General features: G+C 59.5%; 61 protein-coding genes, 2 pseudogenes and 1 riboswitch (1 of these 64 only partly in view). Of the genes and pseudogenes, 28 read left to right on the top strand and 35 right to left on the bottom strand.

Annotation, left to right across the window (positions count from 1 at the left end):
• The 5 genes from ACPYOP_RS11540 to ACPYOP_RS11520 all read right to left on the bottom strand — a co-directional run.
• Nucleotides 1-656, bottom strand: the 5' portion of a protein-coding gene (locus ACPYOP_RS11540) for a D-lyxose/D-mannose family sugar isomerase (RefSeq protein ID WP_481410524.1). The gene continues 16 nt to the left of window position 1, outside the view; the window shows 656 of its 672 coding nt (coding positions 1-656); it begins with the start codon at nt 654-656; its stop codon lies off the left edge, out of view.
• On the bottom strand, nt 653-1,810 hold the full coding sequence (locus tag ACPYOP_RS11535) for a Gfo/Idh/MocA family protein (protein WP_481410523.1): 1,158 nt from the start codon (nt 1,808-1,810) through the stop codon (nt 653-655). Before ACPYOP_RS11535 ends, ACPYOP_RS11540 begins: the two co-directional genes overlap by 4 nt.
• Nucleotides 1,811-1,832: 22 nt before the next feature.
• Nucleotides 1,833-2,657 carry a class I fructose-bisphosphate aldolase gene (locus ACPYOP_RS11530; RefSeq protein WP_481410522.1) on the bottom strand — a complete coding sequence of 275 codons (825 nt, stop codon included), beginning with the start codon at nt 2,655-2,657 and terminating at the stop codon, nt 1,833-1,835.
• Nucleotides 2,658-2,853: 196 nt separating this feature from the next.
• Nucleotides 2,854-3,852 carry a Tim44 domain-containing protein gene (locus ACPYOP_RS11525; RefSeq protein WP_481410521.1) on the bottom strand — a complete coding sequence of 333 codons (999 nt, stop codon included), beginning with the start codon at nt 3,850-3,852 and terminating at the stop codon, nt 2,854-2,856.
• Nucleotides 3,853-4,017: 165 nt separating this feature from the next.
• On the bottom strand, nt 4,018-4,239 hold the full coding sequence (locus ACPYOP_RS11520) for a hypothetical protein (RefSeq protein WP_481410604.1): 222 nt from the start codon (nt 4,237-4,239) through the stop codon (nt 4,018-4,020).
• Between the two features lie 356 nt (nt 4,240-4,595).
• Here ACPYOP_RS11520 and ACPYOP_RS11515 point away from each other — a divergent pair, with 356 nt between their 5' ends.
• On the top strand, nt 4,596-4,874 hold the full coding sequence (locus ACPYOP_RS11515) for an HU family DNA-binding protein (protein WP_149635491.1): 279 nt from the start codon (nt 4,596-4,598) through the stop codon (nt 4,872-4,874).
• Between the two features lie 162 nt (nt 4,875-5,036).
• Here ACPYOP_RS11515 and nrdF read toward each other — a convergent pair whose 3' ends face one another.
• From nrdF to nrdH, 4 genes are read right to left on the bottom strand one after another with little or no spacing between them, the layout of a single operon-like run.
• A complete protein-coding gene (gene nrdF, locus ACPYOP_RS11510) occupies nt 5,037-6,011 on the bottom strand; it encodes a class 1b ribonucleoside-diphosphate reductase subunit beta (RefSeq protein WP_481410520.1) in 975 nt (324 codons plus the stop codon).
• 20 nt (nt 6,012-6,031) lie between these two features.
• On the bottom strand, nt 6,032-8,206 hold the full coding sequence (nrdE, locus tag ACPYOP_RS11505) for a class 1b ribonucleoside-diphosphate reductase subunit alpha (RefSeq protein ID WP_481410519.1): 2,175 nt from the start codon (nt 8,204-8,206) through the stop codon (nt 6,032-6,034).
• On the bottom strand, nt 8,194-8,589 hold the full coding sequence (gene nrdI / locus ACPYOP_RS11500) for a class Ib ribonucleoside-diphosphate reductase assembly flavoprotein NrdI (RefSeq protein WP_481410518.1): 396 nt from the start codon (nt 8,587-8,589) through the stop codon (nt 8,194-8,196). Before nrdI ends, nrdE begins: the two co-directional genes overlap by 13 nt.
• 25 nt (nt 8,590-8,614) lie before the next feature.
• Nucleotides 8,615-8,836 (bottom strand): glutaredoxin-like protein NrdH, encoded by a 222-nt coding sequence (gene nrdH, locus ACPYOP_RS11495; protein WP_481410517.1) that lies wholly within the window; start codon nt 8,834-8,836, stop codon nt 8,615-8,617.
• A gap of 250 nt (nt 8,837-9,086) precedes the next feature.
• Nucleotides 9,087-9,304: riboswitch (cobalamin riboswitch) on the bottom strand.
• A 161-nt stretch (nt 9,305-9,465) separates the two neighbouring features.
• On the opposite strand from nrdH, the gene ACPYOP_RS11490 reads away from it, so the two are divergent.
• Nucleotides 9,466-10,704 (top strand): hypothetical protein, encoded by a 1,239-nt coding sequence (locus ACPYOP_RS11490; RefSeq protein ID WP_481410516.1) that lies wholly within the window; start codon nt 9,466-9,468, stop codon nt 10,702-10,704.
• A gap of 69 nt (nt 10,705-10,773) precedes the next feature.
• Here the strand turns inward: ACPYOP_RS11490 and ACPYOP_RS11485 are convergent, their stop codons facing one another.
• The 3 genes from ACPYOP_RS11485 to ACPYOP_RS11475 all read right to left on the bottom strand — a co-directional run bounded on the left by ACPYOP_RS11485 (nt 10,774) and on the right by ACPYOP_RS11475 (nt 12,988).
• Entirely contained in the window at nt 10,774-11,871 is a 1,098-nt protein-coding gene (locus tag ACPYOP_RS11485; protein ID WP_481410515.1) for an FUSC family protein, read from the bottom strand.
• Between the two features lie 232 nt (nt 11,872-12,103).
• Entirely contained in the window at nt 12,104-12,646 is a 543-nt protein-coding gene (locus ACPYOP_RS11480; RefSeq protein WP_481410514.1) for a DUF1269 domain-containing protein, read from the bottom strand.
• Nucleotides 12,647-12,697: 51 nt separating this feature from the next.
• Complete coding sequence (locus tag ACPYOP_RS11475; RefSeq protein WP_481410513.1) at nt 12,698-12,988, bottom strand: hypothetical protein; 291 nt, start codon at nt 12,986-12,988, stop codon at nt 12,698-12,700.
• A gap of 330 nt (nt 12,989-13,318) precedes the next feature.
• Here ACPYOP_RS11475 and ACPYOP_RS11470 point away from each other — a divergent pair, with 330 nt between their 5' ends.
• Both ACPYOP_RS11470 and ACPYOP_RS11465 read left to right on the top strand, forming a co-directional pair.
• On the top strand, nt 13,319-13,585 hold the full coding sequence (locus tag ACPYOP_RS11470; RefSeq protein ID WP_481410512.1) for a hypothetical protein: 267 nt from the start codon (nt 13,319-13,321) through the stop codon (nt 13,583-13,585).
• Nucleotides 13,586-13,647: 62 nt separating this feature from the next.
• Nucleotides 13,648-14,124, top strand: coding sequence for a pyridoxamine 5'-phosphate oxidase family protein (locus ACPYOP_RS11465; protein WP_481410511.1), 477 nt, complete (start codon nt 13,648-13,650; stop codon nt 14,122-14,124).
• Between the two features lie 83 nt (nt 14,125-14,207).
• Here the strand turns inward: ACPYOP_RS11465 and ACPYOP_RS11460 are convergent, their stop codons facing one another.
• Both ACPYOP_RS11460 and ACPYOP_RS11455 read right to left on the bottom strand, forming a co-directional pair.
• Nucleotides 14,208-14,432 carry a hypothetical protein gene (locus tag ACPYOP_RS11460; RefSeq protein ID WP_481410510.1) on the bottom strand — a complete coding sequence of 75 codons (225 nt, stop codon included), beginning with the start codon at nt 14,430-14,432 and terminating at the stop codon, nt 14,208-14,210.
• A gap of 254 nt (nt 14,433-14,686) precedes the next feature.
• Nucleotides 14,687-14,854, bottom strand: a complete 168-nt coding sequence (locus ACPYOP_RS11455) for a hypothetical protein (protein ID WP_015342811.1) — start codon at nt 14,852-14,854, stop codon at nt 14,687-14,689.
• Between the two features lie 176 nt (nt 14,855-15,030).
• Here ACPYOP_RS11455 and ACPYOP_RS11450 point away from each other — a divergent pair, with 176 nt between their 5' ends.
• Nucleotides 15,031-15,795 carry a putative nucleotide-diphospho-sugar transferase gene (locus ACPYOP_RS11450; protein ID WP_481410509.1) on the top strand — a complete coding sequence of 255 codons (765 nt, stop codon included), beginning with the start codon at nt 15,031-15,033 and terminating at the stop codon, nt 15,793-15,795.
• Nucleotides 15,796-15,862: 67 nt separating this feature from the next.
• Here ACPYOP_RS11450 and ACPYOP_RS11445 read toward each other — a convergent pair whose 3' ends face one another.
• Nucleotides 15,863-16,792 carry a phytanoyl-CoA dioxygenase family protein gene (locus ACPYOP_RS11445; RefSeq protein ID WP_481410508.1) on the bottom strand — a complete coding sequence of 310 codons (930 nt, stop codon included), beginning with the start codon at nt 16,790-16,792 and terminating at the stop codon, nt 15,863-15,865.
• Nucleotides 16,793-16,889: 97 nt separating this feature from the next.
• Here ACPYOP_RS11445 and ACPYOP_RS11440 point away from each other — a divergent pair, with 97 nt between their 5' ends.
• From ACPYOP_RS11440 to gabD, 3 genes and pseudogenes are all read left to right on the top strand, one after another.
• On the top strand, nt 16,890-17,714 hold the full coding sequence (locus ACPYOP_RS11440; protein ID WP_481410507.1) for a helix-turn-helix transcriptional regulator: 825 nt from the start codon (nt 16,890-16,892) through the stop codon (nt 17,712-17,714).
• Between the two features lie 28 nt (nt 17,715-17,742).
• Nucleotides 17,743-17,844, top strand: a pseudogene (locus ACPYOP_RS11435) (3,4-dihydroxyphenylacetate 2,3-dioxygenase); the annotation flags it as partial.
• A gap of 68 nt (nt 17,845-17,912) precedes the next feature.
• Complete coding sequence (gene gabD, locus ACPYOP_RS11430) at nt 17,913-19,367, top strand: NADP-dependent succinate-semialdehyde dehydrogenase (protein WP_481410506.1); 1,455 nt, start codon at nt 17,913-17,915, stop codon at nt 19,365-19,367.
• Between the two features lie 23 nt (nt 19,368-19,390).
• Here gabD and ACPYOP_RS11425 read toward each other — a convergent pair whose 3' ends face one another.
• The 3 genes from ACPYOP_RS11425 to ACPYOP_RS11415 are packed head-to-tail and all read right to left on the bottom strand — an operon-like array spanning nt 19,391 to nt 21,028.
• Nucleotides 19,391-20,098, bottom strand: coding sequence for a GIN domain-containing protein (locus ACPYOP_RS11425; RefSeq protein WP_481410505.1), 708 nt, complete (start codon nt 20,096-20,098; stop codon nt 19,391-19,393).
• 34 nt (nt 20,099-20,132) lie between these two features.
• A complete protein-coding gene (locus tag ACPYOP_RS11420; protein ID WP_481410504.1) occupies nt 20,133-20,705 on the bottom strand; it encodes a DUF1700 domain-containing protein in 573 nt (190 codons plus the stop codon).
• Nucleotides 20,702-21,028, bottom strand: coding sequence for a PadR family transcriptional regulator (locus ACPYOP_RS11415; protein ID WP_120668367.1), 327 nt, complete (start codon nt 21,026-21,028; stop codon nt 20,702-20,704). Before ACPYOP_RS11415 ends, ACPYOP_RS11420 begins: the two co-directional genes overlap by 4 nt.
• 173 nt (nt 21,029-21,201) lie before the next feature.
• Here ACPYOP_RS11415 and ACPYOP_RS11410 point away from each other — a divergent pair, with 173 nt between their 5' ends.
• Nucleotides 21,202-22,185: an alpha/beta hydrolase family protein gene (locus ACPYOP_RS11410; RefSeq protein WP_481410503.1), complete on the top strand. Its 984-nt coding sequence runs from the start codon at nt 21,202-21,204 to the stop codon at nt 22,183-22,185.
• Nucleotides 22,186-22,284: 99 nt separating this feature from the next.
• Nucleotides 22,285-22,704 (top strand): NUDIX hydrolase, encoded by a 420-nt coding sequence (locus ACPYOP_RS11405; RefSeq protein ID WP_481410502.1) that lies wholly within the window; start codon nt 22,285-22,287, stop codon nt 22,702-22,704.
• Nucleotides 22,705-22,721: 17 nt separating this feature from the next.
• On the opposite strand, the gene ACPYOP_RS11400 is transcribed toward ACPYOP_RS11405, so the two are convergent.
• A complete protein-coding gene (locus tag ACPYOP_RS11400; RefSeq protein ID WP_481410501.1) occupies nt 22,722-22,955 on the bottom strand; it encodes a hypothetical protein in 234 nt (77 codons plus the stop codon).
• Between the two features lie 75 nt (nt 22,956-23,030).
• Between ACPYOP_RS11400 and ACPYOP_RS11395 the strand changes: the two genes are divergently transcribed.
• Entirely contained in the window at nt 23,031-23,498 is a 468-nt protein-coding gene (locus ACPYOP_RS11395; protein ID WP_481410603.1) for a Ros/MucR family transcriptional regulator, read from the top strand.
• Nucleotides 23,499-23,602: 104 nt separating this feature from the next.
• On the opposite strand, the gene ACPYOP_RS11390 is transcribed toward ACPYOP_RS11395, so the two are convergent.
• From ACPYOP_RS11390 to ACPYOP_RS11375, 4 genes are all read right to left on the bottom strand, one after another.
• Nucleotides 23,603-24,874, bottom strand: a complete 1,272-nt coding sequence (locus ACPYOP_RS11390) for a CynX/NimT family MFS transporter (RefSeq protein WP_481410500.1) — start codon at nt 24,872-24,874, stop codon at nt 23,603-23,605.
• Nucleotides 24,871-25,548, bottom strand: a complete 678-nt coding sequence (locus ACPYOP_RS11385) for a FadR/GntR family transcriptional regulator (protein WP_481410499.1) — start codon at nt 25,546-25,548, stop codon at nt 24,871-24,873. The genes ACPYOP_RS11390 and ACPYOP_RS11385 overlap by 4 nt, the downstream gene beginning before the upstream one ends.
• A 193-nt stretch (nt 25,549-25,741) precedes the next feature.
• Nucleotides 25,742-26,953 (bottom strand): MFS transporter, encoded by a 1,212-nt coding sequence (locus tag ACPYOP_RS11380; RefSeq protein ID WP_481410498.1) that lies wholly within the window; start codon nt 26,951-26,953, stop codon nt 25,742-25,744.
• Nucleotides 26,954-27,116: 163 nt separating this feature from the next.
• Nucleotides 27,117-27,809, bottom strand: coding sequence for a GntR family transcriptional regulator (locus ACPYOP_RS11375; protein ID WP_481410497.1), 693 nt, complete (start codon nt 27,807-27,809; stop codon nt 27,117-27,119).
• Nucleotides 27,810-28,133: 324 nt separating this feature from the next.
• On the opposite strand from ACPYOP_RS11375, the gene ACPYOP_RS11370 reads away from it, so the two are divergent.
• The 6 genes from ACPYOP_RS11370 to ACPYOP_RS11345 all read left to right on the top strand — a co-directional run bounded on the left by ACPYOP_RS11370 (nt 28,134) and on the right by ACPYOP_RS11345 (nt 35,237).
• On the top strand, nt 28,134-28,256 hold the full coding sequence (locus ACPYOP_RS11370; RefSeq protein WP_481410496.1) for a hypothetical protein: 123 nt from the start codon (nt 28,134-28,136) through the stop codon (nt 28,254-28,256).
• Complete coding sequence (locus ACPYOP_RS11365; RefSeq protein WP_481410495.1) at nt 28,253-30,079, top strand: ABC transporter ATP-binding protein; 1,827 nt, start codon at nt 28,253-28,255, stop codon at nt 30,077-30,079. Before ACPYOP_RS11370 ends, ACPYOP_RS11365 begins: the two co-directional genes overlap by 4 nt.
• Nucleotides 30,080-30,123: 44 nt before the next feature.
• Nucleotides 30,124-31,659 carry an ABC transporter substrate-binding protein gene (locus ACPYOP_RS11360; RefSeq protein WP_481410494.1) on the top strand — a complete coding sequence of 512 codons (1,536 nt, stop codon included), beginning with the start codon at nt 30,124-30,126 and terminating at the stop codon, nt 31,657-31,659.
• Nucleotides 31,660-31,722: 63 nt separating this feature from the next.
• The gene (locus ACPYOP_RS11355) at nt 31,723-32,646 is read left to right on the top strand and encodes an ABC transporter permease (protein ID WP_481410493.1); all 924 of its coding nucleotides are present in this window, start codon (nt 31,723-31,725) and stop codon (nt 32,644-32,646) included.
• Nucleotides 32,647-32,651: 5 nt separating this feature from the next.
• A complete protein-coding gene (locus ACPYOP_RS11350) occupies nt 32,652-33,500 on the top strand; it encodes an ABC transporter permease (RefSeq protein ID WP_481410492.1) in 849 nt (282 codons plus the stop codon).
• Nucleotides 33,501-33,506: 6 nt separating this feature from the next.
• Complete coding sequence (locus ACPYOP_RS11345) at nt 33,507-35,237, top strand: M14 family metallopeptidase (RefSeq protein WP_481410491.1); 1,731 nt, start codon at nt 33,507-33,509, stop codon at nt 35,235-35,237.
• Here the strand turns inward: ACPYOP_RS11345 and ACPYOP_RS11340 are convergent.
• The gene (locus tag ACPYOP_RS11340) at nt 35,234-36,106 is read right to left on the bottom strand and encodes a LysR family transcriptional regulator (RefSeq protein WP_481410490.1); all 873 of its coding nucleotides are present in this window, start codon (nt 36,104-36,106) and stop codon (nt 35,234-35,236) included. The two genes, ACPYOP_RS11345 and ACPYOP_RS11340, sit on opposite strands and share 4 nt — an antisense overlap.
• A gap of 103 nt (nt 36,107-36,209) precedes the next feature.
• On the opposite strand from ACPYOP_RS11340, the gene ACPYOP_RS11335 reads away from it, so the two are divergent.
• The 3 genes from ACPYOP_RS11335 (at nt 36,210) to ACPYOP_RS11325 (ending at nt 39,279) form a co-directional block, all read left to right on the top strand.
• The gene (locus tag ACPYOP_RS11335; protein ID WP_481410489.1) at nt 36,210-37,436 is read left to right on the top strand and encodes a YbfB/YjiJ family MFS transporter; all 1,227 of its coding nucleotides are present in this window, start codon (nt 36,210-36,212) and stop codon (nt 37,434-37,436) included.
• A gap of 17 nt (nt 37,437-37,453) precedes the next feature.
• Entirely contained in the window at nt 37,454-37,936 is a 483-nt protein-coding gene (locus tag ACPYOP_RS11330; protein ID WP_481410488.1) for a YybH family protein, read from the top strand.
• A gap of 77 nt (nt 37,937-38,013) precedes the next feature.
• Complete coding sequence (locus ACPYOP_RS11325; RefSeq protein ID WP_481410487.1) at nt 38,014-39,279, top strand: glycoside hydrolase family 5 protein; 1,266 nt, start codon at nt 38,014-38,016, stop codon at nt 39,277-39,279.
• A gap of 33 nt (nt 39,280-39,312) precedes the next feature.
• Here the strand turns inward: ACPYOP_RS11325 and ACPYOP_RS11320 are convergent, their stop codons facing one another.
• The gene (locus ACPYOP_RS11320) at nt 39,313-40,377 is read right to left on the bottom strand and encodes a glycosyltransferase family 2 protein (protein WP_481410486.1); all 1,065 of its coding nucleotides are present in this window, start codon (nt 40,375-40,377) and stop codon (nt 39,313-39,315) included.
• Between ACPYOP_RS11320 and ACPYOP_RS11315 the strand changes: the two genes are divergently transcribed.
• The gene (locus tag ACPYOP_RS11315; RefSeq protein WP_481410485.1) at nt 40,367-40,564 is read left to right on the top strand and encodes a hypothetical protein; all 198 of its coding nucleotides are present in this window, start codon (nt 40,367-40,369) and stop codon (nt 40,562-40,564) included. The genes ACPYOP_RS11320 and ACPYOP_RS11315 overlap by 11 nt on opposite strands.
• 181 nt (nt 40,565-40,745) lie before the next feature.
• A complete protein-coding gene (locus ACPYOP_RS11310) occupies nt 40,746-40,952 on the top strand; it encodes a hypothetical protein (protein ID WP_481410484.1) in 207 nt (68 codons plus the stop codon).
• Nucleotides 40,953-41,277: 325 nt separating this feature from the next.
• On the opposite strand, the gene ACPYOP_RS11305 is transcribed toward ACPYOP_RS11310, so the two are convergent.
• The 3 genes from ACPYOP_RS11305 to aptA form a co-directional block, all read right to left on the bottom strand.
• Nucleotides 41,278-41,850 carry a hypothetical protein gene (locus ACPYOP_RS11305; RefSeq protein ID WP_481410482.1) on the bottom strand — a complete coding sequence of 191 codons (573 nt, stop codon included), beginning with the start codon at nt 41,848-41,850 and terminating at the stop codon, nt 41,278-41,280.
• A gap of 129 nt (nt 41,851-41,979) precedes the next feature.
• Nucleotides 41,980-42,162 carry a hypothetical protein gene (locus ACPYOP_RS11300; RefSeq protein ID WP_481410481.1) on the bottom strand — a complete coding sequence of 61 codons (183 nt, stop codon included), beginning with the start codon at nt 42,160-42,162 and terminating at the stop codon, nt 41,980-41,982.
• Between the two features lie 77 nt (nt 42,163-42,239).
• A complete protein-coding gene (gene aptA, locus ACPYOP_RS11295; RefSeq protein ID WP_481410480.1) occupies nt 42,240-43,574 on the bottom strand; it encodes an omega-aminotransferase AptA in 1,335 nt (444 codons plus the stop codon).
• Nucleotides 43,575-43,716: 142 nt separating this feature from the next.
• Between aptA and ACPYOP_RS11290 the strand changes: the two genes are divergently transcribed.
• On the top strand, nt 43,717-44,265 hold the full coding sequence (locus ACPYOP_RS11290; protein ID WP_481410479.1) for a cupin domain-containing protein: 549 nt from the start codon (nt 43,717-43,719) through the stop codon (nt 44,263-44,265).
• 272 nt (nt 44,266-44,537) lie between these two features.
• Complete coding sequence (locus ACPYOP_RS11285) at nt 44,538-45,092, top strand: GNAT family N-acetyltransferase (RefSeq protein WP_481410478.1); 555 nt, start codon at nt 44,538-44,540, stop codon at nt 45,090-45,092.
• A 45-nt stretch (nt 45,093-45,137) separates the two neighbouring features.
• On the opposite strand, the gene mnhG is transcribed toward ACPYOP_RS11285, so the two are convergent.
• Genes mnhG through ACPYOP_RS11255 form a run of 6 tightly spaced genes read right to left on the bottom strand, consistent with a single transcriptional unit; the run spans nt 45,138 to nt 51,159 of the window.
• A complete protein-coding gene (gene mnhG, locus ACPYOP_RS11280; protein WP_481410477.1) occupies nt 45,138-45,521 on the bottom strand; it encodes a monovalent cation/H(+) antiporter subunit G in 384 nt (127 codons plus the stop codon).
• The gene (locus ACPYOP_RS11275; RefSeq protein ID WP_481410476.1) at nt 45,518-45,799 is read right to left on the bottom strand and encodes a K+/H+ antiporter subunit F; all 282 of its coding nucleotides are present in this window, start codon (nt 45,797-45,799) and stop codon (nt 45,518-45,520) included. The genes mnhG and ACPYOP_RS11275 overlap by 4 nt, the downstream gene beginning before the upstream one ends.
• On the bottom strand, nt 45,796-46,272 hold the full coding sequence (locus ACPYOP_RS11270) for a Na+/H+ antiporter subunit E (RefSeq protein ID WP_481410475.1): 477 nt from the start codon (nt 46,270-46,272) through the stop codon (nt 45,796-45,798). The genes ACPYOP_RS11275 and ACPYOP_RS11270 overlap by 4 nt, the downstream gene beginning before the upstream one ends.
• Nucleotides 46,272-47,903, bottom strand: coding sequence for a monovalent cation/H+ antiporter subunit D (locus ACPYOP_RS11265; protein ID WP_481410474.1), 1,632 nt, complete (start codon nt 47,901-47,903; stop codon nt 46,272-46,274). The genes ACPYOP_RS11270 and ACPYOP_RS11265 overlap by 1 nt, the downstream gene beginning before the upstream one ends.
• Nucleotides 47,900-48,238 carry a Na+/H+ antiporter subunit C gene (locus ACPYOP_RS11260; protein ID WP_481410473.1) on the bottom strand — a complete coding sequence of 113 codons (339 nt, stop codon included), beginning with the start codon at nt 48,236-48,238 and terminating at the stop codon, nt 47,900-47,902. The genes ACPYOP_RS11265 and ACPYOP_RS11260 overlap by 4 nt, the downstream gene beginning before the upstream one ends.
• Nucleotides 48,238-51,159, bottom strand: a complete 2,922-nt coding sequence (locus tag ACPYOP_RS11255; protein ID WP_481410602.1) for a monovalent cation/H+ antiporter subunit A — start codon at nt 51,157-51,159, stop codon at nt 48,238-48,240. The genes ACPYOP_RS11260 and ACPYOP_RS11255 overlap by 1 nt, the downstream gene beginning before the upstream one ends.
• A 140-nt stretch (nt 51,160-51,299) precedes the next feature.
• On the opposite strand from ACPYOP_RS11255, the pseudogene ACPYOP_RS11250 reads away from it, so the two are divergent.
• From ACPYOP_RS11250 to ACPYOP_RS11235, 4 genes and pseudogenes are all read left to right on the top strand, one after another.
• Nucleotides 51,300-51,524: pseudogene (locus ACPYOP_RS11250) on the top strand (helix-turn-helix transcriptional regulator); the annotation flags it as partial.
• Between the two features lie 114 nt (nt 51,525-51,638).
• Nucleotides 51,639-51,776: a hypothetical protein gene (locus tag ACPYOP_RS11245; RefSeq protein WP_481410472.1), complete on the top strand. Its 138-nt coding sequence runs from the start codon at nt 51,639-51,641 to the stop codon at nt 51,774-51,776.
• Nucleotides 51,777-51,958: 182 nt separating this feature from the next.
• Complete coding sequence (locus tag ACPYOP_RS11240; RefSeq protein ID WP_481410471.1) at nt 51,959-52,285, top strand: DUF2568 domain-containing protein; 327 nt, start codon at nt 51,959-51,961, stop codon at nt 52,283-52,285.
• A 342-nt stretch (nt 52,286-52,627) separates the two neighbouring features.
• Entirely contained in the window at nt 52,628-53,548 is a 921-nt protein-coding gene (locus ACPYOP_RS11235; protein ID WP_481410601.1) for an ornithine cyclodeaminase family protein, read from the top strand.
• Nucleotides 53,549-53,596: 48 nt separating this feature from the next.
• On the opposite strand, the gene ACPYOP_RS11230 is transcribed toward ACPYOP_RS11235, so the two are convergent.
• On the bottom strand, nt 53,597-53,973 hold a 377-nt coding region (locus ACPYOP_RS11230), incomplete at its 5' end, for a VOC family protein (protein ID WP_481410470.1).

Genomic DNA, 53,973 nt, shown 5'->3' with positions numbered 1-53,973 from the left:
TTCCAGAGGGGTCTGAGAGGCGGCTCATCCTCCTCGATCGCCGCGAAGCGGCCAATCGGCTCCAGAAAGTAATTATCGCTGTTATCGTCATTGACCTGGCTGACTTCGCCGACGAACACCGGCCCACCGCCCTTTCGGCCGTAGAAGTGATGATAGAGCCCGGTGCGGATCGTCACGCTCTGGCCGGGAGAGAGAACCAACGGCTCCCAGGCGGCAAGCTTCCTCGGCAAGCCATCGACCGGAACGACCAAATCGTCCTTCAGTACATTGCCTCCGGCATCGGTCGCGGCGAATTCGATCACGAGATCGCCGCCGGCCCTGTTGATGATGTCCTCCATCTTGGCTTGATGGCGATGGGTCGGCGTCACCTGCCCTTCCTCGACGAAAAGCAGCTTCTCGGCATAGCTGCGCTCGCCCTCTACACCGACGATGCCGTTGCGCAGGCAAAAGAGCACGAGACCGCATTCGGCAAACCGGCCGGAGCCAAAATCGGTGACGTCCCATCCGAGCTGATGGCTACGCAGATAGCGCGCCGCTTCCTGATTGGCGGCGAAATCCGCCGCAGTCCAGTAGCCCCATTCCGGCAGAGACCATCGCCAATGGTCTAAGGTTTTGCTTGCGCGCTGCAGCGCTTCATTGATCTCGGAACGCTTCATCGGGCAGACGCTCCCTGATAGTCGACCGGCACGACGATATTCTCGCGACCGGATTTCAGTGCCGCCGTCAGCACCGCGTGGTGCGCCTGCGCTTCCTCCGGCGTCGCACAGGCAAAGCCATTGGCGTTTCCGCCTGCCAGCTCGTCGACGAAAGCGGCCCACATCTGTTGGATGGCATCGGCGAAGCCGAACTCGAAGATCTTGCCGGTGATCGCCGGGAAGAGCGAGCCGTATCCAAGATCCTCGGTGCTCCAGGCCTGCGCGCCGCCACTATAATCCATCCACTGCCATTGCCGTGGCGACTTGGTGGTGAAGAAGGCGCTCTTCTTCATGCCGAGGATGCGAATGTACCAGGTGTTGGCTTCGCCCGGCGCGATGCGCCAGGTCTTCAGCACCATCGGGAAATCCTGATCTTTCGTCTGCACGCGGGCGCTGATCGTTGCATTGTCCCATGTCGTGCACGGCACCATGCCGCCCTTGCCGTCCGGTCGCTCGGTGATCTTCTTGACCAGCTGCGCATGCAGGGTCTGCGGGCGCCAGCCGAGCCGCAAGGGCACATGCAGCACATGCATGCCGAGATCACCCATGCAGCCATAGTCGCCGTTGATATCGGCCATGCGCTTCCAGTTGATCGGCTTTTGCCTGTCTATGTCGGAGGAATGCAGGAAGCCAGCCTCGACTTCGAGGATATCGCCCATCTCGCCACTCTCAGCGAGCGCGATGACCTTTTGCGCTCCCGGAAAGAACGGCATTTCCGATGAGCAGCGGACCAGAAGCTTCGGGTTTTCGGCCAAAACCGCCATGATCTCGCGGTTCTGCGCCGCATCCATTCCGAACGGCTTTTCGCCGAGCAAATGCTTTCCGGCCTTGAGGATATCCACATAGAATTGCTGATGGAGCACATGCGGCACGGCGCAATAGACCGCGTCGACATCCGGATTGGCGAGCAGTTCCTTATAATCCTTGGTAAACTGCCGGACCGACGGCACGTTGTCCATGAACCAGTCGAGAAGTGCGGCATTGGTATCGCAGACGGCAACGATTTCGGGCCGCGCCCTGGTATCGGCAAGATGCAGCCAGCGGGCGGCGGCACTTGCGAATTCGCGCCCCATCAGGCCGCAGCCGATAACGCCGAAACGGAATACTCTCTTCATGTTTCCTCCTCCCCAGGATGCGTCAGGCGAGATGCCTGGAGGCGTCTTCGACGGAGCTCTCCTCATGGACGATCGCCATCAGCGCGCGCGTCATGCCAGCCGGATTGTTGTGCTGGATGACGTTGCGGCCATAGACGATGCCACGGGCGCCCTGCTCCATCAGTTGCTTGGTGCGTGAAAGGATTTCCCGATCCGACACGCGGCCGCCGCCGCGCACCAGCACGGGTAAGCCTTGGGCGATCTCGATGACGCGATGATACTCCTGCACATTATCGCAAGGATCCGCCTTGATAATATCGGCGCCGAGTTCGGCGGCCTGCCGCACCAGCGGCAGGATCTTGTCGATCGCACCATCGACCATATAGGCGCCCTTGGAATTATCCTGCATGACGAGTGGCTCGACCATCAGCGGCATGCCATAGATCTCGCACTCACGCTTCAGGCTGTTCACGTTGCGCACGCAGGCGCGGTAGACCTCCGGTTGGTCAGGCAGCATCAAAAGATTGACGACGACGCAGGCGGCATCGAGCGCCACTGCCTGCTCCACACCTCGGTCGATCATCTCGGAAAACAGTGCCGAGGGCAGCGGATTGCCGTAGATATTGGCGATGTCAGTCCGCAACACGAGTGCCGGACGATGTTTGCCGGGGATCGCCTGTAGGATGGGGGCAGTTCCTGGCGGAAGCTGAATGGCATCCGGTGCGGCATCGGCAATGACCTTGATGGCCGTCCGCATATCCTCGATGCCGGCCAGAAAGGTCTGTTCATTGAACATGCCATGATCGATAGCGACATCGAAGCAATTTCCGGACACGCCGAACAGGCGGTTGAGCCGCGCGGATTTCATCTATTTCCTCCCGATGTGGTAACGTTTCCACATCGGAACATTATAGGACAGACTTGGCGAGTCAAGGCGGCTGCCGCATCGTCTTCGACACCCGCTCGACTTCTTCAGGTTTTAAGGAGTAAGGGCTATCAGTTTCTGAATATGACTAGCCGCCCTCGATCCCTCGCGGGGCGGCTCTCTGCGGGAGCAGCGTGGATTAATGCAGCTCCGTCCCCTGGATCGCTGAAAGCGTCCATTCGGCGCCAGGCTTGCGTACGAAGGTCCAGAGTTCGGTCGTCTCGGAAGGATTGCGATCGTCGCCGTCGACGAGCTTTCCTGTCGCGCGATCGACCAGGGCGTCGATGCTCGAATAATGCATCGCAAGCGTTGCATATTCGGCATTATTCTCGCGCCAGGCCTCGGCAATATCGCCCTGCAGCAGGCGGACGTCGGAAACGCTGTTGCGCACGCCATTGGTCGCGTTTTCCCCAAGCTCTTCCGCCAGGTAGGACATCGCCTCCGGCGTGGTCAGCCGGCGCAGCGTCGCATAGTCTTCCTTGCCGTAGGCCGACTGGATTTCGGTGAGGAGATGCTCGAAGCGATCGAGATCGGCCTGCTGCAGCCCGATCTCGTCATTGGCTTGACGCGCCTTCTGCGCGGCCGCCGCTCCGCCGCCGACGGATGGGAAGGAGAAAGAGGGACGCTGCGATGCGCTCGCATTGTTCATCGAGTTCATGTTGTAAGACGTGCCCGATCCCGGCGCTGCATATTGCGTGCGCTGGCGGTTTGCGAAGAACCGCATGGCAAAGCTGATGAGCAGCACGATCAGGCCGATCTGCAGCAGCATGCCGAGGAAGCCGATGCCGCCGCCGAAACCATGGCCGAGTAGCATGCCGAGAAGGCCGCCGGCAATCAGGCCGCCGATCATCGACCCGCCGAAGCCGCCGAAAAGACCTGGACGCTGGGGCGCGCCAAGCGGCGGCTGGGTCGTCGTCTGCTGCGGCGGTCGCTGCGTCATCGTCCGGTCAATGGGTGCTGCCTGCGTGGGCGCTGTCCTCGTGATGGCCGGCGTATCGAAGGTACGCGTCCCGCGGCTTCCGAATCCGCTGGATCCAGCGCGACGCGCATCGGCAGCGTCAAAGGTCGCTACGGACGAAGCGGCGGCAAGGACGACGATGGCTGCGATCTTGGCAAAACGCGGTATTGCACTGAACATTGGCTCTCCTGTCATAGGGCAGAAAGACTAATCCGCTCCTATATGGGAATGGCGGTTCGCGATTGTAAGGTGCGATTTTAAGTTGGTGCAGCTTGAAAACTTCAATCCTGAGCATGCCGATCAAGCGAGCATGCGGATGACTGGCCGCAACCTGCGGAGACGCCCCTAATCTTCATCCGCGCCTTCGATCAGCCCGTCATAGACTTCCATCAGCGCATTGGTGATCGCCTGCCCGAGCGCATTGCCGGCCGCGCGGACATCATCATCCGTGCCATCCCGTGCCGCTCGTGCCAGTTCAAAGCCCTCATCGCTGATGATCTGCTTGGCGACCTCGATGGCCCAAAGCCCGAAATCGCCACGATTGTCTACCTTGATCTCGTGTTCCATTGCCTGTCCCATTCATTCATCATGAGCAAGCCTCTATAGGCCATCCTTGCGAAAAACCAGCCTCGATTACGCCGCTATAGCCCGGATCCGCACGGCGAAAAGACGCGCTAGAGCCTCCCGATTCTGACCTTTCCAGCAGATTCGCAGGCGCTCCGGAGGCCGCCAACCGCTCTCCCGCCGACTGCCCGGCTCGCTCTTCGACTGGAAAATCACCCGCGCAAAGCGTCCGAAATGGCTCCGATACGTCGGAAATTGTGGAAATGCAGGCATTCTCGGCCTTTCCGGGCAGGACTCCAGGTGACAATAGGCACCGGCAATGGAAATGATTCCGGCGTCACCAATGCGGGGGAAGCCTCATGACCACTACTAATGAAATCGCAGATCAGATTGCCGCAGAGCATAAGCTCACCAAAGTTCAGAGCAAGGCGATCGTAGAAGCCGTCTTTGCAGCCATCACCGGAGCCGCCACCTCCGGCGCCGAAACCTCGATTCCGGGTTTCGGCAAGTTCAAGGTCAAGGACACGCCGGAGCGCGAAGCACGCAATCCGGGAACGGGGGCAACCATCAAGGTTGCCGCATCGAAGAAGCTTGCCTTCACGCCGGCCAAGGCGCTGAAGGATGCACTCAACAAGTAATGCCGATCCGGGCCGTCAAAGCCCGATGGATTCCATGGCCGACCCTATCCGCTAGGGTCGGCCATTTGTGTTTTCAAACGAAGGCGAATGCAGCTGCGTGACCGCGAGGCTGGCGCGACACCATCAGCTCTCACTCCATTACAGCCGCGCTGGGCACAAGACTCAGAAATTCCAGTCTTCGTCCTCGGTGGCGACAGCCTTGCCGATGACATAGGACGAGCCGGAGCCGGAGAAGAAGTCGTGGTTCTCGTCCGCATTCGGCGAGAGTGCGGAAAGAATGGCCGGATTGACCCTGCAGGCCTCGGAGGGGAAAAGCGCTTCGTAGCCGAGATTCATCAGCGCCTTGTTGGCGTTGTAGTGCAGGAACTTCTTGACGTCCTCGGTCAGGCCGACGCCGTCATAGAGCGCTTCGGTATATCTGGCTTCGTTGTCATAAAGCTCCAGCAGAAGATCGAAGGCGAAATCCTTGATTTCCTGCCGCCGCTCTTCCGAAAGCCGTTCGAGGCCGCGCTGGAACTTGTAGCCGATATAGTAGCCATGCACGGCTTCGTCGCGGATGATGAGGCGGATCATATCGGCCGTATTGGTGAGCTTGGCGCGGCTCGACCAGAACATCGGCAGATAGAAGCCCGAATAGAACAGGAAGCTTTCGAGGAAGACGCTCGCGACCTTCTTCTTCAAGGGATCGTCGGAGGAATATTGCTCCATGATCAGCGCCGACTTGCGCTGCAGGAATTCGTTCTCCTCCGACCAGCGGTAGGCATCATCGACGTCGGGCGTCAGGCAGAGTGTCGAAAAGATCGACGAATAGGAGCGCGCATGCACGGCTTCCATGAAGGAGATGTTCGACAGCACCGCCTCTTCATGCGGCGTGACGGCATCGGCCATCAGCTTGACGGCGCCGACGCCGTTCTGGATCGTGTCGAGCAGCGTCAAGCCGGTGAAGACGCGGATGGTGAGCTGCTGCTCCTCCGGCTTCAGGGTGGCCCAGGACTGAATATCGTTCGAGAGCGGCACCTTTTCCGGCAGCCAGAAATTGCCGGTCAGACGATTCCACACTTCGAGATCCTTGTCATCCTCGATGCGGTTCCAGTTGATGGCGCGAACGCGGCTTGCCGGTTTGATTTGCATATTCATTGTCATGGTCCCTCAAAAGTTCAGAGCGTGCAGGAGACGCAGCCCTGAACCTGCGTGCCTTCAAGCGCCATCTGGCGAAGCCGGATATAGTAGATGGTCTTGATGCCTTTCTTCCAGGCGTAGATCTGCGCCTTGTTGATATCGCGGGTGGTTGCGGTATCGCGGAAGAACAGCGTCAGCGACAGGCCCTGGTCGACATGCTGCGTCGCTGCCGCATAGGTGTCGATGATCTTTTCCGGCCCGATCTCATAGGCATCCTGGTAGTAATCGAGATTGTCGTTGGTCATGAAGGCGGCCGGATAGTAGACGCGGCCGATCTTGCCTTCCTTGCGGATCTCGATCTTGGAGACGATCGGATGGATCGAGGAGGTCGAGTGGTTGATGTAGGAAATCGAGCCCGTCGGCGGCACGGCCTGCAGGTTCTGGTTATAGAGGCCGCCTTCCATTACGGCCTGCTTCAATTCGAGCCAATCCTCCTGCGTCGGGATGGCGATGCCGGCCCTTTCAAAGATTTCAGCGACACGCCCGGTCGCCGGGTTCCATTCCTGCTCGGTATATTTGTCGAAATACTCGCCGGAGGCGTATTTCGAATTCTCGAAACCCTTGAAGCTCCGGCCGTGCTCAGCGGCAAGCAGGTTCGAAGCGCGGATGGCGTGATAGGTGACCGTGTAGAAGTAGATATTGGTAAAATCGACGCCTTCCTCGGAACCATAGAAAATGCGCTCGCGGGCGAGATAGCCGTGCAGGTTCATCTGGCCGAGGCCGATGGCATGGCTGTCGTCATTACCCTTCTCGATAGAGGGAACCGAGGAGATATGGCTCATGTCGGAGACGGCCGTCAGTGCCCGAATCGACATTTCGATTGTCTTGCCGAAATCGGGGCTGTCCATCGCGGCCGCAATGTTGAGCGAGCCGAGATTGCAGGAAATATCCTTGCCCATATGCTTGTAGGAAAGGTCGTCGCCATATTCGCTGGCTTCGCTCACCTGCAGGATTTCGGAGCAAAGATTGCTCATGGTGATGCGGCCGGCGATGGGGTTTGCACGATTCACCGTGTCTTCGAACATGATGTAGGGATAGCCGCTCTCGAACTGGATTTCGGCGATCACCTGGAAGAAGTCGCGCGCCTTGATCTTCTTTTTGCGGATGCGGCTGTCGGCGACCATCTCGCGATACTTTTCCGTCACCGAAATCTCGGTAAACGGCACGCCATAGACACGCTCCACATCATAGGGCGAAAAGAGGTACATATCCTCGTTGTTCTTCGCGAGCTCGAAGGTGATGTCCGGAATGACCACGCCGAGCGACAGCGTCTTGATGCGGATCTTCTCGTCGGCATTTTCGCGTTTGGTATCGAGGAAACGCATGATGTCCGGATGGTGGGCATTCAGGTAGACGGCGCCTGCCCCTTGCCGCGCGCCAAGCTGGTTGGCGTAGGAGAAGGAGTCTTCCAGCAGCTTCATGACAGGAATGATGCCGGACGATTGGTTCTCGATATGCTTGATCGGCGCACCGGCCTCACGGATGTTGGTAAGCGATAGCGCCACGCCACCGCCGCGTTTCGAAAGCTGCAGCGCGGAATTGATGGCCCGGCCGATCGATTCCATATTATCCTCAACCCGCAGCAGGAAGCAGGAAACCAGCTCGCCGCGCTGTTTCTTGCCGGCGTTGAGGAAGGTCGGCGTTGCCGGCTGGAAGCGGCCGGAGATGATCTCGTCGACCAGATCGCGGGCAAGCTGCTCATTGCCCTGCGCCAGTGTCATCGCCACCATGCAGACGCGATCCTCATAGCGCTCCAGATAGCGCTTTCCGTCGAAGGTCTTCAGCGTGTAGCTGGTGTAATATTTGAAGGCGCCGAGGAAGGTCGGGAAGCGGAACTTCTTCGCATAGGCATGATCGAAGAGATCGCGCACGAAATTGAAGGAATAGTGGTCCAGCACCTCCCGCTCGTAGTAGCCCTCCGCCACCAGGTAATCGAGCTTTTCCCGCAGATTATGGAAGAAGACCGTGTTCTGGTTGACGTGCTGGAGGAAATACTGCTTGGCCGCCAAGCGATCCTTGTCGAGCTGGATCTTTCCGTGCTCGTCATAAAGGTTCAGCATGGCGTTGAGGGCGTGATAATCTAAGGCCGTTTCCGCGGTCTTCGCCGGCCGGTCGCCCACGTCCCGCGATAAAGAAGAGGTTAGCGTGTCCAAAATCGTTCCAATCCGTGTCTGACATTGGCAACATCTTCATCCGTTCCCAGGAGTTCGAACCGGTAAAGATACGGCACCTGGCATTTGGTGGAGATGATGTGGCCGGCGATCCCGAAGGTCGCGCCGAAGTTGCTGTTGCCCGCGGCGATGACCCCGCGGATGTTCGAACGGTTGCCCGCATCGTTAAGGAAGCGGATCACCTGCTTGGGCACCGCCCCCTTGCCACCTTCGCCGCAATAGGTCGGGACGATCAGGACGTAGGGCGAAGTCACGCGAAACTCGTCTCCCGCGGCAAGCGGAATACGGGCGGCCGGCAATGCAAGCTTGGCAACGAAGCGATAGGTATTCTCCGAACGGCTGGAGAAATAGACGATCTCACCCATTGCTCAGCTCCTCAGGCCACGTTGTTCACGCAAGCGTGCTGATCATGTCGGGACGAAAGCCGGCCCAATGCAGCTCGCCGGCAACAACAACCGGAACCTGACGATAACCGAGACCCTGCACCAGCTCATAGGCCGCCGCATCGGCGGATACGTCGATGATGGTATAGTCTATCCCCTGGCGATCGAGGGCGCGGGTCGTGGCTGTGCACTGGACGCAGGCGGGCTTGCTGTAGACGGTGATGCTCATCGGATATCCTCCTATGTTATGGGCAGGCGAAATCATTCGGGCATCGGCCGATGCCCGCTTTGGCAGGATGAAAAATGGGGCAAGTCTAGCTGGCTGCCGGACGCGTTTAAGCGACCGTCATTCGCGCGGACGGCTATGGACGCTCAGGAACATGGACTTCACCCCGAAGTAATTTATGCGGAGCCTTCGAGGAAGCGACGACGGCGATCATGCCGCTTAGACGTCGCTCGCCTGCCGGACACCCCGCCCGTGGACGCTATTGCTCGAGGCAGGTCTCCTGGCTTGCGGGTCATAACATTCATTTCGCCTTCCCAAGACACACGGCCTCAGTGACGTCATCAAACGAATGCTCGCCGCTCACAGTTGCGGGGGCAGCTCCGGCTTGGCAATCATCATGCTTGCCGACCGGATTCCCATCTTAGCCTCCAATCCTTGCGAATCAGAGGAACCTTGAACACTATATATAGTAGTCCGGGTTAAAATTGCGTCAACTGCTTCGACGTCCCCAAATCGATTTCCATGTTGATAAGCACGCATCATTTCGCTTGATGCGTGCATGCAGGGGCTGGACAAGCGCAGCGTTATCTTATTACATCGCTCATGTAATGTTATTACATAAAGGATTTTCCATGCCACGTACAAGCTCTGGTCCCTTCCTTGCGGCCTCGTCGCTCGCCTGCACATTGCTGTTTCCGCTTCCCTCTTTCGCGGATAACGAAAGCGAGGCGGAAAGCTGGCGGCTGTTCGTTGCCGATCACAGCCAGCCGATCGTCCGCGCGATCGATGCCAAAAGCGGCAAGGAGATCGCCCGGTTCGACCTTGACGGCTATGCCGCCCTGTCGCTCAGCCAATCCGGCCGAACGGTCTTCGCCGTGCAGGGTGAAAAGAATGTGGTTCACGCGATCGCCACCGGCATATCGCTCTCCGACCATGGAGAACATCGCGACATCGAGCTTTCGGAGCCGAAACTGCTTTCGACATCGATCAGGGGCGAAAAGCCGGGGCACGTGGTAACCCATGGCAATGATGTGGCGATCTTCTACGATCGTGCTGACAAGTTCGACCTTCTGTCCGAGAGTGGTCTCGCCGAGGGCAAAGCGGACATACGTGCATTCAAGACGATGGCCGCCCATCATGGCGTTGCCGTCCCTATGGGCAATCATCTTCTCGTATCGGCGCCGAACATGGAGGCGCCGGTCAAGGAGGGCGAGCTGCCGCCGCGTCTCGGCTTGCGCATCCTCGATCGAAAGGGCGAGCAGGTCGGCGATATCAAGCCTTGCACCGGCCTTCACGGGGAGGCCACCTCAGCCCGGCTGGTCGCCTTCGGCTGCGAAGAAGGTGTCCTCGTAGCACGCCCCGGCGGCATCGACGGCCCAAAGCTCGATATGCTCGCCTATGATCCGTCTTTCCCGAAAGGCAAGGTATCGACATTGCTCGGCGGCACCTCGATACAATTCTTCCTCGGCAATTATGGCGAGCAGAATGTCGTGCTGATCGATCCGGACAACAAAGCCGAGCCATATAAACTGATCGAACTGCCGACACGACGCGTCGACTTCGCGCTCGACCCGGCAAAGCCTCAGCACGCCTATATCCTCACGGAAGACGGCAATCTGCATCTTCTTGATGTGGTGAAAGGCGCAATCGTCAAGTCCGGGGCCGTCACCGAACCCTACAGCAAGGACGGCCATTGGCGTGATCCGCGGCCGCGTTTGGCCATTGCCGGCGACCTGCTCGCCATTACCGATCCGCGTCACAGCCTCGTTCGTTTGGTGGACAGCCAATCGCTCAAGGAAGTGCGCAGCATTGCTGTCGAGGGACAACCCTTTGCGATCGTTGCCGCCGGCGGATCAGGAGCGGTCCACTAAAAAACGGAAACGCAAAACCCTCTTCATTCCTGGAGCAAAGGGAGCCGGTTTGTTGACCGGCTCGTCGCTTCAACTGACCTTGCTTTCGCGGATGCGGTCGGCAAGATCCAGAAAGTTCTGGCGCATGCGGCGCAAGGTGAAATCAAGACCGAATAGACGGCCTGTCTCGCTGAAATCCATCGATTGGGCCGCCTCGGAACGTTGAAGAGCGCCGAACGCGGTCTCGAAAGCCTCATCGCCAGCCGAAAGCATCTCGGTATCAATCTCGTCGCCGGCACGTAGCGCCCGACCGCACGCTTCGGCGAAGCGAGCCTGTGCCTCGAGCATTCGCCCCGCCTGCGGCCCGATTGCTTCGACGATTGCCGGCGGGAAAGGCGTTTCCACGATGTGACTGACATAGGTCATGTCGTTGCGAATTCGCCAGAGCGAGCGGGGAATGGCCTCCGAAATCCCCTCTTTCGTCAGCCAGAAGGCGCGCTCGCGTTGCGCGTCGGTCAGAAGCGCTTCCGTCGCCATCAGGGACTGGCGCAACGCGATATTGGCTTGCGAGGCGGAGACCGGCTCGCCCTTTTCGACCGCTGATGCAAGCGTACGGAATATCTGCGCCATGACGTCGAGGGCCGATCCGAAACGATCGAGCACGATGGTCCGCGAGCGCGTCGGCAGGATAAAGAGGCTGGCGAGCACGCCGACCACACCGCCCAGGGTAATCTCGGCAATGCGGTCGATCACGAAGATCTCGACGGGAACGGCGGCGGAATGGGTCAGCATGACGATCGCTGCCGTCAGACCGGCATTGCGCAGGCGAGGCACACGTGCCGCCACGAAGCTCGAAAAGCCGACGACGCAGATCAGCGCGATCCCGATAGCGAGCGGCTCCTGCGGTGTCACGAACACCGCCACGCCCCCAAGCACCGCGCCTGCGACCGTCGCCACCAAGCGATCGGCAGCCATGCCGGCGGTCGCGCCAACCGAAGCCTGCATGACGATCAGCACCGTAAAGACAGCCCAATAACCTTGCTGAAGATCGAGAAGCTGGGAGATGGCATAGGTGATCGTGCAGGCGATCATCACCCGCAGAGCCTGCACCGCTGCGCGCTGGGTCTGAACAAGGGATGTTTTGGGTTTTGACGGAGGCTGGCTTTGACGAGATGCGGGCTCGGTCATCGCGCAACTTTTCGTCTGGAAACGTATGCTGACAATGGCCGTTTGGGTCTTGCCCCTCCCCTTACTGCAATGCCGCTGAGCGCCGGCGAACCGGCGCTCAGAATGGCAGCATTCGGCATCATATGGAAGGTGCCCGCCCAACGACAACCATCAGCTGATTATACCGTCTTCTGCCGTGCTTCCCATCTGGAAGCACGGTCCTTGGCCGATGGTCACAGATCAGATTTTGAGCTCAAACCGTGGCGGAAGCCCTAGATGTCGGCAGGGTCTCGTCAACGAGGACCTGCTGCAAGCGTAACTCCTGATCGGGCGAAAGCGAGGTGCGCAGCAGCCTCGCATGCTCGCCCTTGAATTCGGCGAGCACTTTTTCCGGTTGGACCTTGCGGATCAGCAGGAAGAGCGCGGAACTGTTCGTGGGGATGGTTTCAGCAAGCTTCTTGATGAGATCGTCGTCGATGCCGTAATCAGACATCGATCCGGCGAGAGCGCCGGAACCGGCGCCGATTGCCCCACCGACCACAAGTCCAGCAAGAGGATTGAGGAACAGCAGGCCGACGAGCGATCCCCAAAGGGCGCCAGAAAGGCCACCGCTCGCGGCGCCTGCCGCGGTCAGATTGACGCTCTGCTTCAGACGAACCTTGCCGGACTCGTCGCGGACGGCGATGACGGCATCTTCGAGGTCGATCAGATATTCTTTCTCGAGCTGGACGAGACGGTTAAGAACGGCGTCCGCTTTATCGGCATTATCGAAACCGAGCACTATGAGTTCTGACATCGAAATCCTCCGGGTCGTGTTGTCCAGACAGGAACTAGCGCCTCGAGCCGATTAGTGAACAGCCGTGCTGATCAACCGGTAAGGATGAGTCGCACTGAACTGCGAGATCATTGCGACAGCCTGCTGGAACAATTCTTCGGCTTGCTCGGGATCGTCGCGGGCCAGTTCGTCGGCATTGACGCGGATCGCTTCCGCCATGTTGGTGGAAAGCGCCGCAAACTGTTTGTTGCCCTCGACAAGGGCCTCAAGCGCCGTGCCTTCCAGCGTCCGGGCGACATCGATGAGAGTTTCCTCGCGCTCTTCGATGCTCAGATCTTCAATGGTTTTGGTTCTATCTTTCATTTTGGTTACTCACTCTTCATAGACGTGATGACAACCGAGCTCATGAAGCCTCGGTTACTCCTCACGTAGGAAGACGCAAATTCGGGTTCAAGGTTCCCTTGCTCGGCCCGGTATCTGCAAAATCGTGATCTCGTCGATAGGAAATGGACCTTCGCCACGCACGAAGGAAGATATCGCCCTGGGCAACGCGGAACATTGTGGCCGCCGCGCGGTTCGATTGATGTGGCCGGACACCTCTTCATCCGGAAGGTTTCGCCCGCGCTGCATTTGAGCCGCACTGCATGCGAAATGACGCGAGCTCTTGCAAACCAGACGAACAGGGTAATCGACATGACGGATACGCGACGAAAAGATGGCAAGACACCGGCTGAGCGCAACACGGGCCATCCCAACCGCCGGCCGACGGCAGCCAATCCGATCAAAGGTGAGCTCGACGCTGCGTCGGAGCACGTCAAAGAGCGCGGTTCCGATGACCTACCCAACATCGAGGCGGCGAAGGAAGCAGTGCGTCAGCACGACGATGCCTTCATCGTAGAAAGCGATCTTGAAGACGCGGACGAGCGCGAGGCTTCACTGGGAACCCGCGAACAGCCGTGAGATTGCGCAGGGCCGCCTTTCCCCACACCCATGCTAAAAGTCAAATCAAGGAGATCGCCATTATGGATACCGACGAGAACGCCCGCGTTTGGGAATTGGTCGAGAAGATCGGCTTCTGCATGCTGACCACTCAAACATCCGCCAGCCTGCGTGCCCGGCCGATGGCCGCACATCCCGAACCCATCGAGAATGCGATCTATTTCCTGACCGACGTCGCCGGTCACAAGGATGAGGAGATCGCCCGCTGGCCGAATGTCTGCCTGGCCTTCGCCGACACGAAAGGCCAGAAATATGTCTCGATATCCGGCACGGCCGAAGTCAGCAATGACCGCGAACGCGTGGAAGAGCTCTGGACGACAGGCGCGAAGGCCCGTTGGCACAGCGCCGACGATCCCTCCATCCGCGTCTTGAAAGTGACGCCCTCCTTCGCCGAATACTGGGACAGTCCCGGAACCATTATCAGCTACATCAAGATGGCTGCCGCCGCTGTTTCGAACTCAAAGCCTGATATGGGTGAGAATGTGAAAGTCGAGCTTTAGAAGCGACGGATCATCCGCGAGCCATGCCGCGCCAACCAGCGCCGACATGGCTCACGCAGAGCCAAACCATAGGGCATGAACCCCTATTCTTCCCATTCCTCTTCATCGACCGAAAGCAGATCCACCAAGGTTGCCACGTTGCCGGCGGGCAGATGGCGGCCTTCGCCGATCAAAGCCTCATCGCTGTTTACCCAGGCCCAGGCCTCGGACAATTCCGTCGGCGTTGCGCCCGTTGCAACAATTTCGGCGATAAGGGTCTCGTCCACAGGGCCGAGTACGGAGGTGACGTCTTGCGAGGTCAATGTCATGTCCTGCTCCTCTTCCTGTTTGCCAGACCATGAACATCCCTAAAATATAGAAACTCGAGGATAAACTTCCACCCGTGTCCAGACTGTGCACGCACGAGATAATTCCGATAACATACTGAAATATATAAATAAACAACCAGGTCAACGGCAACAAAAAATCTTGCCGGTCGCCGCGCGGCGTTTACGCCGCAGCCACGCGACGGCTTCTCAGGCGATCGGGAAATCGGTTCAAGATCGCATTAATCGCGAGCTGATCAGAAAGTCGGGCCGGCCGCGCCGCTTTTCAGCGTGAAATAAGCAAAGGCTGCTACGAAAAATGCGATGACGGCCAGGATCGCCAGCAAACGCTTGAGCCAGGGAGGCGTTTGCCTCGGCGGCTTTGGCTTAGGACGACGTTCAAACTTGATGACATTATCGGACATGACAATCGATTAGCGAAGATCAAACAGTTTGCCAATCCGGTATGGACGTCCGGGGCGACGTTTCCAAAAGCGGCCGGACAAGCGCTCAATTCATCCCAACTTTCAATCTTGTCCGCAACGCTTCGGGGGCGGTGGTGCGGGTATTCGATTGAAATTCACAAACGCGAAGGTGCCTCTTGAATATCCTCAATAAAATTCGCCCCTGGACGGCGCAGCAGCGTGCATTGATTGTGCCATTCCCGGCGGAACAAGATCTGGCCGAACGCAAATCCACGGCAACCGCCGCCGATGGCCCGATCGTCGCCTTCTTCACGGAAGGCAGTTTTTACGAACATGAAAAGGATCGCATGGTTCGCTCGGCCGAGCGTATCGGACTGAGCGTTCAGGCGACGCCAGTGCCCAGTGCCGGCAGCTGGGTACTGAATGCCGGGCTGAAACCCGGCTTCCTGCTACAGGAAAGGGCGAGGCTGCGCGGGCCCATACTTTACGTCGACGTCGATGCGGTCTTCCATCGCAATCCCTGGCCGGAACTTCGCAAGATCGAGTGCGACCTCGCGGTCTATTACGAAGGCAATGCACGCCTGATCAGCGCGACGATCCTCATCAACGATACGCCTGGAGCAGCACGGCTCATCGAGTGCTGGCGGGAGGGATGCCTTGCCAAGCCCGACATGTGGGACCAGCTCGTTCTCGAGCAGATCATCGCCGAAGATGCCGCAGCCGCGAACCCGCAATTCCGGGTCGTGAAATTGCCTGTATCCTTCTGCTGGATATTCGATCGGCTCGAGAATGAGCCTGTCAGTGAGATATTCATCGAGCAGCTACAGGCAAGCCGCGAGGCGACCAAGCACAAACGCTGGTTCGGCCGCATCGGCAAACGCCTGAAGCGTCGCCGCGATCGGGTCGAGGAAATCGAACGCATCCTCGGCAGTCACGATTGAGGCACACTCCCCCGTTCGCGCTTCGGCTTCGGCTTCGGCAATCAACGGTAAGCCGCCGGCGGCATGATCACAGCATGTCGCCGAGCGTCCAATGGTTGTTCCACCTGACATCGATCTCGTCTTCGACGTTCTGATACCGGATGTCGGTGGAGAGACGCAGTCGTTGCCGCCTGTCCTGGTTGGTGGTCGAGGCATGAATCATGAAGGGCGAATGGAGCATGACGTCGCCCGCCTCATAATCGGCGACCAGCCAGCGCGTATCGAAGCGTTCGGCCATATCGGGCAGATCCTTTGAAACCCAGCCGCCTTCCGTCATGTTGCGGTTATAGGCGCTCACGCGCTCCTCCGGACCGAGATCCTTGTTCTGCTCGCTGAACTCGCGTTCCATCCTGGCGCCGATGGCATGCGATCCCTCCAGATAGGCAAGGCCACCCATTTCGACGGGGATATCGCCGATCGGTATCCATGCCGTCACGATCCGGCTGGTTCCGCCGCGAAGATAGACAAGATCGTAATGGGCCGGCGTTGCCGTCGTCGTTCCCGGCCGGACATGGCGCATGATCTTGCGCTTGTGCAGATAGGAAATGCCCGACAGGAATTCGTCCATGAAACGCGACATGCGGGGTTGCGCGCAGAAACCTTCATAGGCGACCGAACGGACGAGCGACATCAGGCAACGATCGACATCCCTGCCTTCGGCTGCCGCGGCAGACACGATGCCATCCCTCGGATCCGTGCCCTTCTCGATCAGCCCCGTCGCCGCCATATGGCCGAAGACCCAGCCGCGAAAGTCGATGACGTCTTTGCGCGGCAGGAAGCCCTTGAGCCACACATAGCCGTTCTCTTCATAGAGGCGGCGGATGGCGCTAACGCCGATGCCGGGATCGGTCGGCGTCAGATAACCGAGCCGATCGGGCGCTGAGGAAAGAACCTTTCCGTTGGCGACAAGATTGAGATCACGCTCGCCGGATTGCGTGACCTGCATGGAAATCGACATTTCACTCGCCTATGGTTCGATGTGATTGCCCATTGAATCTAGCAGTCAGTGATGTTTCACTACATGGACGAAAATCATACTGGACTTTTCGCTCACCATGAGACCGGCGGAAGCCGTCTACCGATCACCACTTGTGGCCGCTGGAGGATTAGCCATCACCGGCAGCGGAAGACAGCATGCCTTGCATGCCGTCAAGGCGCGGAAGCTGCCGAGCTATGCGGTGGTTCTCGTCGAGAATGGCCAGGGTTTTCTCGAGACCGACGCTTGCGGTCGCCTAGGTGTGAAAGGCCCAGCCCTCTTCTGGCTCTTTCCAAACCGCCAGCACTCATACGGCCCGAATGCGGATGGCTGGAGCGAGCGATGGGCGCTTTTCGAGGGCTCTCTGGTACGGGACTTTCTGAGGCTGCGTCTCGTCAGCGAACAGAATCCGCTCATCAATCTGCGCAATCTCGATCGCATCCAGCGCCTTTTCGGCAGCATTCACGCCGATCTGCTCGAAGATTCGAACCTTGCGAGAGCCTCGGCCGCCGCTTCGCTCCACCAGATCATCATCCTGGCGGCACAACAGGCCAGCCAGACCACGCCCTCCCTTCAGGAAGGAGCGGACATGGCCGAAATCGTCGAGGCGCTTCGGCGCAGGGCGACGCAACCCCTCGATATCGCGGCTTTCGCCGCCGAATATGGAATGTCGCCCGCAACATTCCGCAGAAAGATCGCAAGTGAAGTCGGGCTGCCGCCGAAAGGCTTTCAGCTCAGAGTGCGCATGGATCATGCCAAGGAACTCCTGGCAACGACGGACGACAAGATCGAGATCATCGCCGCCAAGGTCGGGATCGACGATGCGTTCTACTTCTCGCGGCTATTCCACGAGCGGGAAAACTGCACGCCGCGCGAATTTCGCGCGCGGTTCAGGAGAAGCTGAATGTCGGTACCACGGCCGGCAGGCGGCCGGAGTATCCACTCCCAAATCCTGGTTCGAACATGGTAGCCTGTTTGCCGGTGCGGAAGTGGCGAAGCCTCCATTAAAGGCACAGCCGATTATCGCGCCTTAAGCGTTACACTTGAGAGCGGACGAGAACGTCCGCTCCTCATCAACGTTCGAAAGCGCGAGGAGGCAGTCATGAATTTGAAAGACGCAACATTGTTCCGGCAGGCCGCATTGGTCGGCGGCGACTGGATCGAGGCCGATCCATCCAACGCGATCAAGGTCGACAATCCGGCGACGGGCGAGATCATCGGCCTTGTTCCCAGTCTGGGTGCAGCGGAAACCAAGAAGGCGATTGCAGCGGCCGAGGCCGCGCAGAAGGAATGGGCCGCCCGCACCGCCAAGGAACGCTCCGGCATCCTTAGGCGCTGGTTCGAGCTGATGATGGAAAACCAGGATGATCTCGGACGCATCCTGACGGCCGAACAGGGCAAGCCGCTGCCCGAGGCCAAGGGCGAGATCGCCTATGGCGCGAGCTTCATCGAATGGTTTGCCGAAGAGGCCCGCCGCGTCTATGGCGACATCATCCCCGGCCACCAGAAGGACAAGCGTATCCTGGTCATGAAGCAGCCGATCGGTGTCGTAGCGGCGATCACACCTTGGAATTTCCCGAACGCGATGATCACCCGCAAGGCCGGTCCTGCCTTTGCCGCCGGCTGCGCCATGGTGTTGAAGCCCGCCTCGCAGACGCCTTTTTCGGCGATCGCCATTGCCATCCTCGCCGAACGCGCCGGCCTGCCCAAGGGCCTCTTCAGTGTGTTGACCGGCTCGGCCCGCGCGATCGGCGCCGAGATGACCGCAAGCCCCGTCGTGCGCAAGCTCACCTTCACCGGCTCGACCGAAGTCGGTGCCGAACTTTACAAGCAGAGTGCGCCGACCATCAAGAAGCTCGGATTGGAGCTCGGCGGCAATGCGCCTTTCATCGTGTTTGACGATGCCGACCTCGATGCCGCCGTCGAAGGCGCGCTGATCGCCAAGTTCCGCAATAACGGCCAGACCTGCGTCTGCGCCAATCGTCTCTATGTACAGGATGGCGTCTATGATGCCTTTGCCGACAAGCTCGCAAAAGCGGTCGGCGGGCTTAAGACCGGCAATGGTTTCGACGAAGGCATCAATCTCGGCCCGCTGATCGACGAGGCAGCCCTTGCCAAGGTCGAGGAACATGTCGCCGATGCGCTCTCCAAAGGTGGCCGCATCGTGGCCGGTGGTCATCGCCACCAGCTCGGCGGACGCTTTTATGAGGCGACCGTGCTGGCCAATGTCACGCCGGCCATGGCTGTCGCAAAGGAAGAGACGTTCGGCCCCGTGGCTCCCCTCTTCCGCTTCAAGGACGAGGCCGATGTCATTGCTCAAGCCAATGATACCGAGTTCGGTCTTGCCTCCTATTTCTATGCCAAGGATCTCGCCTGCGTCTTCCGCGTCGCCGAAGCGCTGGAGTATGGCATGGTCGGGGTCAATACCGGCCTGATCTCGACGGCCGAAGCGCCGTTCGGCGGCGTCAAGCTCTCCGGCCTCGGCCGCGAGGGATCGCGCTACGGCATCGAGGAGTTCACTGAAATCAAATATGTCTGCCTCGGCGGCGTCGCCTGAGGCCAAGAAAAGGCCATCAGAGATTACGGCACCTGCACGAGGCGGCCGCTGCCCCTGATCTCGGAGCGTCGCAGGACCGGATGCCCGTATAGCTCGATATTGCCGCTTCCGCTGATCGATATATCCGCATCGGCGGCGGCGGCAACCTGAGCGTCGCCGCTGCCCCGAACCCTGATCTTTACCGATTGGGCGGCCAGATCTTTCAACCGTGCGGTACCTGAGCCGGAAACCTCAAGATCGACGGAGTGTGCGCTGCCTGCGGCGGTGACACTGCCGCTTCCCGATATGCTCAAACGCAGGTCGGCCTGGTCGAGCCGAGACAAGGCGAGATCGCCGCTACCACGCACCTTCCAATCGGTGACGAGCGGCCCCGACAGGCTGACATCGAATTTGGAACTGGACCAGCCCGGATTGCAATCCAGACTCAGTCGGCCGCCATCCAGCTGCACATGATCGAGAAGCGCTGGATCGCCGCTGACGACCGCTTCTGCCTTTCCGCCGGGCTGATACTGAACGGAGGCGGGAATATCGATCGCAAGACTGCCATTGGAGCTGAAAGGCAGTGTAATCTGTTGTTTGCCGGAGGTCGCAGACCAACAAGAGGATCGCAAGCCACCCCACCAATGCCTCGCATTGGCCCAATCCGGCCCGGAAAGCCCGATTCCCAAGGCAAGAAACACGAATGCACAAATCAGTCCGGTCGTCGCGACGGTCGCCAATTTCCCGTTCATGGTCCATTTCCTCCAACGATGTGCAGCCCGGCGCTCAAGCTCGATGGTCATCTGCCTGCGCCAAGCGGAAATGCAAGCGGGCATATTGCCCAAGCATGCGTATGCCCAAGCTCAATCCCATCAGCAGCAAAGCGCCCCCGCCCACGAAGCAGCTCACCAATCCCGCACCGATCAGCAGGCGGGCGAGCATGCCGACGGAGGGCAGGCCGATGTGGAACAGCACGGTCGTGACGACGATCTTCAGACCGACGGCGCCGACGGCCACCAGTGCGACCGCAAGGCCGAGTGTGACGAACATCGCCGCAAACAACAGAGGCAGCAGGAAGAAGATATCGACGATGGCAAGGCCGGCCAGCGCCATCATGGCAGCCAGCAGGTTCGGCACGCTCCAATGTGCCTCAAAGCGGCGCAGCCCTACATCCGCGCGCAGCTCCCTCGCGATCCTGGCGGGATCGCCCAGCGCGGCTGAAACCTCCTCCTCGCTTCGGCCCGAAGCCTCGGATTCGGCAAAATGGGCAGCATAATCGGCCACGATATCATCGACCTCGTGAGGAGGCAGGCCCGCAAGTCCCAGTTTCAGTATGCGCAGAAAGGCTTCCCTGGTCATGGCAAATCCTCGAGTAGCTTGTCGACGGAGCTTGCTAGCGAGCGCCAATCGCGGCGATGCGCTTCAAAAATCGAACGCCCCAGCGGCGTGAGCCGATAATATTTGCGCGGCGGCCCGTTGCTCGACTCGACGATGCGGGTCGCAACCAGGCCGTCATTCTGCATCCTGCGCATCAGCGGGTAGATCGTTCCCTCTCCCATGCCGACGGCCGCGACCAGCGTGCTGGCGATCTCGTAGCCGTAGCTTTCGCCCCGCGACAGCACGGCCAGGACGCACAGATCGAGTACGCCCTTCCGCAATTGAACTTGGATCGAGTCAGCCATGAACGCCTCTGTTTACAAGATGAATATAACAAGCTATCTGTTTATGCAAGATAGCTCGATGGCTTTCACAGGCCGCATATGCCCGCCTTCGCGTCATCGGATTTACAGACCGGCTCGCCTTTCCATCGCAGCCATCGCAAAGCGTATATTTCTGGTTAAATGGAGCAGTTGTAATGATGCGCTTGAGCCTTGCCCTCGCAGCCGCACTCTCTCTTGTCGCGCCATCGGGATATGCGGCAGGTTTGAAATTCATTCACATCTCAGGTGATGCGGATAACCCGGCGATCGACGCCGCCATGTGGTCTCCTTGCGCAACCCCTCCCACACAAATGAGGATCGGAGCCCTGGCAGTACCGGCAACGCCGGATTGCCCGATTGCGGGCGAGGGATTGCCACTCATCATCATCTCGCACGGCTATGGCGGCTGGTATCTAGGCCATCACGATACCGCGGAAGCGCTTGCCGACGCTGGCTTCATTGTCGTTGCCATTAATCATCCGCACGCCAATCATGCCGATATGAGCAAGGCAAACGGTCTTGGCGTACTGATCGAGCGCCCTGCCGATATCAAACGTACCGTCGATTTCATGCTTGACGCCTCCCCCGATGCCGCAGGGATCGATCCCCAGCGGGTCGGCTTCTACGGATTTTCCCAGGGTGGGTATACGGGCCTCGTCGTTGCGGGAGCCAATCCGGATTTCACCAAGCTGCCGCCACGCTGTGCAGATCCGAAAGCAGTCGGCTGTCCGCCAGCTGGCCAAACCCAGCCTCCCCGGCGACAACCGCTACCGCAGTCACTGACCCACGATCCTCGCATCAAGGCGGTCGTTGTCGCCGACCCATTAAGCATCGTATTCCCGACCGCAGACAGCGTGAAAGATGTCAGAGTTCCGCTTCAGCTTTGGGGCTCAGAACTGGGTGGTGGCGGTGGAGCATCTCCCGAAAATGTCGCAACGCTTGCACGGCTATTGCCGGGAAAGCCTGACTTTCGGGTCGTCCCCAATGCCGTACATTTGTCGTTTCTGACACCTTGTCCGGAAAAAAGCCCATTGTCTGATGCCTGCACCGATGCGCCGGGCTTCGATCGTGCCGCGTTTCATAAGCAATTCAACGCCGCAGTCGTTGCATTTTTCCGCCAGCATCTGACTCAGCAGTAACGGCGAACATCGCGGAGCGCAAAGCGCGCATGTGGCGTGGAACTACGCGCAGACATTATGAGCGTTGAAACTCGTCCGCGAATCCGATCAGATCAAATCATGGCAAAAACGATACGCATAGCGGCGGCTCTGGTGCTGCGCCCGGATGGGAAGACATTGCTCGTGCGCAAGCGTGGCACTTTTGCCTTCATGCAACCCGGCGGCAAGGTGGAGCCAGAGGAGACGGCGGAATCGGCGCTGGTCAGGGAACTCTTCGAAGAGCTGGGCCTTGCAGCAGAGACGAAGGATCTGACTTTCCTCGGCCATTTCCAGGCGCCAGCAGCCAACGAACCGGACCATACCGTCGTTGCGGATATATTCCGGCTGCATGTGGGCGACGCGACAATCACGGCAGCGGCGGAGATCGAAGAGATCCGCTGGGTATCGCCCCACAATCCCGAACACATAGCTATGGCGCCCCTGACCGAGCATCATATCCTTCCCTATTATCGGCAGCAGACTATGTCCGCGAACCGATAACGTCGAATTCCACCGGCTCAAAACGGAGCGAGGGCGACTTCGCCGATTTCCTGGAAATTTCTGGCCTGGAATACCGCGTCGAACGCAACTTCGTTCGCCTGTTCACCGATGCGCGGCAGACGCCGATTGTGCGTCGCTTTACGTGGCCGAAGGTGAAATTTAAATATTGTAACAAAATGAAAAATTAAAAAGATTTCAACTTTAACGGTGAGCATATTTACTACGAATATGATAATATGCGCAGAATACATATTGGTCTCGTTATTTTAATTGAAAGTAAAAACAACTTTAGATACATAAGTAAAAAAACACGACGTGAGGCCGAAATGAAAAGAGAAAATACCGCCAGCCGCGAGAGGTTTATCGAGCTGACAAGCAAGATCGTCTCTGCCTACGTTCTTTGCAATGCGACCGCGCCGGAGGATTTGCCGAGGCTCATCCTGGAAACATATGCCGCGCTTACGGGTTCTTGGCAACCTGCCCAGTCGACATCGGAAAAGTCGCTGAAGCCGGCTGTGCCGATCAAGAAATCCATTACCGATGAATATCTGATCTGCCTGGAAGACGGCGGGAAGTACAAATCGCTGAAGCGGCACCTCAACACCAAGTACGGCCTGACGCCCGAAGAATATCGAAAGAAATGGGGCTTGCCGGCCGACTATCCGATGGTCTCGGCGAGCTATGCAGCCACACGATCGACGCTGGCGAAGAAAGCGCTCCTGGGCCACACGAAGAACGCGGCCGACATCACGCCAGCTGCGGAACCGGTCCGGCGGCAGCGGAAGGCCGGCTGACCGTAAGAGGCTTTCGGCCCGCCTCCGCGCGGCCTTTGCGACGCACCCTGGTTACAATCCGGCACTGCCGACCGATGGACGACATGCGGCCGGACGCTGCAAGATCAGGGAGTTTCGATCGTCCTGGCATCGACGGTGATCGCACGACCGGCAAACCAGCCGTTGATCCCGGCACCAAGACCGAGCAGTACGAACAATACGGCACACCAGGCGAAGCTTCCCGTCCAACCGCGGATCATGCCGACGACGAGCGGACCGATCGCGGCAAGCAGGTAACCGACGAACTGCGCCATTCCGGAGAGATGCGCCGCCACATGCGCATCGGGCGACCGCAACACGACGACGGTCAGCGCCACCGCGATCAATCCGCCCTGCCCAATGCCTTGCAGCACGGCCCAGAACCAGACTGTCCAAAGCGGTGCGAAGAGCAGGCCCAGCAATGCTATGACCGCCATCATGCAGAGGATGACGTTGATGGCGCGCTGATCCTTGCCCCTAACGGCAATATGAGGGGCGACAAGGCACGCGGCCGCCTGCACCATGACCGAGGCGGAGACAATCGCGCCGGCGGTGACGCCGTCGAGGCCGCGTTCGCGCAGGATAGGCACGAGCCAGCCGAAAACGCAGTAAGCCAGTGCCGATTGCAGCCCCATGAAAAACGTCACTTGCCAAGCGATACGATCCGACCAGAGGCCGGTGACACGAAAACCACTGCGACGAACCTGGCTGCGCGTTCCAATCACCTGCGGCAGCCAGAGAAGCCCGACCAAGAGGGCCGGCAAGGCCCACGCGGCAAGCGCGCCACCGAGCGATCCGCCGAGAGCGTGCTCGATCGGAAGCGTGAACCCGGCGGCACTTGCCGCGCCGGCGCATAGCGCCATCGTATAGCAGCCCGTCATCAGGGCGGCCTTATCCGGGAAATCGCGCTTGACGAGCCCAGGCAGCAGCACGTTGCCGATGGCAATACATGCGCCGGTCAGCGCCGTTCCGAAGAACAGCAGGGAAATGGAGGAAAATCCGCGCAGCGCCGTGCCGAGCGCAAGCAGGAAGATGACTCCCAGCAGGACGCGCTCGGTTCCCATACGCTGCGCGAGCCTTGCCGCAAACGGCGAAAACAGTCCCATGCAGACCACGGGCAAGGTCGTGAGAATGCTGGTGCTAAAGGCCGAAAGGCCAAGTTCGGACCTGATTTCCGGCAAAAGCGCCGATGCGCTCGAAAAGACCGGCCTGAGATTGAAGGCAATGAGCACGAGGCTTGCACCCAGCAGAAACCTGCCGATCGGCGATTTGCCTCCATGCGGCTGCAGCGCCGGAATTTCATCGGCCTCGGCGTCGATCAATTCGAGCAAGGCAGCATTTTGCGAGGACATGGTCATGACATCAGCAACCGATCAAGAGTGGCAACGATGGGCGCCATGAAGCGTCGTACGACGGCATCGGCCGCTTCGGGATTGCCGGCTTCGATGGCGTCGACGATCGCGATATGCGCCTGCATATCCGGCTCGGGAATGCCCTCGCCGAGCGTCGCCTCGATCGTCTCGGCAATGGAGAGGGAGAAAAATTCGTAGAGTTCGATCATCGCCCTGTTCTTGGAAGCCGCGACGACAGCCTTGTGGAAGGCAAGATCACGTTCGATGAACGCGGCCTTATCGCCGCCGGCATAGTTTCCGCGCGCAACCAGCAAGGCGCGCAGCTCAGAAACAGTTTCCGGCGAATGGCGTAAGGCAGCGAGTCGTGCGGCCTCGACCTCCAGCGCAAGCCGGGCCTCGAACTGATCGCGCAAGCCGGCGCGCCGCGCCATGTCTAGAGGGCGGCTGACATCCGTCGCCGAACGCACATAGGTGCCTGACCCCTGCCGCGTCTCGAGATAGCCTTGGGAGACCAGCACCCTCACCGCCTCGCGGATCGTGCCGCGGCTGACTGACAGCATGGATGAGAGGGAGGCTTCATTCGGCAGCTTTTCGCCGACAAGCCAGCGTCGGGCGGTGATTTCGCCGCGAATGGCTTCGACGGCATTGTCTGCAAGAGTGGTTTTGGTCAGGGCGCGCACGATCAATTATCATCAAGTCATCAGATGACTTTACGACTTAGCCGACGGATGACTCTACGTCAATGCCGGTTGCCGGAAAAGGAAGGCTTGCTAGAGCGTGATGCCGAAAAGTGTAGGCGGTTTTCGGCCGACATCACGCTCTACTTCTTTGATTCTAGAGCGGATTCAGATTTTAGGTCGAACGGATCTAAAATCATCCGGCTCTAGCTGTGGCGCCCGCCTTTTCGAAGAAAAGCAGCAAGGCAAGACCCAGCAGACCGGCGGCAGCACCGATAAGTGCCGTTCCGGAATAGCTACTGATCGCCGTGCCGATAGCGAAGAGAAGAGCGCTCAAGCCTGCACTGAGGAATATATTGACCGATATGAGCGCGCTGCCGAGGCCGGGGCGCTCGGCAATCAAATCCTGCAGATAGGTGATGGGAATGCTGATGAGGGCGGCCGCGCCGATGCCGCTGATGAGGGTCAGCGAATAGACGTGCCACGGCTCGTACGCCAATCCGAGCAGGACCAGATAGACGACATAGATGACCGTGCCGATTGCCAGCGCCATGACATGGGTCATGATCCGCTGCGCCCGTCCCCATGCGATGATGAAGACGACTTCGAGAAGGGCGACGATTCCGACAAGGATACCGATATCGGCCACGGTTCCGTGCGCCGCGCCGGTGACGATGAGCGGCAGAATGGCGCCGTTGACATGCAGCGTGCTGGTGATCAGAGCCACCGCGATCAGGCGCACGAAGACCGGCGGCGAAATGACTTCGCCGAGCGCCGCAAGATAGGAAAGATGATGCGCGGCCGCCTTGTCGGTGCCGTCCTGACGCGGAAGGAAAACGGCGATCAATCCGAAGCAGACGATGCAGGCGAGACCCGCAAACAGATAGGCCGGCAACATGCTCGCCGAATTTGCGAGCAGCGCCCCGATTATTCCAGGTACCAGAACCCACGAGAGCGAGATCATCGCACGGACGCCGGAATTGACCGTGGCGACCTCATTTCGCTCCATTCCGCTTGTCGCGACCCTGACATTGGCAAAGAGCAGTGAATTGAGCGAGCCGTAGACCGGCAGGAAAAACAAGGCGCTGAGAACAAAAGTCGCCTGCGCCGGAACCATATAGACGGCGCCGTAACCCAGCACGCCGAAAATCGCGACCGTCAGCATCATCACGCGATATTGGCCGAGCCGGTCCGCCAGATTTCCAAGGAGAATACTGACCACGACATTCACCGCAGCCGCGCAGAAGATCAGCGTCGAATAGAGCCCATTGCTGAGCCCGAGTTCGCGGATGCCGACGACCGACTGATAGGGCGACGTGGCGGCTCCGGCGAAACCGAAGGCGAAAATGGCAAGCATGCTCACCCGGATGGTCGGGTCGCGGAAAACATCAGGAAGAAGGCGGGTCATTGGCGGTCGAGGATCTGAGAATTACCCGGAAGCTGGGCGAAGTGTTTGTCGCGGCCCATCCTTCCGTCAAAGGCGATCAAGACGCAAATGGTTGCATCATCCTTTGACCCATCCGGCAGGGATTGTCCACACCATTCATCATATCAATGACGGTGGCCAGCCTTCAGCTGGGCATCGCCCGCGAATAGGCGGCCAGAATGAAGCGTTCGGCCTGGAACAGATATTTCTCCAGCGCGTCGGCGGCACTTGCGGGTGCCCCCTCCTCCAGATGCGCAAGGATCGTTGCGTTCTGGCCGACATAGGGAGCATGCAGATATTCGGGATCGCGGATCAGGCCGAAGACGAGACGCAACTCCAGGGAGATCTGCGCATAGAAGGCGGAAAGCCTGGGACTGTCGGCCAGCTCGACAATGGCGGCATGAAAGGCGATATCGGCGCTGCCGACCTCCAGCCATTCGCCCCGGTCCCGATGCTGGATGGCGGCGTCGATGGCCGCTCGCATCTTGCCGACGCTCGGATGACGGTGATGTGCATTGGCGAGCGCCGCACATTCGATCAGGCGGCGAATATGGAAGATATCCATGATCGTCGAGATGCTCGGGGTGGAAACGAAGACGCCGCGATTGGCCTCATGGCGCAGCACGCCCTCTTTCGTCAGCAGCCGGAAAACCTCGCGCAGCGTGTTGCGCGAGACCTGCAACTCCTCGCAAAGAGCCGCCTCGGACAGGTGGCTGCCGGGCGAGAGCGTGCCGCTGATCACGCGCTCGCGGATGCGAGCTGCGGTCAGTTCCGCAACCGTCTGCCCCGTCTCGGCCACGGCCGTCGGCTCGATGCTCGCAAGATTTGTCTGCTTCATTTGCTCTCCCGGCGCCCGCGCTCGATCGTTTCCGATGCCTGCCTATATCAAGCATTTGCTGGAAAGCGAGTAGCGATCCCATGCTTGTCTGCGGCTGTCGTATTGCCCCAACGGCTAAGTCCGTTGGACGATTTTGTGCAGGTTGTCCCCTTTTTCGATTGGCAGCATGAAAATTGTTGAACAATATAGACCAGATTGTTGTTTGATGCTATCTCAAGCCCTAACAAATATAATGGGAACGCGGATACAGATGTTCATGGAACGCCCGTTTTGTAGAAAAACGTCACCCCGCCTTGCCAGGCTTGAATTGATATGGGCGTGCACATGCTAGTATCCGATCTCAAAGACGACCTCGGCGAGGTCTTCAGCGCGTTTGATGAAAAGGGCGCCGGCGCTGCGATCCCGCGCGCCTTGAACGACCTTCCCAAGGCCGAGGTAGGCGCATGATAAATGCGACGGGCGAAAACAAACCGCTTCTGTCCGTAGCGGATCTGACCGTGCGGTTCGGCGAAAACCGCGTGGTCGAGGGGCTTTCCTTTTCGGTCGAGCCGGGTCGGACGCTCGCTGTCGTGGGCGAATCCGGCTCCGGCAAATCCGTGACCTCGCTTTCGATCATGCGGCTTGCCGATATGATGGGCGCACGCTTCGAGGCGGGCAGCATCCTCTTCAACGGCAAGGACCTGCTGAAGCTCTCGCAGAAGGATATGCGCTCCGTTCGCGGCAAGGAGATCGCCATGATCTTCCAGGAGCCGATGACCTCGCTCAATCCCGTCTTCACCATCGGCGACCAGATCTGCGAAGTCCTCCTTCTTCATGAGAACGTCGGCAAATCCGCCGCCATGGCCGAGGCGCGTCGCCTTCTCGAAATGGTGCGCCTGCCGGATGCGGAGGCGCTGTTGAAGCGTTATCCGCATCAGCTCTCAGGCGGCATGCGCCAGCGTGTCATGATCGCCATGGCGCTTGCCTGCCGTCCCAAGCTCCTGATTGCAGACGAGCCGACCACGGCGCTCGACGTGACCATCCAGGCGCAGATCCTCAACATCATGCGGGACCTGCAGAAGGATCTCGGCATGGGCATGATCTTCATCACCCATGACATGGGCGTGGTGGCCGAAATGGCCGACGACGTCGTGGTCATGTGGAAGGGCAAGAAGGTCGAAGAAGGCCCGGTTCGCGAAATATTCGCCAATCCGAAGCACCCTTATACGAAAGCGCTGCTGGCCGCGGTGCCGAAGCTTGGCAGCATGACCGGCCAGGATTTTCCGAAGCGCACGCCTTTGACCGTGCTCGATGGCGGCGAGCCGAAAGTCGTCGGTGAGGAACGGGTACAGAATACCGCCCGCTACGACCAACAGCCACTGCTCTCCGTGCAGGATCTCTTCGTACGCTTCGATATCAAAAAGAACATTTTCGGCCAGGTCACGCATCGCTGCAGCGCCGTCCAGAAGGTCGCTTTCGACATTCATCCCGGCGAGACGCTGGCGCTCGTCGGCGAATCCGGCTCCGGCAAATCGACCATCGGCCGCACGATCCAGCAATTGCAGAAGGCGCGCTCCGGCGAAATCACCTTCAACGGCAAAAGCTTCGCCGCCATGTCGACGCTCGAGCGTTTCCGCCTGCGGCGCGATGTACAGTATATTTTCCAGGATCCCTTCGCTTCGCTCGACCCGCGCAAGACTGTGGGATTCTCGATTGCGGAACCGATCAACACACATGGCATTATTTCGGGATCGAAGGCTGTTCGCCGCAGGGTCGATGAGCTTCTGGAGCGCGTTGGCCTGACATCCGCCCATGCCGATCGCTACCCGCATGAGTTTTCCGGCGGCCAGCGCCAGCGCGTCTGCATCGCCCGCGCCCTTGCCTCCGATCCGAAGCTCATCATCGCCGATGAGGCGCTCTCCGCCCTCGACGTCTCGATCCAAGCCCAGATTATCAATCTTTTGATGGATCTGCAGGCCGAGCGCGGGCTTGCCTATCTGTTCATCAGCCATGACATGGCCGTGGTGGAAAAGATCAGCCACCGCGTTGCCGTGCTCTATCTCGGCCAGATCATGGAAATCGGCAGCCGCCGGCAGGTCTTCGAAACACCGATGCACGCCTATACGCAGCGCCTGCTCTCGGCCGTGCCGATCGCCGATCCGACGCAGGAGCGCCGAACCGCGCTGATCGAGGGCGAGATCCCCAATCCCGTCCGCCGCGTCGGCGACGAGCCGCCGGTTCTGGCTCATGAGGAAATCAATTCAGGCCACTTCATCGCCAGGAGCGCCTGACCGACCACCAACCATCGCATCGATCTGAAGAGGAAACAGGGTCAATGAGAAAAATGAAATGGGGATTGAAAACGGCTCTGACAGCGCTTGTCCTGTCGGGCGCCGCCATCAACGCCGAGCCCGCCTTTGCGGCAGGCAAACTCACCGTGTCGTCGTCGCAGGATCCCGGCAGCTGGGACCCGATCGATACGTTCCTCGTGGCATGGGCGGCCGTCTCGACCAATATCTTCGACGGGCTCACCTATCGCGGACCGGACCTCAAGCTGGGGCCAGGTCTCGCCGAATCCTGGGAAGAGCTGGATCAGGGCAAGCGCATCCGCTTCAAGCTGCGACACGACGTCAAGTTCCATGATGGCGAGCCCTTCAATGCCGAAGCGGTGAAATTCACCTTCGATCGCCTGCTGGGCGAACAGGGCGCCAAGGGACCACAGCGTTCGAACTACACGGCGATCGAAAGCGTCGATATCATCGACGATTACACGGTCGACATGAAACTGAAGACGCCCGATCCGGTGCTTTTGACGAAGCTTGCCGGCTATGGCGCGATGATCGTTCCGCCGAAATACATCAAGGAAAAGGGCGAGGATTATTTCAATCTCAACCCGGTCGGCACCGGTGCCTTCAAGTTCGTTTCTTATACGCCGAAGGTGAACATCAAGCTCGAAGCCAATCCGGATTACTGGGGCGGCGCACCGAAACTCTCCGAGCTTGAATACCGCTTCATCAGCGAGCCGGCAACTGCAGTTGCCGAGCTTCAGGCCGGCCGTGTCGATCTCGTTATCCCGCCGACCATCCCGATCGGCATGCTGCCGGTCATCCAGGGCGATTCCAAGCTGGAAATCGCCAGCGTTCCCGGCCCGACGGTCGACGCGCTGCGCTTCAACACCCGCGACGGCATTACGGCCGATCCGCGCGTGCGCAAGGCCATCATCATGGCCGTCGACCGCAACACGATCGTCAAGTCGATCCTCGCAGGCCAGGGAACCGAGATCGTCAGCTTCCAGAACTCGCTGTCCTTCGGCTACGATCCCGACCTGAAGCCGCTCCCCTATGATCCGGCAGGTGCCAAGAAGCTGCTCGCCGAAGCCGGCGTGAAGCCGGGTGCCGCAATCCAGATCGACATCCGCGGCAACGACGCGACCATGAACGAAGTAGCCCAGGTCGTTGCAAGCTACCTGCAGATGGCCGGCCTGACGGCGACCATCAAACCTTATGAAACCAACGTCCTGCTGAACGACATCATCCCGCAGGGCAAGACCGGCGCGATGTTCCAGCAGAAATGGGGCGGCTGGACCTTCGACTACGACAACACCGCCTATTCGATGTACCACTCCGGCGAAAAGTGGAATCCGTATGAAAAGGATGCCGCTCTCGACAAGCTGCTGGAATCGCAGCGCCCGCTCACCGATCGCGCCGAGCGCCAGAAGGTGCTGAAGGATATCGGCAAGTACGTCGCCGACAAGGCGCTCGAATTGCCGCTCTACAACAGCAATGCGATCTATGGCGTCAGCAAGCGAGTCAAGGGCTTCGTGCCCGCGCCCGATACCCGCATCAAGCTGAACGAAGTCACCGTCGAATAGTCGTTAAACAGGACGCCGCCGGCTTGGCCGGCGGCGTCGTCCGAAAGCTCTTGGGGTACGAACGTGGCCGGTTTTCTCATCAAGCGATTGCTGCAGGCGATTTTCGTCGTGATCGCGATCACCCTTCTCGTCTCATTCGCCATTCGCCTGACGGGCGACCCTGCTCTGATGATGTTTCAGGGCGGCGGCAGCATGACGGAAGACGATCTTGCGCGCATTCGCGCCGCCCTCGGCACGAATCAGCCCTTCCTCGTGCAATATTTCACCTTCCTGAAGGGGCTGCTGACGCTGGACTTCGGCCGCAGCTTCACCGGCGGCACGCCGGTGTCTCAGCTGATTGCCAATGCCCTGCCGGCGACGCTGCTGCTTGCCTTCATTTCCATGGTCGTGTCGATCGCGCTGTCCATCCCGCTCGGGATCAAGGCGGCGACGGCGCGCGGCAAGACGGCGGACCAGATCATCCGTGTCCTCTCGCTGCTTGGCCTTTCCTTCCCGAACTTCTGGCTGGCCCTGATGCTGGTCCTCTTGTTTTCGGTTACGCTCGGCTGGCTGCCGCCAAGCGGCATGGTCGGGATTTCGAGCTACATCATGCCGGCCGTGACGATGGGCGTGATCCTGACGGCCACGAATGTGCGTTTGGTGCGCACCGCCATGCTCGAGACGCTGCAATCGCAATACATCATGGTTGCACGCGCCAAGGGCCTCAGCGAAAGCAAGGTGCTCTACAAGCATGCCCTGCGCAATTGCGCGATACCGCTCATCACCTATTTCGGCATCCAGTTCGGCGGTTTGCTCGGCGGCATCGTCGTCATCGAGCGCGTCTTCAACTGGCCCGGTCTCGGAACTCTCGCATTCGATGCTGTCGGCGCCCGCGACTACCCGGTATTGCAGGGCGTGATCACCGTGCTGGCGCTCTTCATCGTCGGCGTCAATCTTCTCGTCGACATCGCCTACGGGCTCGTCGATCCCCGCATCCGCACGGAGTAACGCCGATGGCCGCCACGATCTCACGCCGTTCGCGCTTCCTAAACTTCGAATTCATATTCGGCGCATTACTTACGGTCGTCATCTGCCTTGCCGTTCTTCTCTCCGATGTCCTCTTTCCTGGCGGGGCGGAAAAGATCGACCTGATGGCAAGGCTTGCCAGGCCCTTTGCCAGCCTCACCCATCCCTTCGGCACCGATCCGCTTGGACGCGATGTGCTGGCCCGCGTCGTTGCGGGTGGGAAGATATCGCTGACCGTCGGGCTCACTTCCGTGATCGGCGGCGTGGTCCTCGGCGTGCTTGTGGGACTTGCCGCGGGCTACTATCGCGGCATCTGGGATATGATCCTCATGCGCTTCGCCGATATCCAGCTTGCGATGCCCTTCATTCTCCTGGCGATCACCTTCATCGCCATCGTCGGCGGCAGCCTCACCAACACCATCATCCTGCTGATCGTATCGCAATGGGTGCAATATGCCCGTCTAGTGCGCGGCTCGGTGCTCAGCCTGCGCGAACGGGAGTTCATCCTGTCGGCGCGCGCGATCGGCGTCAAAGACTGGCGCATCATCTTCCAGCATCTGCTGCCGAACCTCGTAGGGCCAGTGATTGTGCTGATGACGCTGAACATCGCCAACAATATCCTGCTTGAAAGCAGTCTCACCTTCCTCGGCTTGGGCGTCGACCCGACCATTCCGAGTTGGGGCGGCATGCTCGCCGATGGCCGCACCTATCTGCAGACGGCCTGGTGGGTCAGCCTCTTCCCCGGCCTCGCGATCCTTCTGACCGTGCTCGGCCTCAATCTCCTCGGCGACTGGCTGCGCGACAGCCTCGACCCGACAGGCAGAACGACAAGGTAAGACATCATGACGATGATTTTCGAAAAAAGCTTCGAGCGTACGCTCTCGCGGCTCGTCGCGGATGCCAAGGCTGGCCAGAATTTCGAGGCCTGGATCTTTGATGACAGGGAAAGCCGCCAGCAGGCCGAACGCAAGCTCGCGGAAAAGGGCATAAAGACGCGCATCCGCAGCGCTTACAAGCCACTGGTGAATGCCTTTATCGAAGACATCGACCTGCAAGGCGTGGACGCGATCGAGATCCGCTACCCTGTGCATCCCAATGCGCCTGACAATCGCTTCCGGCTTGAAGCCTATCCGCTTGCCGCGATGGTCGGCAATCGAAAGATCGCCCTCGTCGCGAGAGCCGATAGTGACTTTCACTATGACGTTCTACTGAAGACCAATGCCGGCGAAGAGCGCCAATTGAAGGTGCTGGTGCCCAACCGCGTCCATATCGATGCCGCAGGTGAAACGAGCGTTTCTCCGACCGGCTGGTTGGTGCGCGACGGCAATGAGACGGGCGAAAGGCTGGTTACGGACTATGAAGAGCTCTTTGAAGAGACCATTGCCGCGATTACTCACTTCGATTGGGGCGCAAGCGAGCCCTATTTCGAAGAGCTGAATATCCGGGTCTCCTTGCCGGCGACAGATGAGGCCTTGCCAGTGGGCGACGAAGTCATGAGTCTGCGGGAAGCGCTGCACGAGGACTTCTATTTCTCGCTGCTCGAATTCTTCCAGAAGAAATCCGGCCGGCCGCTGGGCGACCGTGGGCTGAAGCCGGGGCAGATCGTTCCGCAGATCCTGCAGTCTTCCGGCGACATCTCCGTGAAGGTGGAAACACAGCCGCTGACCTCTCGTTTCTGGGACGGAGCAGAGCAGCAGCTCGAGACGGCGGCGGAACCTCTGGCCGCGCAGCAGATCGAAGCCGAGCTCGGCAGGATCGGCGGCGAAGCGTTCGAGGCTGTTAGCCGCTCCGGCAGAGCCGTCAGCGCACGCTATATCAAGGGTCGCGATGCAGCTGTGATGATCAGCGGCGGGCAGCACGCCAATGAGACCACGGGCGGCGCGGGCGCCCTGCGTGCGGCAAAACGGCTTGCCACGGTCGAGGGCGCGCATTTCACCATCTCGCCGCTGGAAAATCCGGACGGCTATGCACTGCACCAACGCCTGCGCAAGGATAGCCCGCGCCACATGTATCACGCCGCCCGCTATACCGCGCTCGGCGACGATCTCGAATACCGCACCGAAGACAATGCCGGCCCATATCTCTACGAGAAAAAAATCCGCTTCGAGGCGGAGGCACTGAGCGGCGCGCAACTGCATGTCAACCTGCACGGCTACCCGGCGCATGAATGGACACGCCCGCTTTCAGGCTACGTTCCCCGCAACTTCGCGATGTGGACGCTGCCGAAGGGTTTCTTCCTGATCGCCCGCTATCATGCCGGTTGGGAAGCTCAGGCGGAGCGGCTTCTGGATAAGGTCACCAAGCACCTCGGCACCATTCCGGGGCTGCTCGACTACAATGACAGCCAGATCGCGCTTTACGAAATTCATGCCGGCGAAACCGGCTTCCGCATCATCAACGGTTTCCCCTGCCTTGCCAATATCGACGATCGCCACACGGTGCCGATGACCTTGATCACCGAATATCCGGACGAGACAATCTACGGCGAGGCCTTTGTCGCCGGTCATACCGCGCAGATGGAAACAGTGCTTTCCGCCTACGGCGCCTGGCAGGAGATCATGGCTTCCAGCTAAGCGGAATAAGTTGAGCGCACCATGTCCAGAAACGCGGTCATGGCACTGGATGTATAGGCATCCGAACGGCGCACGAAGAGCGTATCCACCCGCGACCGCTCCGGCGGAAGCTCGTGGATCGCGACCCGGCCATCCTGATGGGCCGCCGCAACGACGCCCCTTGGCAGCAGCGTGACGCCGACACCGGCCGACACGCAGCTGATGATCGTGTCGAGGGAGCCGAATTCCAGCGGTTTCGACGTGACGATGCCCATATCGGCCAGAAGCGACTCCAGCCGCTGCCGATAGGAACATCCGATCTGGAAGACGATGGTCTTCAGATCGGCAATACCCGCCAAATCATCCATCGCACGAATCGCAGGTGAGGTGACAAGAACGAGCTCTTCGCGAAAGACCGTCTCGTGATCGAGATCGGGATGGCTGACAGGCCCCGCCACGAATGCCCCCTCGACCTTGCAGGTAACGACATCGTCAATCAGCCTGCGGGTCGTGCCTGTCGTGACGACGAGGCGTACCTGCGGATAGGTCTTGGCAAATTGGCCCAAGAGCGGCGACAATCGCAACGCCGTGGTTGTCTCCAAGCCGCCGATTGCGAGCGTTCCGCCCGGCGAGCCGTCGTCCCGCGCCGCAGTGCGCGCTTCGGCCAGAAGCTTGGTGATGCGGCCGACGAACGGCAAGATGCGCTGCCCCGCCGGTGTGGTCGACACGCCTCTCGCATGCCGCTGAAATAGGCTGACACCCAGTTCTTCTTCCAAGGCCCGGATGCGCGCGGTCACGTTCGATTGTACCGTATGCAGCTCCTGCGCCGCCCGGTTCATGCTGCCGTGTCGCGATACGGCTTCGAAAACCCTAAGATCGGCCACATCCATTTACTTATCTCCTTTAGAGATAACTCTTCTCATAATTATTCAATTTTTATGATATACGCCAAGGCGTATTCTCTCAAGCACCAAAAAGCTTGAGAGAATATCCATGACTGACGCGACGACACATGAAACCGAACGGAACCATCAGGATGCCCGGATGGCATGGCGCGCCATACTGTCGGCATTCTGCGCCTGCTTGATCGGCATCGGGCTCGCCCGCTTCGCCTATACGCCGCTCCTGCCCGCTATCGTCGATGCCCATTGGTTCGAAGCGTCGGCGGCTGCCTATCTTGGCGCTGCAAATCTCTCCGGCTATCTGGTCGGCGCCTTGCTCGGCCGCCCGGTGGCGGCACGTATTTCCACTGTCCTGACACTCAGGATCATGATGCTTGCCGCAACCGCAGCCTTCTTTGCCTGTGCCTTTCCTATCAGCTTTCCATGGTTCTTCGCATGGCGCTTCGCGGCCGGTCTTGCCGGCGGCGCCCTGATGGTTCTGGCAGCGCCGAACGTCCTGCCGCTCGTCGCACCCTCCCGCCGCGGGCTTGCCAGCGGCGTGATCTTCATGGGCATCGGTGCTGGGGTTGCCCTGTCGGGCACGCTGGTTCCGCTATTGTTGCAACAGGGGTTGCGTGAGACATGGCTCGGTCTCGGCGTCCTGTCGCTGCTCTTGACGATCATTGCCTGGACCGGATGGCCGCGCGACGTCGCCAGCCATTCCGCACAGCCCCACCATGCCACGCATGTGCCGAAGCGCTGGACTCTGCGCGCTCTCTATATCGAATATGCGCTGAATGCCGCCGGCTGGGTTCCGCACATGATCTTCCTCGTGGATTTCGTTGCTCGCGGATTGGGATATGGCCTCCAGGTCGGCGCCGAATATTGGGTGCTGTTCGGCCTCGGTGCAACCATCGGCCCGATCCTTGCCGGCCATCTCGCGGACCGCACCGGTTTTGCCGCAGCGCTGCGGTTTGCCTTTCTGCTTGAAGCCTTCGCCGTCGTCATTCCCGCCCTTGATCTCGGACAGGCCTGGCTCATCGCCTCGAGCCTGATCGTCGGCGCATTCGTGACCGGCACGGTTCCCTTGATGCTCGGCAGGATCGCGGAATTGCTGCCGCACCATCCGGCGCAGCAAAAGGTCGCCTGGAGCCTCGCAACCGTATTCTTTGCCCTGTTCCAGGCGGCTACGGCTTACGGACTTTCCTTCGTCTTCGCCCGAACCGGCGGAAACTACTACGTGCTCTTCTTCATCGGAACCGGCGCCATGGTCCTGGCGTTGACGATCGACCTCGCCGTCGCAGCGTTCGTCGGCATTCCTCAGGATCATGATGCATAATAATAGGAGGATAAGACATGGCAAAGCTTTTGACTGAAATCACCGGCAGCGAAGACATGGTGGGCGATGGCGGCGCCCTCGATGCACTCATCGGCTTCTATTGCGCCTTCAATGCCGGCGACCTGGATGCCTTGGCCGCCAATTGGGCCGATGGCGACAAGCCAAGCATGGACAATCCGATCGGAGGCATCAGGCGCGGATGGCCGTCGATCCGCGACGGTTATCAGAAGCTGTTTGCCGGGAAGGCGAAGGTCCAGGTCGCATTCCATGATTTTACCAGCCAGGGCGGCGGTGATTGGCATCTATTCGTCGGGCGGGAAAAAGGTAGCTGCGTCACAGCCGATGGGAGCACCGAACTTCGCATTCGCACGACGCGCTGGTTCACCAAGATCGACGGCTCCTGGCGGCAGCTTCATCATCACGGGTCTATCGAGGAGCCTGCCCTGCTTGCCGCCTATCAGCAGATCATTTTCGGTGCGCCGCTGGACCGGCCGGCGTAGATTTCGTCGCGAGATTTTAATCGCGCGCGCTATATCATGCCCACATGGCGTCAAAGTTTCGGGCGAGTTGAGGGTTCATGAGGCATTTTCTGCTGTTGCTCACCAGTCTGTCCGTCATCTGCCTGGGTGCATTTGCGCCGCGGGCACATGCAGAGGGATTCGTCCGCGCCGATCATCAGCAAATCGTTGATGGCAAGGGTCATCAGCTGCTTCTGCGCGGTCTCGGCCTTGGAGGATGGATGGTGCAGGAAGGCTATATGATGGGCCTTTCCAATCTGAAGGCGCAGCACATCATTCGCCACCGCATTTCCAAGCTCATCGGCCAGGAAAGGACCGAACAGTTCTACCAATCCTGGCGCGACAACGGCGTAACGAAAGCCGATATCGACGCGATGGCCGGATGGGGCTTCAATAGCGCGCGCCTGCCGATGCATTGGAAATTGTTCATCAAGGACAGACCCGGCAAGGATGGTTCAAGACATATCGTTTGGAACGAAGAAGGCTTTCGGCGTGTCGATGCGCTGATCGGCTGGCTGAAGGCCAACGATATGTATCTGATCCTCGATTTGCATGCGGCGCCCGGTGGTCAGGGGCATGACATCGCCATCTCGGACCGTGATCCGGACAAGCCATCGCTATGGGACAGCAGCGAAAACCAGGCGACAATGATCACCCTCTGGAGTGAAATCGCGCGTCGCTACAAGGATGAACCGACGATCGCGGGTTACGATCTGCTCAACGAACCGAATTGGAACTTCCAGGACAAGGACAACAAGGGCGGCTGCCGCGAAACCGAAAACCGGCCATTGCGCGACATCTATGTGCGCACCATTCGCGCCATCCGCGCGATCGACACCAACCACATGCTGATCATCGAAGGCAATTGCTGGGGCAACAATTATGCCGGCGTGCTGCCGATCGAGGATCGCAACACGGCGCTCAGCTTTCACAAATACTGGACACCGACGACGCAGGAATCGATCGAACCGTTCCTGAAGCTACGCGCGCAATATGACATGCCGCTATGGGACGGCGAATCCGGTGAGAACAACAACGACTGGTACGCGCATGCCGTAGCGCTGCAGGAGAGGAACGGCATCGGCTGGTCGTGGTGGCCCCTGAAGAAAATCGGCGCGGGCAACCCGCTCGAAATCAAGACGAATGCAAACTACCGCCGATTGGCTGCCTATCTTCGCGGAGAAGGTAAAAGACCTTCGGCCAAGGATGCCTTCGCGGGATTGATGCAACTGGCGACCGATAGCCGCTTCGACCGGAATATTAGGCATCAAGGCGTGGTCGACGCATTGATGGGGGCTTCGCGCAAATCAGGCATGCCCGATTAGGGCCGCTTGATCATTCGCGTAACTGAATTCGCCCTACCTCACGGCGTGTCGGATCGTCTTCGACAGGCGCAAGAGGAACCGAGGCCTCGACGAGGCAACGAGCTTCCATGAGAGAATTGCTTTTGCCATGTGGCGAGGAAGGACGCCGACGGAAAGAAACCAGGCGGCCAGCATCGCGCGGCGCTTTCTGGATGCGTTCATCTTCAGGCTGGCGACCGCTCCGGCGGCAGCGAGAGAGAGCCGGGAATCGTCGGCAACGGGATGTCGCTCCCTGTCGATGCAGAGAGATGCGAGACGCTCCTCCAAATGCACCGGATCGCGCAGAGCCGCATCCTGAGGTACTTGCAGGCCGATCTCCGTTGCCTGATCCGACAAGGCCTCCAGCCGGCGAAAATCATGCTGTATGCGCCAGCGCGCGCGCTGACCAAGCCTTTCTGCAAAGACGGAATGATTGGCACCGTGAATACGGTAGGCGCCGAGGCAGTCATCGATGGATGTTACCTCCCCGTGAAGAGGCGCAACCGTCGCCAGATACCCGTCGGCGCCTTGTCGAAACTCCCGCTCCGGAACGGGCATCACCCTGTCGAGAACCGAGCGGTGGAATGCCAGGCCGCTCGTAACGGTCGTCTGGTAACGCCCCTTTCGCAACAGCTCCGGGGTGACATCGCCGGAATCGAAGGGTAGTTCCGCCGGTGGAAACACATCCTTCACCTGCATATACTCATCGACGATATGCAGTCTGAACTGCATCTGAGCAGTCTTCTCTTCCCAAGCTTCGACGACCTCCGACACCGCATTCGGATAGAGATAGTCATCCGCATCGAGAAACAGCACGATCTTGCCGCGACTGGATGCGAAGCCTGTGTTGAATGCTGCCGCGTGTCCGCCATTCACTTCTCTCATGCATGTCTTAATTCGTGAGTCATAAGAGGCAATGACATCGGCTGTTGCATCTGTCGATGCATCATCGACAACGATGACTTCGGCATTGTCGTAGTCCTGCTCCAACGCGCTATCGATGCTGCGTCTCAAAAAATGCGCGTAGTTGTAGTTCGCGATAACGATGGAAACGGGAATGCGGTCTTGGATGGAATACATCGCATTGAACCTCGCAGATCTGCTTTGGTCGCGGCGAACCTTCTCATCAGGTCCTGTGATTGAACCCGCCGGCGGCGGGATGGGCATGGCGCACGAGTGGCGCCAACGAAAATATCAAGCGGCTGTCCGGATCATGTCGACCCGTCCTGCATTCCCGAGCCTCTTCAGTTTTATGGCTTTTGAATGACCGGCACTCCTGATTTGAATGCCGGTCATTCCATCCGCTGCGCTGTCGCTTCCGTTTGCCTGGTAACGTTATGCGGCCAGAGAGCTTGCCGCGCATCCTCATAAACCTTTTGCAATTCAACATTTTCGAGCGCCGAGATCGTCGCCAGCTCGCCTTTGGCCCCACCACGGATACATCAGATATGACGACCTGCCGGCGGACAGGCACGATTCTCGACCTTCTGGAACTGGAACCGAAATCGGATCGTGTTCAGCGCACGCTCGATCTTGCGGCACGAAACCCGCGCAAGATCATGTCCGCCGAGGAACTCGGCACAGGCGGTAAGCCTCGGTCATCGCCAGGTCAATCGCGTCTTTCGCAGCGAAACGGTCCGTCACCGAGTGCGTAAACAAGAGGAAACCCCCATGGAGCGACCGGACACTGTCGAAAGCAATGCATCGCAATTGCACGTTCGAAGGCGCAGTCACCGTTGTTCGACGATAAGAGTAGGTTTCAGACATGAAGATAGATTGCAGTGTTTACATCGACTGCTTTGAATGACGTTGCTCGCCTTCGCTATATCACTATCCGTTCCCTACATAAGGAACGATACGATGGTTCAGCGGCTGTCCGAACAATTCGAAGCTTCCTGCTTGATCACAGAGCGAACAGGAAGCTTCGAAGCCAATCGATAGCTGCAGGATCAAAGCTCGCTCGAAGCGAGCTTCGTCATCTTATTCAGCAGCGCTTGCAGCCTTTGCCTTGCGAGCGCGCTTCGGCTTTGCCGTTTCTGCAACGGCTGACGCGGCAGCTGCGGGAGCAGCCTTTGCCCGAGTGGCCTTCGGTGCAGACTTGCTTGCGGCAGGCTTAGAAGCTGGCTTTGCCGCTGCAGGCTTGGCCTTGCCCTTCGAGGCAACTGCTCTGCCACCCGTCTTTGCCGCGTTCAGAAGTGCAACGCGACGCTGGCGGTTCTTCTCAAGTGCCTGCTGGAAGCCGACATCATTTTCCGCATGATAAGCAAGATCGTCGAGAAACTCCGCGACGTCCTTAACCGCGTCGACGACCACATAGCTCAGTCCATGGCCAGCATTGATGGAGTCACGACCGACCGTCACGCCAAAACCGCCAGGGACACGCTGGAACCAAGTGGAGCGCCACTTCTTGAAGCCGGAACTATCGCGCTCGTACTCCTCCAGATACGCCTTCTGTTCCGCTACTCGTGCACGAAAAGTATCAACAACATTCCGCGCACCAGCCTTCGGCTTATCAGCCTTCTTCGAAGACCATTTATCGAGAAAGTTTGCCATTAGTCTGCCCTCTTCAGGTTAGCGTTCCTTGCCAAGCCGCCGTTGCTCATGAAGCAATGACGGAGCTCCTCCACATGGATGCCCGCACAAATGTAAAGGATAGATGTATAATGGCAACATCATCCGTTATTATTGTTGATAATTGGACCCCGCGGCTGCGTTATTTGCCGCTCTTGCTCGTCCTTGCACCGCCTTATTGGGATCGAGGACGAGCATCGTTGCGACTGAGCTTTTCATTGCCTTGTGCCCACATCTTCGATGCGAGATGGTCTTGTCGTTGCCGATGTCGGCAGCCTGCAGGATCGCCTCCATCTCGCCCACGCCTGCACGAACGGCACCATGATCCCTGGCCGGCGCGCATTATCCGCACCGGCCAGGGCAATGGATTATCAGGCCACCCGCTTCAGCGCATCACCAAGCATGGAGACGATCGTCTCGATCTGTTCGCGCTCAATGATGAGCGGCGGCGAGAGCGCGATAATGTCGCCGGTTACGCGGATCAGCAGGCCTTTCTGGAAGCAATCGACGAAGACGTCGTAGGCGCGTGTGCCAGGAGCGCCGTCGCGCGGCGCGAGTTCCACGGCGCCGACGAGGCCGAGATTGCGGATATCGACCACATGCGGCAGGCCTTTCAGCGAATGCAGCGCATTTTGCCATTCGTCCGCCAGCTCGCTTGCGCGCGTCAGCAGACCTTCCTCCTCGTAGATTTCCATGGTCGCGAGACCGGCGGCACAGGCGACCGGATGCCCCGAATAGGTATAGCCGTGGAAAAGTTCGATCTGGTTTTCCGGGCCAGTCATCAGGCCATCATAGACCTTACGGCTGGCAAAGACCGCGCCCATCGGGATCGTGCCATTGGTGATGCCTTTCGCCGTCGTAACGAAATCGGGAACGACACCGAAATACTCCGTCGCAAACGGCGTACCCAAACGGCCGAAGCCGGTGATCACTTCATCGAAAATCAACAGGATGCCATACTTGTCGGCAATCGCCCGCAACCGCTCCAGATATCCCTTCGGCGGCAGGATGACGCCGGCGGAGCCCGACATCGGCTCGACGATGACGGCGGCGATCGTTTCAGCGCCATGCAGCGCGACCAGCCGCTCCAGATCTTCGGCAAGCTCGATGCCATGGGCCGGAAGCCCCTTACTGAAGGCGTTGCGCTCGATGTCGAGCGTGTGGCGCATATGATCGGCGGGGATCTGCGGGAAGACGCGACGGTTGTTGACGAGACCGCCGACGGAGATGCCGCCGAAGCCGACGCCGTGATAGCCCTTTTCGCGGCCGATGATGCGCGTGCGCGTGCCCTGCCCGATCGCACGCTGATAGGCGATGGCGATCTTGAGCGCGGTATCGACAGATTCGGAGCCCGAACCGGTGAAGAACACACGGTCGAGCCCGGCTTCCGGGCCGCCGGGCGCATGTGCGGCAAGCTTTGCGGCAAAATCGAAGGCGATCGGATGGCCCATCTGGAAAGTCGGGGCAAAATCCATGGTGGAAAGCTGGCGTTCGACTGCCTGTGCGATCTTTTTGCGGCCGTGGCCGGCGTTGACGCACCAGAGGCCCGCCGTCCCATCGAGCACCTTGTTGCCGTCGACATCGGTGTAATACATGCCGTCGGCCGCCGCGAGCAGGCGGGGTGCTGCCTTGAACTGTCGGTTTGCCGTGAACGGCATCCAGAAATTGTCGAGAACAGGGGTATTGGGATGACTGATCTTATCCATTGTCGCCTCCATTGCGCTGTCCTGACATCAGCGATTTTCCTGTTCCGAACAAGTCCTTTTCTCTCTGCCTTTAAACCATTGATTTTATTTCATAGGCATGGAATGTTTTCGATATTTCGAACATCTGAAACCCGAGGTCGTGATGTCCGTCGATATCGGCAATCGCCTGCGTCATCTGCGTCTGGCGCGTAACCTTTCCCAGCGCGAGCTTGCCAAGCGCGCCGGCGTAACCAATTCGACAATCTCCTTGATCGAATCCAACTCGGCCAATCCGTCGGTCGGCGCGCTGAAGCGTATTCTCGACGGCATCCCGATCGGGCTTGCGGAATTCTTCGCCTTCGAGCCGGAAGCGCCGAAGAAGGCCTTCTATGCGGCCGAGGAATTGGTCGAAATCGGCAAAGGCCCGATTTCCTATCGCCAGATCGGCGAAAACCTCTTCGGCCGCAGCCTGCAGATCCTGAAGGAGTGCTATCAGCCGGGCGCTGACACCGGCAAGGTGCCGCTGGTACATGAAGGAGAGGAAGGCGGCATCGTCCTGTCCGGTCGCCTGGAGGTAACCGTTGACGACGAGCGACGCATTCTGGGGCCGGGCGACGCCTATTACTTCGAAAGCCGCCGGCCGCATCGCTTCCGCTGCGTCGGCCCGGTTGCTTGCGAGGTCATCAGCGCCTGCACGCCTCCGAGTTTTTAGATGCAGTGGCTGACGATCGCCGGGAAGATAGGACCGGACCGCGAAAGGGGGTTCGCCCCTCGTAAACGGAACGCTTTCACGGCCGGTCCCGCAATCCTGCAGGCCGTGCCCGCAAGAGGCGGCGCTTTTGCGCACGCATTGCGGCAATATATGGGCGTCCGCTAAAGAATATGCAGCTAGATCGAACGCGCGATCGGCGATGCATCGATAATGGTCCAAAGTGACCATTGGAGGCCTGCCACGGACGGCTCCCAACCAGCAAGGCATATATGATGACCGCAAGATCGATCCCCCGCTCATTCATTCAGACTGCCCGTCTCCTGCTGCGTCCAACATCAACGGCTGACGCCGAACGCGCGTTCGAAATCCAGAGCGATTGGAATGTGACGCGCATGCTGAGCAATGCCACCCACCCGCCAAGCCGGCAAGATATCGAAAGCTGGTTTTCCAGTCACGGGCAAGAATGGATCGACGGCACGGCCTACCGCTTCGCCATCGAGCAAGCGGGGAGAATGATCGGTGTCGTCGATGTCGACGGCATTAGCGGCGCCGAGGGCAGCCTGGGCTATTGGCTGGAGAAATCGGCTTGGGGCAAAGCCTATGCCTTCGAGGCGGCACAAGCGCTGATCGGTTTCGTCTTCCATGAAGTCGGCCTGACAGGGCTCGAATCCGGCCACGCATCCGACAATCCCGCATCGGGACGCGTGCTGACGAAACTCGGCTTCACACGGATCGGCAGCAGGGAGCTTTTCTCGCGCTCGCGCCGCGAAACCATCATCCAATGTTGCTATATGCTTGAAAAGGGAGGCACACATCTCGGGCCTTGAAGGCTTTCCTTCGGGCCTCCGACACATGAAGGAAGGATCAGGTGACTACGACGAGTGTCCTTCGCCCGATTTCCCTTCAGGCGATTGCTTGGGCGGGACATTGCTGTTCTGCTCGGCACGATCGCGATGCAAGGCCGCGCGGGCAAGCAGCATGAAAGTGACTGGTGTCGTGACCGTTACGAAGACGCCGATCAGCAGCTCATGGATGACCAGCGACCGTGTCGAGATCGAGAAGAAGATCATCGAGGCGATCATGATTGCGCCGATGCCGCCGCTCGTTCCCAATGTCGGCGCATGGATGCGCTCGTAGAATGTTCCAAGCTTCAGGAAGCCGATCGCACCGACCAGGGTGAGAAAGGCACCGATAAGGAGCAGTCCCCCAACAGGGATCGCAGCCCATAGGGGTAGGTTTTCAAACGGCTGACTCATTCGATCACCTCCCCGCGCATCAGGAATTTCGCAAGGGCAACGGTTGCGACAAAGCCGAGCATGCCGATGACGAGCGCCGCCTCGAAATAGACGACACGCCCGGTGCCGATACCGAAGGTCAACAAAAGCAGCATAGCGTTCACATAGAGCGTATCGAGAGCAATGATGCGATCCTGCGCGCGCGGCCCGCGAAACATGCGAATGGAAGCGATCGCCATCGCCGCCACGATCATCAGCTGCGCGGCCGCGACGGATACGTGGATGATCATGGCACTCATGCGAAAATCTCCATCAGCAGGGTTTCGTATCGATTGGCGACCATGTCGCGCCATTGCGCCTCATTCTCGAGATCAAGAACATGCAGCAGCACGGTATTGTCGTTGGAATCGTATTCCAACCATGCAGAACCCGGCGTACTCGTCAGAATGACCGCCAGCAGCGCTACCGAGATCTGATCCCGCACTCTAAGTTCCAGGACAACGAAGCCCGGATTTGTCTTGCGAGAACGACCTCTCAAAATGATCCAGGCGACCTGTAGATTCGATTTCGCGACGTCGAAAACGACCCGGAAAAACAACTTGGGCAACAGATACCACTTCCGCAACCGCGGCTTTTCGGGCCGCAGCGACGCCATGCCCCAGGAGGCGAAAACGGCGACGATGATGCCGAGTATGAGTTGACCAAGCGTGAAGCCGTTCAGCAACAGCCACATCAGGATCAAGCTCAGCGCCAGCAGCGGATAAGGCAGCATCACAGGCCTCCCGCCTTGCTTGCTTCAACTGCGGCCGTTGCCGGCGCAACCACCGCATTGCGGACGGCATCGACATAGACACTGGGATCGCTGAGCGTGCGGATGGTCGCATCCATATACTGCATGACGGGACCGGCCCAGATGGTCAGGGCCAGCGTCAAGGCCAGCAGACCCATGACAGGCAATATCTCGATGATAAGCACGCGAGGAACAGTGCCCTCAAGCGAGCTCCAGAATGTGCGTATGCCGGCGCGCGTCATGGAGATCAGGGCGGCAATGCCAGAGAGGATAACGAGCAGGATCAGGGTCCATACGGCAGCACTTGGCGGAATGCCGATCGCGCCGGTTCCCATCATGGCCGAGAGCATGGCGAACTTGGCGACGAAGCCGGAAAGCGGCGGCAGGCCGGCAAGCAGGATGCCGCAGGCGGCAAAGCAGATGCCGAGCATCGCCATGGTACCGGGCATGGTCACGCCATCACCTTCCGTCGGCTCCGTCTCCTCGGCATCGCCATAGGCCTCCATCGTGACGGCAAGAACGCTGGCGCCGGCATCCTGTCCGCGCTCCACGAGTTCGATCAGCATGAAGAAGGCGCTGATCGTTAGCGTCGAACTGACAAGATACATCAAGGCGCCGGCCGATATCGATCCGTCATTAATGCCGATCACCATCAGCAGCGTACCGGACGAGACGAGCACCGAGAAACCAGCCAGGCGGCCTAGCGCCTGCGATGCCAGAACGCCGACCGTTCCGAAGATCAGCGTTGCCATGCCGCCATAAAGAAGCACGGTCGCACCGAAGCCGGCGGACGGGCCGGCGCTGAACAGAAGCATGGTCAGCCGCAAAATGACATAGATGCCGAGCTTGCTAAGAATGGCGAATATGCCGGCGACCGGCGCCGAAGCGGCGCTATAGGCCGTCGGCAGCCAGAAGCAGAGCGGCCACATGCCGGCCTTGATGAGGAACGCGATGCCGAGCACGCCGGCGCCGGCCTGCATCAGCATGCGGCGATCTGCCGACATTTCCGGGATGCGCACGGCCAGATCCGCCATGTTGAGCGTCCCCGCCGTCCCATAGATCAGGCTGACGCCGATAAGAAAGAGCAGCGCGGCCGCGAGGTTGACGGCGATATAATGCATGCCGGCCTTGACGCGGAGCGGGCCGGAGCCGTGCAGCAGGAGGCCGTAGGATGCCGCCAGCATGATTTCGAAGAAGACGAAGAGATTGAAGAGATCACCGGTCAGGAATGCGCCGTTCACGCCCATCAGCAGCAGCTGGAACATGGTGTGAAAATGTGCGCCGACCGCATGCCAGCGCGCCAGCGAGAATATCAGCGCGGCAACGGCAACGATGGATGTCAGCAGCAGCATGAGCGCCGAAAGCCCATCGAGCACGAGCACGATGCCGAAGGGCGCGCTCCAGTTTCCAAGCAGATAGGCATGCTCCTGGCCCACCGAGCCGCCTTCCGCGCGGAAGAGCGCAAGCGCAATGACCACCAGCAGGACCGTGGCGGCCAGGCTGATGAGCGCCTTCAGCGTCCGCGAGCGCTCATCGATGAACACGAGCAGCGCCCCGGCAACAAGCGGAACCAGGATCGGCGCGACGATGAGGTGGTGCGACCAGCCTGTCATTTCCGATCGCTCCTTCCATCGACATGGTCCGTGCCGGTCAGGCCGCGCGAGGCAAGCAGCACGACGAGAAACAGAGCCGTGGTCGCAAAACCGATGACGATCGCCGTCAATACCAGGGCTTGCGGCACGGGGTCCGCCAGAGCATGCGTCGCGGTGCCGTCGCCAAGCAGCGGCGGCACATTCGTCTTCACGCCGCCGACGCCGAAGATGAAGAGGTTGACTGCATAGGACAACAGCGACAATCCGATGATGACTTGATAGGTGCGCGGACGCAGGATGAGCCACACACCGCAGGACGTCATCACGCCAATCGCAATGGACAAGATGAGTTCCATCAATCCCCCTTTGCCTTGTCGGCATCGAGTGCGCGCAGGCGGTTGATGCGCAGCGACTGGTGCGCAAGGGCGACGAGGATCAGAACCGTGGAGCCGACGACCAGCAGGAAAACGCCGAGATCGAAGAGAAGCGCGCTTGCGGCCGGCACCTTGCCGATCAGCGGCACGTCCAGATACTGGAAATGCGATGTGAGGAAGGGATAGCCGAAGAACCAGGCGCCGATGCCGGTCGCGGTTGCGACCAGAAGCCCGGCTCCCATCCAGCGCAGCGGCAGGATACGGATGCGATCCTCCGCCCAGCGCGTACCGCCGGCCAGATATTGCAGCAAAAAGCCGATCGAGAGCGTCAAGCCGGCCGAGAAGCCGCCGCCCGGAGCATCGTGTCCGCGCATGAAAATATAGACCGACAGCGCGATCACGAAGGGGAACATCCACTGCATGATCACGGAGGGCACGAGAAGATAGTCGCGCACCGTATCGCCGGCCGAACGCTCCGGCCGTTCCTCGTCGAAACGGTTCTGGATCTGCTGCTGCTCCGGCATTTCCATGCTGTCGGGCGCCGGACGGAAACGACGCAGCAAGGCGTAGACGGTCAAGGCGACAACGCCGAGGACGGCAATTTCGCCCAAAGTATCGAAACCGCGGAAATCGACCAGGATCACGTTGACGACGTTGCGGCCGCCACCCTTCGAATAGGCATTTTCGAGGAAATAATTCGCGATGGCGTCGGGCACCGGCATGGTCATGACGGCATAGGAGATGAACATCATGCCGACGCCGCAGACGACGGCCAGCGCCAGATCGCGGAAGCGGCGGAAACGAGCTCGCAGGTCGACCGTATCATCGATGCCTTCCGTCCGCTTCGGCAGCCAGCGCAAGCCCAGCAGGATGAGAACCGTCGTGACGATCTCGACCAGGAGCTGGGTGATGGCGAGGTCCGGCGCCGACAGCCAGACAAACGTCATGCAGACGATCAGTCCGACCCCGCCCAGCATGACAAGCGCGACAAGCCGGTGATATTTGGCAAAGAAGGCGGTGCCGATCGCAAGGCAGATGCCGATCGCCCAAATGGACGCGAAGACCGGATCGGCGCCCGAAAAGGCAAAATGCTTCGCCTCGAAGCCAGACAGATAGAGCGGCAGCAGGCCGGCCGCAAAGCCTGTTGCCACCACCCAGCGAAGCTGCGGCTGCAGCTTACGCGTGCCGATCCGCTTTTCGGCCGTTCTCGCCCAGTGCCAGGAAACCTCCACCAGCACGCGCTCGAAGATGCGCTGCCCTTTGAGGCCGCGAAAGATGGGCGGCCCGTCGTCGCATCGCGATAGATAGTCCTTGAAAGCAAAGTAGAAGACCGTTCCGCCGACCAATGCGATGATGCTCATGATGAGCGGCAAATTGAAGCCGTGCCAAAGCGAGAGGCTGTATTGCGGCGTATCGGCATTGAGAACGCTGATAACGGCAGTCTGCAGGAAAGGCGCAACCGAAAAAGCCGGAACGATGCCGACGACGAGGCATACCACGACGAGGAGCTCGATCGGGAAGCGCATTGAGCGCGGCGGCTCATGCGGTTTGGCGATCGGCAGGTCTGTCGGCGCCGGCCCGAAGAAGACGGTCTGAATGAAGCGCAGCGAATAGGCGACACTGAAGCCGCTTGCAAGCGTCGCCACATAGGGAAGAATGCGGTCGAGAATGGAATCCGCATGTGTTTCAATGGCTTCAGCGAAGAACATCTCCTTCGACAGGAAACCGTTGAGCAACGGCACGCCGGCCATGGCGGCACTCGCGACGATCGCGAGCGATCCGGTGAACGGCAGATAGCGGAACAAGCCGCTCAAACGGCGCATATCGCGCGTGCCCGTCTCGTGATCGATGATGCCGGCGGCCATGAAAAGCGATGCCTTGAAGGTCGCATGGTTCAGCATGTGGAAGATGGCCGCGACCGTAGCGAGCGGGCTGCCCAAGCTGAGCAAGGTGGTGATGAGACCGAGATGGCTAATCGTCGAATAGGCGAGCAACCCCTTCAGATCCTGCTGGAACATCGCGAAATAGGCACCGAGCAGCAACGTGATGATGCCGGCGGCGCCGACGATATAGAACCATTCGTTCGTACCGGCCAGAACCGGCCAGAAGCGCGCCAGCAGGAAGACGCCAGCCTTCACCAGTGTGGCGGAATGCAGATAGGCCGAAACCGGCGTCGGCGCCGCCATCGCATTCGGAAGCCAGAAATGGAATGGGAATTGCGCGCTCTTCGTCAGCGCTCCCAGCAGGATCAGCACCAGCGCCGGCAAATAGAGCGGGTGGTTGCGGATGATATCGCCCGAGGCAAGGATCTTATCCAGATCGTAGCTGCCGACGATATGGCCGATCAGGATCAGGCCGATCAGCAGGCAGAAGCCGCCGATCCCTGTAATCGTCAGCGCCATGCGCGCGCCGTCGCGGGCGGCGGCACTGTTGTGCCAATAACTGATCAGCAGGAAGGAAAAGATGCTCGTCAGCTCCCAGAATATCGAGAGCAGAATGACATTGCCCGAAAGCACGATACCGAGCATCGCCCCCATGAAGGCGAGCAGGAACGAGAAGAAGCGAGGAACCGGATCCTCTTCCGACATGTAGTAGCGGGCGTAGACGATGACGAGAAAGCCGATCGCCGTAATGACGACCGAGAAGAGCCAGGCGAAACCATCCAGCCTTAGGCTGAAATCGAGCCCCAGCTGCGGCAGCCACTCTATGCTGTATCGCACCACGCCGCCATCCTTGACGGCGGGATAGAAGCTCGCGGAAATCAGCAGCGCCAGAAATGTGATCGCTCCGGCGATCGATGCCGGACCGCGCCGCGACTGCGTGCGCAACAGGCAAACGGAAAGAAGACTTCCGATAAACGGCAGAGCCAAAAGTGCTAGAATGAAAACTGGCTCGCCGGTTATCCCAAAACGTCGTTCCTCCGCTTGGCCGGATAATGTCTAACTGCTACGGGCAGCAAAACCCCTGGAAATCCGGTGGATTATGTCCTATATGATAGATATCGCCCAATATGGGCAGCTTTGAACCCTGCGTCAAGGTTAAGATGGCGATGATTTTGACACCAGCACTCTGCCGGGCGGCCCGCGGCTTTCTCGATTGGACGCAAATGGACCTTGCGGACCGCTCCGGCGTGTCGCGCAGCACGATCCGCGACTATGAAGGCAATCGCCATAGCCTGCATCGGGCGACGGAAGCGCAGCTGCGGTTGGCGCTCGAGACGGGAGGCATCGCCTTCTTCCGAATCGAAGGACACGAGATCGGCATCTGCACCAAGGCTCCCGCCACAGAGGCACCTGCGCGGACGCATACCGAAAGCTGCGAGATCCTGTCCGCCTCCGGCGAGCGGAGCCAGACGCCCCCTCCGAAGGCGGGACAATAGCGCATGCCGCAGGCGCCGGAAACCGGCAGCAACTACCCGGCCCCCAACGTGGAAATGGGCGCGGCCCACGAAAAGGGCTGGAACTCCATCTTCGACGCGTTCGGCGACTCTTTCGCCAGGAGGCTGTGGCGATCACCGTAAGTCCTGTCAGACGCGGGGCCCATTGATCGAGTTTGCCGAAGCCTGGGGCAGAGAACGAATGATGAAGCCATCCGCCCCAGAGTTAGGGGACGCCATAAAGTGACCTGTGGGATCGCACATATGATGATGCCATCTGCCACCCGGCAGAGCGTAAACAATCGTCTGACCGTCGTGGGGGAAGAATGAGAGCGATCGCGCTTGGCATAAGGTTTGCCCTGGAACTTTGCATCCTTGCGTCACTTGCCGCATTGGCCGCGCATCTGGCAGTGCCATTACTAGTACAGGCACTATTGGGAATAGTGTTCTGCACGATGGGCGCCGTCGTCTGGGGCAGGTTGCTCTCCCCGAAGCGGAAATACGAAATCGGACCGGCCGGACGGCTGATGCTTGAGACTGGATTCTTTGTGGGCGCGGCCTTGATCCTGAATTATGTCGGCTGGCCGGTATTGGCGATCGCGCTGATCGTCGTCGCTGCCGCCGATCGGATCGCTCTGGCGCTGCTTCCGTAAATTCGAAGCCGCGGGTTCCTCGCTCATCTCCCGCGTCCGCTGCGACCGTCGCTTGTGAAGGAGCTGATCAACTTCGGCCGAATTCCGGTATTCTTCGAGATCATGTGTCGACAGCGTCCTTCACCCTAGCGCGCGGCAAGCTGAATAATCGCGAAGCGAAATATCGACCGATCAATCCATGCCGGTGATAATAACGAAACGTCATGGAACATGCGCGCATATGCCTCGCGCATGACCGCACCTCTTGAGGTCGAGTCGGAGGCGCCGCCGAGCCGGGTCGAAATAAGGCTTGACCTCAACCCATGTTGAGGTTGCAGCATGCGATCGCACCGGAGGTTCGTGATCGTGAAAATACTGAGAGACGAGGATTTGGACAGCGTCGCGCTCATGCCGGTCGCTCTCGGCGCATTGGAAGCGGCCTTCCTCGCCAGAGCATCCGGCAATACCATTTGCCCTCCTCGGCATCATGTCTCATTTCCCGGCAGCGGCGATCTGGTGTTTACGGTCGGCGGCATACTCGGGGAAAAGCCGCTTGCCGGATTTCGCGTGTATGAAACGTTCAATGGGCTCGAACATTCGCAGATCGTTGCCGTCTGGTCCGCGGATGACGCAAAACTTAAAGGGATCATTCTGGGCGAACGGCTCGGCCAGATCAGAACAGGGGCGATCGGAGGCGTGGCCATACGCCATCTCAGCAATCCAAACGCCAAAACCGTTGGCGTCATCGGCAGTGGCGCTCAGGCCCGGACACAATTGATTGCCGCCGCGGCCGTTCGAAACATAGTGAGTGCTCGCGTCTTCAGTCGTGATGAGAAAAACCGCAGAACTTTCGCCGAGGAAATGCAACGCGAGCTGCGCATAGCAATAGAACCCGTCGACAACGTTGCGGAAGCCGTGGCGGATGCCGATATCGTACTTTGTGCAACGGCCAGCAACGTGCCTGTGCTCCACGCGGCGGATTTTAAGGCCGGAGCACACATCAATACGGTCGGCCCGAAAACATTGCGGGGACACGAGCTCGGGCTGGATATGGCCGACGCCGCACAAGTGATCGTCACGGACTCCCTCGAACAAACACGAACCTACGCTTCCCCTTTTTTCCTTGCCGGATCGCCGCACGAAACCCGCATGCGGGAACTCGCCGACATCGTCGCGAACAAGACGCAAGGCCGGATGTTGCCCTCTGACACGACACTCTTTTGCTCGGTTGGCCTCGCAGGAACGGAGGTAGCCGTCGCGTCCGCCATATTCGATATGCTGTGAGAATGCCCACATGGCGGGCTCCTAAGATCTTCCGACCGCGAGAGCTTATCAGCCTGCCGCAGGCCCTTGTTCGATCGATTGCGGCTCCCCAATCTCCACCGCATGGCCATCGGGATCATAAAAGCGGAACACCCGCTGCCCCCATTCCTGCTCCTCGACGGGATGGATGAGATCGACATGCGGGGCTATCTTGGCAAAAATCGCATCCACATCGTCATGTTCGAAATAGAGAAGCATGTTTCGGCGCCCATATGGCTCCAACGTTTCAGCAGCTTGCTTCCAGACGGTTTGCTCCAGCGCGTTTCCGTCATGAATTGCAAAGCCGGTTTCAAAGAGCACGAAACTCCCGAAGTCCTTCAGGATCTTGAGACCCAGCAGCTCGCTATAGAAGGTCTTCGAGCGAGCGATGTCGCCGACGAAGGGAA

The organism is Rhizobium sp. KNZ2-6A (assembly GCF_056755475.1).
Note: the sequence above shows the minus strand (reverse complement) of the source record. Positions and strands in the feature narration are given on the sequence as shown.

Bases quoted from the DNA above. Each gene is read 5' to 3' on its own strand.
- ACPYOP_RS11535 (WP_481410523.1), bottom strand. From the start codon at position 1,810: ATGAAGAGAGTATTCCGTTTCGGCGTTATCGGCTGCGGCCTGATGGGG.
- ACPYOP_RS11530 (WP_481410522.1), bottom strand. From the start codon at position 2,657: ATGAAATCCGCGCGGCTCAACCGCCTGTTCGGCGTGTCCGGAAATTGC.
- ACPYOP_RS11525 (WP_481410521.1), bottom strand. From the start codon at position 3,852: ATGTTCAGTGCAATACCGCGTTTTGCCAAGATCGCAGCCATCGTCGTC.
- ACPYOP_RS11520 (WP_481410604.1), bottom strand. From the start codon at position 4,239: ATGGAACACGAGATCAAGGTAGACAATCGTGGCGATTTCGGGCTTTGG.
- ACPYOP_RS11515 (WP_149635491.1), top strand. From the start codon at position 4,596: ATGACCACTACTAATGAAATCGCAGATCAGATTGCCGCAGAGCATAAG.
- nrdF (WP_481410520.1), bottom strand. From the start codon at position 6,011: ATGAATATGCAAATCAAACCGGCAAGCCGCGTTCGCGCCATCAACTGG.
- nrdI (WP_481410518.1), bottom strand. From the start codon at position 8,589: ATGGGTGAGATCGTCTATTTCTCCAGCCGTTCGGAGAATACCTATCGC.
- nrdH (WP_481410517.1), bottom strand. From the start codon at position 8,836: ATGAGCATCACCGTCTACAGCAAGCCCGCCTGCGTCCAGTGCACAGCC.
- ACPYOP_RS11490 (WP_481410516.1), top strand. From the start codon at position 9,466: ATGCCACGTACAAGCTCTGGTCCCTTCCTTGCGGCCTCGTCGCTCGCC.
- ACPYOP_RS11485 (WP_481410515.1), bottom strand. From the start codon at position 11,871: ATGACCGAGCCCGCATCTCGTCAAAGCCAGCCTCCGTCAAAACCCAAA.
- ACPYOP_RS11480 (WP_481410514.1), bottom strand. From the start codon at position 12,646: ATGTCAGAACTCATAGTGCTCGGTTTCGATAATGCCGATAAAGCGGAC.
- ACPYOP_RS11475 (WP_481410513.1), bottom strand. From the start codon at position 12,988: ATGAAAGATAGAACCAAAACCATTGAAGATCTGAGCATCGAAGAGCGC.
- ACPYOP_RS11470 (WP_481410512.1), top strand. From the start codon at position 13,319: ATGACGGATACGCGACGAAAAGATGGCAAGACACCGGCTGAGCGCAAC.
- ACPYOP_RS11465 (WP_481410511.1), top strand. From the start codon at position 13,648: ATGGATACCGACGAGAACGCCCGCGTTTGGGAATTGGTCGAGAAGATC.
- ACPYOP_RS11460 (WP_481410510.1), bottom strand. From the start codon at position 14,432: ATGACATTGACCTCGCAAGACGTCACCTCCGTACTCGGCCCTGTGGAC.
- ACPYOP_RS11455 (WP_015342811.1), bottom strand. From the start codon at position 14,854: ATGTCCGATAATGTCATCAAGTTTGAACGTCGTCCTAAGCCAAAGCCG.
- ACPYOP_RS11445 (WP_481410508.1), bottom strand. From the start codon at position 16,792: ATGTCGATTTCCATGCAGGTCACGCAATCCGGCGAGCGTGATCTCAAT.
- ACPYOP_RS11440 (WP_481410507.1), top strand. From the start codon at position 16,890: ATGAGACCGGCGGAAGCCGTCTACCGATCACCACTTGTGGCCGCTGGA.
- gabD (WP_481410506.1), top strand. From the start codon at position 17,913: ATGAATTTGAAAGACGCAACATTGTTCCGGCAGGCCGCATTGGTCGGC.
- ACPYOP_RS11425 (WP_481410505.1), bottom strand. From the start codon at position 20,098: ATGAACGGGAAATTGGCGACCGTCGCGACGACCGGACTGATTTGTGCA.
- ACPYOP_RS11420 (WP_481410504.1), bottom strand. From the start codon at position 20,705: ATGACCAGGGAAGCCTTTCTGCGCATACTGAAACTGGGACTTGCGGGC.
- ACPYOP_RS11415 (WP_120668367.1), bottom strand. From the start codon at position 21,028: ATGGCTGACTCGATCCAAGTTCAATTGCGGAAGGGCGTACTCGATCTG.
- ACPYOP_RS11410 (WP_481410503.1), top strand. From the start codon at position 21,202: ATGATGCGCTTGAGCCTTGCCCTCGCAGCCGCACTCTCTCTTGTCGCG.
- ACPYOP_RS11405 (WP_481410502.1), top strand. From the start codon at position 22,285: ATGGCAAAAACGATACGCATAGCGGCGGCTCTGGTGCTGCGCCCGGAT.
- ACPYOP_RS11400 (WP_481410501.1), bottom strand. From the start codon at position 22,955: ATGTATTCTGCGCATATTATCATATTCGTAGTAAATATGCTCACCGTT.
- ACPYOP_RS11395 (WP_481410603.1), top strand. From the start codon at position 23,031: ATGAAAAGAGAAAATACCGCCAGCCGCGAGAGGTTTATCGAGCTGACA.
- ACPYOP_RS11390 (WP_481410500.1), bottom strand. From the start codon at position 24,874: ATGACCATGTCCTCGCAAAATGCTGCCTTGCTCGAATTGATCGACGCC.
- ACPYOP_RS11380 (WP_481410498.1), bottom strand. From the start codon at position 26,953: ATGACCCGCCTTCTTCCTGATGTTTTCCGCGACCCGACCATCCGGGTG.
- ACPYOP_RS11375 (WP_481410497.1), bottom strand. From the start codon at position 27,809: ATGAAGCAGACAAATCTTGCGAGCATCGAGCCGACGGCCGTGGCCGAG.
- ACPYOP_RS11370 (WP_481410496.1), top strand. From the start codon at position 28,134: ATGCTAGTATCCGATCTCAAAGACGACCTCGGCGAGGTCTTCAGCGCG.
- ACPYOP_RS11365 (WP_481410495.1), top strand. From the start codon at position 28,253: ATGATAAATGCGACGGGCGAAAACAAACCGCTTCTGTCCGTAGCGGAT.
- ACPYOP_RS11360 (WP_481410494.1), top strand. From the start codon at position 30,124: ATGAGAAAAATGAAATGGGGATTGAAAACGGCTCTGACAGCGCTTGTC.
- ACPYOP_RS11350 (WP_481410492.1), top strand. From the start codon at position 32,652: ATGGCCGCCACGATCTCACGCCGTTCGCGCTTCCTAAACTTCGAATTC.
- ACPYOP_RS11345 (WP_481410491.1), top strand. From the start codon at position 33,507: ATGACGATGATTTTCGAAAAAAGCTTCGAGCGTACGCTCTCGCGGCTC.
- ACPYOP_RS11340 (WP_481410490.1), bottom strand. From the start codon at position 36,106: ATGGATGTGGCCGATCTTAGGGTTTTCGAAGCCGTATCGCGACACGGC.
- ACPYOP_RS11335 (WP_481410489.1), top strand. From the start codon at position 36,210: ATGACTGACGCGACGACACATGAAACCGAACGGAACCATCAGGATGCC.
- ACPYOP_RS11330 (WP_481410488.1), top strand. From the start codon at position 37,454: ATGGCAAAGCTTTTGACTGAAATCACCGGCAGCGAAGACATGGTGGGC.
- ACPYOP_RS11325 (WP_481410487.1), top strand. From the start codon at position 38,014: ATGAGGCATTTTCTGCTGTTGCTCACCAGTCTGTCCGTCATCTGCCTG.
- ACPYOP_RS11315 (WP_481410485.1), top strand. From the start codon at position 40,367: ATGGAATACATCGCATTGAACCTCGCAGATCTGCTTTGGTCGCGGCGA.
- ACPYOP_RS11320 (WP_481410486.1), bottom strand. From the start codon at position 40,377: ATGTATTCCATCCAAGACCGCATTCCCGTTTCCATCGTTATCGCGAAC.
- ACPYOP_RS11310 (WP_481410484.1), top strand. From the start codon at position 40,746: ATGACGACCTGCCGGCGGACAGGCACGATTCTCGACCTTCTGGAACTG.
- ACPYOP_RS11305 (WP_481410482.1), bottom strand. From the start codon at position 41,850: ATGGCAAACTTTCTCGATAAATGGTCTTCGAAGAAGGCTGATAAGCCG.
- ACPYOP_RS11300 (WP_481410481.1), bottom strand. From the start codon at position 42,162: ATGGAGGCGATCCTGCAGGCTGCCGACATCGGCAACGACAAGACCATC.
- aptA (WP_481410480.1), bottom strand. From the start codon at position 43,574: ATGGATAAGATCAGTCATCCCAATACCCCTGTTCTCGACAATTTCTGG.
- ACPYOP_RS11290 (WP_481410479.1), top strand. From the start codon at position 43,717: ATGTCCGTCGATATCGGCAATCGCCTGCGTCATCTGCGTCTGGCGCGT.
- ACPYOP_RS11285 (WP_481410478.1), top strand. From the start codon at position 44,538: ATGACCGCAAGATCGATCCCCCGCTCATTCATTCAGACTGCCCGTCTC.
- mnhG (WP_481410477.1), bottom strand. From the start codon at position 45,521: ATGAGTCAGCCGTTTGAAAACCTACCCCTATGGGCTGCGATCCCTGTT.
- ACPYOP_RS11275 (WP_481410476.1), bottom strand. From the start codon at position 45,799: ATGAGTGCCATGATCATCCACGTATCCGTCGCGGCCGCGCAGCTGATG.
- ACPYOP_RS11270 (WP_481410475.1), bottom strand. From the start codon at position 46,272: ATGCTGCCTTATCCGCTGCTGGCGCTGAGCTTGATCCTGATGTGGCTG.
- ACPYOP_RS11265 (WP_481410474.1), bottom strand. From the start codon at position 47,903: ATGACAGGCTGGTCGCACCACCTCATCGTCGCGCCGATCCTGGTTCCG.
- ACPYOP_RS11260 (WP_481410473.1), bottom strand. From the start codon at position 48,238: ATGGAACTCATCTTGTCCATTGCGATTGGCGTGATGACGTCCTGCGGT.
- ACPYOP_RS11245 (WP_481410472.1), top strand. From the start codon at position 51,639: ATGCCGCAGGCGCCGGAAACCGGCAGCAACTACCCGGCCCCCAACGTG.
- ACPYOP_RS11240 (WP_481410471.1), top strand. From the start codon at position 51,959: ATGAGAGCGATCGCGCTTGGCATAAGGTTTGCCCTGGAACTTTGCATC.